Annotated in this window: 58 protein-coding genes and 2 pseudogenes (2 of these 60 only partly in view); 23 read left to right on the plus strand and 37 right to left on the minus strand. The window is 67.1% G+C overall.

From position 1 onward, the window contains the following. From ACNKFW_RS18930 to ACNKFW_RS18940, 3 genes are all read right to left on the minus strand, one after another. A protein-coding gene (locus ACNKFW_RS18930; protein WP_024843907.1) for a sigma-70 family RNA polymerase sigma factor crosses the window boundary here: on the minus strand, positions 1–515 show its 5' portion. The gene continues 370 nt to the left of window position 1, outside the view; only the first 515 of its 885 coding nucleotides appear in the window; the start codon lies at positions 513–515; its stop codon lies beyond the left edge, outside the window. Next, entirely contained in the window at positions 505–978 is a 474-nt protein-coding gene (locus tag ACNKFW_RS18935) for a carboxymuconolactone decarboxylase family protein (protein WP_024843908.1), read from the minus strand. Before ACNKFW_RS18935 ends, ACNKFW_RS18930 begins: the two co-directional genes overlap by 11 nt. A gap of 100 nt (positions 979–1,078) precedes the next feature. Then, positions 1,079–2,221, minus strand: a complete 1,143-nt coding sequence (locus tag ACNKFW_RS18940) for an alpha-D-ribose 1-methylphosphonate 5-triphosphate diphosphatase (RefSeq protein ID WP_024843909.1) — start codon at positions 2,219–2,221, stop codon at positions 1,079–1,081. 95 nt (positions 2,222–2,316) lie between these two features. Between ACNKFW_RS18940 and ACNKFW_RS18945 the strand changes: the two genes are divergently transcribed. Continuing rightward, positions 2,317–2,997 carry a DUF1045 domain-containing protein gene (locus ACNKFW_RS18945; protein WP_024843910.1) on the plus strand — a complete coding sequence of 227 codons (681 nt, stop codon included), beginning with the start codon at positions 2,317–2,319 and terminating at the stop codon, positions 2,995–2,997. On the opposite strand, the gene phnN is transcribed toward ACNKFW_RS18945, so the two are convergent. The 7 genes from phnN to phnG are packed head-to-tail and all read right to left on the minus strand — an operon-like array spanning position 2,979 to position 7,941. After that, the gene (gene phnN, locus ACNKFW_RS18950) at positions 2,979–3,512 is read right to left on the minus strand and encodes a phosphonate metabolism protein/1,5-bisphosphokinase (PRPP-forming) PhnN (protein ID WP_024843911.1); all 534 of its coding nucleotides are present in this window, start codon (positions 3,510–3,512) and stop codon (positions 2,979–2,981) included. The genes ACNKFW_RS18945 and phnN overlap by 19 nt on opposite strands. Then, complete coding sequence (phnL, locus tag ACNKFW_RS18955) at positions 3,509–4,192, minus strand: phosphonate C-P lyase system protein PhnL (protein ID WP_024843912.1); 684 nt, start codon at positions 4,190–4,192, stop codon at positions 3,509–3,511. Before phnL ends, phnN begins: the two co-directional genes overlap by 4 nt. 3 nt (positions 4,193–4,195) lie before the next feature. Continuing rightward, positions 4,196–4,978 (minus strand): phosphonate C-P lyase system protein PhnK, encoded by a 783-nt coding sequence (phnK, locus tag ACNKFW_RS18960; protein ID WP_028710243.1) that lies wholly within the window; start codon positions 4,976–4,978, stop codon positions 4,196–4,198. After that, the gene (locus ACNKFW_RS18965; protein WP_024843914.1) at positions 4,975–5,847 is read right to left on the minus strand and encodes an alpha-D-ribose 1-methylphosphonate 5-phosphate C-P-lyase PhnJ; all 873 of its coding nucleotides are present in this window, start codon (positions 5,845–5,847) and stop codon (positions 4,975–4,977) included. The genes phnK and ACNKFW_RS18965 overlap by 4 nt, the downstream gene beginning before the upstream one ends. Beyond that, complete coding sequence (locus ACNKFW_RS18970; protein WP_024843915.1) at positions 5,844–6,926, minus strand: carbon-phosphorus lyase complex subunit PhnI; 1,083 nt, start codon at positions 6,924–6,926, stop codon at positions 5,844–5,846. The genes ACNKFW_RS18965 and ACNKFW_RS18970 overlap by 4 nt, the downstream gene beginning before the upstream one ends. Further along, on the minus strand, positions 6,926–7,492 hold the full coding sequence (phnH, locus tag ACNKFW_RS18975) for a phosphonate C-P lyase system protein PhnH (protein ID WP_024843916.1): 567 nt from the start codon (positions 7,490–7,492) through the stop codon (positions 6,926–6,928). Before phnH ends, ACNKFW_RS18970 begins: the two co-directional genes overlap by 1 nt. After that, the gene (gene phnG / locus ACNKFW_RS18980) at positions 7,489–7,941 is read right to left on the minus strand and encodes a phosphonate C-P lyase system protein PhnG (RefSeq protein WP_024843917.1); all 453 of its coding nucleotides are present in this window, start codon (positions 7,939–7,941) and stop codon (positions 7,489–7,491) included. The genes phnH and phnG overlap by 4 nt, the downstream gene beginning before the upstream one ends. Before the next feature lie 118 nt (positions 7,942–8,059). Here phnG and phnF point away from each other — a divergent pair, with 118 nt between their 5' ends. Further along, entirely contained in the window at positions 8,060–8,779 is a 720-nt protein-coding gene (gene phnF / locus ACNKFW_RS18985) for a phosphonate metabolism transcriptional regulator PhnF (RefSeq protein WP_024843918.1), read from the plus strand. Here the strand turns inward: phnF and phnE (ACNKFW_RS18990) are convergent. The 4 genes from phnE (ACNKFW_RS18990) to phnC form a co-directional block, all read right to left on the minus strand. Continuing rightward, positions 8,776–10,101 carry a phosphonate ABC transporter, permease protein PhnE gene (phnE, locus tag ACNKFW_RS18990; RefSeq protein ID WP_024843919.1) on the minus strand — a complete coding sequence of 442 codons (1,326 nt, stop codon included), beginning with the start codon at positions 10,099–10,101 and terminating at the stop codon, positions 8,776–8,778. The genes phnF and phnE (ACNKFW_RS18990) overlap by 4 nt on opposite strands. Before the next feature lie 3 nt (positions 10,102–10,104). Next, positions 10,105–10,950: a phosphonate ABC transporter, permease protein PhnE gene (gene phnE, locus ACNKFW_RS18995; RefSeq protein WP_024843920.1), complete on the minus strand. Its 846-nt coding sequence runs from the start codon at positions 10,948–10,950 to the stop codon at positions 10,105–10,107. 65 nt (positions 10,951–11,015) lie between these two features. Then, positions 11,016–11,927 (minus strand): phosphonate ABC transporter substrate-binding protein, encoded by a 912-nt coding sequence (gene phnD / locus ACNKFW_RS19000; RefSeq protein ID WP_024843921.1) that lies wholly within the window; start codon positions 11,925–11,927, stop codon positions 11,016–11,018. Between the two features lie 33 nt (positions 11,928–11,960). After that, the gene (gene phnC / locus ACNKFW_RS19005) at positions 11,961–12,779 is read right to left on the minus strand and encodes a phosphonate ABC transporter ATP-binding protein (protein ID WP_024843922.1); all 819 of its coding nucleotides are present in this window, start codon (positions 12,777–12,779) and stop codon (positions 11,961–11,963) included. 309 nt (positions 12,780–13,088) lie between these two features. On the opposite strand from phnC, the gene ACNKFW_RS19010 reads away from it, so the two are divergent. Then, positions 13,089–13,286: a hypothetical protein gene (locus tag ACNKFW_RS19010; RefSeq protein ID WP_024843923.1), complete on the plus strand. Its 198-nt coding sequence runs from the start codon at positions 13,089–13,091 to the stop codon at positions 13,284–13,286. Positions 13,287–13,349: 63 nt separating this feature from the next. Here ACNKFW_RS19010 and ACNKFW_RS19015 read toward each other — a convergent pair whose 3' ends face one another. Beyond that, a complete protein-coding gene (locus ACNKFW_RS19015) occupies positions 13,350–13,892 on the minus strand; it encodes an NADPH-dependent FMN reductase (protein ID WP_024843924.1) in 543 nt (180 codons plus the stop codon). A 91-nt stretch (positions 13,893–13,983) separates the two neighbouring features. Next, positions 13,984–14,685 (minus strand): 5-formyltetrahydrofolate cyclo-ligase, encoded by a 702-nt coding sequence (locus tag ACNKFW_RS19020; RefSeq protein WP_024843925.1) that lies wholly within the window; start codon positions 14,683–14,685, stop codon positions 13,984–13,986. 270 nt (positions 14,686–14,955) lie between these two features. On the opposite strand from ACNKFW_RS19020, the gene ACNKFW_RS19025 reads away from it, so the two are divergent. Further along, on the plus strand, positions 14,956–16,020 hold the full coding sequence (locus tag ACNKFW_RS19025) for a 3-deoxy-7-phosphoheptulonate synthase (RefSeq protein ID WP_024843926.1): 1,065 nt from the start codon (positions 14,956–14,958) through the stop codon (positions 16,018–16,020). Positions 16,021–16,118: 98 nt separating this feature from the next. On the opposite strand, the gene ACNKFW_RS19030 is transcribed toward ACNKFW_RS19025, so the two are convergent. The 7 genes from ACNKFW_RS19030 to paaN form a co-directional block, all read right to left on the minus strand. Then, positions 16,119–18,059: a 3-hydroxyacyl-CoA dehydrogenase NAD-binding domain-containing protein gene (locus ACNKFW_RS19030; RefSeq protein ID WP_418025687.1), complete on the minus strand. Its 1,941-nt coding sequence runs from the start codon at positions 18,057–18,059 to the stop codon at positions 16,119–16,121. A gap of 4 nt (positions 18,060–18,063) precedes the next feature. Beyond that, on the minus strand, positions 18,064–18,765 hold the full coding sequence (locus ACNKFW_RS19035; RefSeq protein WP_024843928.1) for an ABC transporter ATP-binding protein: 702 nt from the start codon (positions 18,763–18,765) through the stop codon (positions 18,064–18,066). Further along, positions 18,752–19,531, minus strand: a complete 780-nt coding sequence (locus ACNKFW_RS19040; RefSeq protein ID WP_024843929.1) for an ABC transporter ATP-binding protein — start codon at positions 19,529–19,531, stop codon at positions 18,752–18,754. The genes ACNKFW_RS19035 and ACNKFW_RS19040 overlap by 14 nt, the downstream gene beginning before the upstream one ends. Beyond that, positions 19,528–20,487, minus strand: a complete 960-nt coding sequence (locus ACNKFW_RS19045; RefSeq protein ID WP_024843930.1) for a branched-chain amino acid ABC transporter permease — start codon at positions 20,485–20,487, stop codon at positions 19,528–19,530. The genes ACNKFW_RS19040 and ACNKFW_RS19045 overlap by 4 nt, the downstream gene beginning before the upstream one ends. Next, positions 20,487–21,359 (minus strand): branched-chain amino acid ABC transporter permease, encoded by an 873-nt coding sequence (locus tag ACNKFW_RS19050; protein ID WP_011751016.1) that lies wholly within the window; start codon positions 21,357–21,359, stop codon positions 20,487–20,489. The genes ACNKFW_RS19045 and ACNKFW_RS19050 overlap by 1 nt, the downstream gene beginning before the upstream one ends. A gap of 67 nt (positions 21,360–21,426) precedes the next feature. Further along, on the minus strand, positions 21,427–22,572 hold the full coding sequence (locus ACNKFW_RS19055) for an ABC transporter substrate-binding protein (protein ID WP_024843931.1): 1,146 nt from the start codon (positions 22,570–22,572) through the stop codon (positions 21,427–21,429). Between the two features lie 34 nt (positions 22,573–22,606). After that, the gene (gene paaN, locus ACNKFW_RS19060; RefSeq protein ID WP_024843932.1) at positions 22,607–24,256 is read right to left on the minus strand and encodes a phenylacetic acid degradation protein PaaN; all 1,650 of its coding nucleotides are present in this window, start codon (positions 24,254–24,256) and stop codon (positions 22,607–22,609) included. A gap of 102 nt (positions 24,257–24,358) precedes the next feature. On the opposite strand from paaN, the gene paaG reads away from it, so the two are divergent. The 5 genes from paaG to ACNKFW_RS19085 all read left to right on the plus strand — a co-directional run bounded on the left by paaG (position 24,359) and on the right by ACNKFW_RS19085 (position 28,012). Further along, complete coding sequence (paaG, locus tag ACNKFW_RS19065) at positions 24,359–25,147, plus strand: 2-(1,2-epoxy-1,2-dihydrophenyl)acetyl-CoA isomerase PaaG (RefSeq protein ID WP_024843933.1); 789 nt, start codon at positions 24,359–24,361, stop codon at positions 25,145–25,147. Beyond that, complete coding sequence (gene paaI, locus ACNKFW_RS19070; protein WP_024843934.1) at positions 25,144–25,605, plus strand: hydroxyphenylacetyl-CoA thioesterase PaaI; 462 nt, start codon at positions 25,144–25,146, stop codon at positions 25,603–25,605. The genes paaG and paaI overlap by 4 nt, the downstream gene beginning before the upstream one ends. Positions 25,606–25,633: 28 nt before the next feature. Beyond that, the gene (gene paaK, locus ACNKFW_RS19075; protein WP_024843935.1) at positions 25,634–26,944 is read left to right on the plus strand and encodes a phenylacetate--CoA ligase PaaK; all 1,311 of its coding nucleotides are present in this window, start codon (positions 25,634–25,636) and stop codon (positions 26,942–26,944) included. A 125-nt stretch (positions 26,945–27,069) separates the two neighbouring features. Continuing rightward, positions 27,070–27,669, plus strand: coding sequence for a TetR/AcrR family transcriptional regulator (locus tag ACNKFW_RS19080; RefSeq protein WP_024843936.1), 600 nt, complete (start codon positions 27,070–27,072; stop codon positions 27,667–27,669). A 100-nt stretch (positions 27,670–27,769) separates the two neighbouring features. Next, positions 27,770–28,012 carry a hypothetical protein gene (locus ACNKFW_RS19085; RefSeq protein WP_147277961.1) on the plus strand — a complete coding sequence of 81 codons (243 nt, stop codon included), beginning with the start codon at positions 27,770–27,772 and terminating at the stop codon, positions 28,010–28,012. A 16-nt stretch (positions 28,013–28,028) separates the two neighbouring features. Here ACNKFW_RS19085 and ACNKFW_RS19090 read toward each other — a convergent pair whose 3' ends face one another. Genes ACNKFW_RS19090 through ACNKFW_RS19110 form a run of 5 tightly spaced genes read right to left on the minus strand, consistent with a single transcriptional unit; the run spans position 28,029 to position 30,980 of the window. Further along, positions 28,029–28,502 carry a YbaK/EbsC family protein gene (locus ACNKFW_RS19090; protein ID WP_123130369.1) on the minus strand — a complete coding sequence of 158 codons (474 nt, stop codon included), beginning with the start codon at positions 28,500–28,502 and terminating at the stop codon, positions 28,029–28,031. Further along, a complete protein-coding gene (locus tag ACNKFW_RS19095) occupies positions 28,499–28,888 on the minus strand; it encodes a DUF4186 domain-containing protein (protein WP_123130370.1) in 390 nt (129 codons plus the stop codon). The genes ACNKFW_RS19090 and ACNKFW_RS19095 overlap by 4 nt, the downstream gene beginning before the upstream one ends. Before the next feature lie 42 nt (positions 28,889–28,930). Further along, complete coding sequence (locus tag ACNKFW_RS19100) at positions 28,931–29,548, minus strand: class I SAM-dependent methyltransferase (protein ID WP_024843939.1); 618 nt, start codon at positions 29,546–29,548, stop codon at positions 28,931–28,933. An 8-nt stretch (positions 29,549–29,556) separates the two neighbouring features. Beyond that, positions 29,557–30,300: a CDP-diacylglycerol--serine O-phosphatidyltransferase gene (gene pssA, locus ACNKFW_RS19105; RefSeq protein ID WP_028710246.1), complete on the minus strand. Its 744-nt coding sequence runs from the start codon at positions 30,298–30,300 to the stop codon at positions 29,557–29,559. Further along, complete coding sequence (locus ACNKFW_RS19110) at positions 30,300–30,980, minus strand: phosphatidylserine decarboxylase (RefSeq protein WP_024843941.1); 681 nt, start codon at positions 30,978–30,980, stop codon at positions 30,300–30,302. The genes pssA and ACNKFW_RS19110 overlap by 1 nt, the downstream gene beginning before the upstream one ends. Before the next feature lie 178 nt (positions 30,981–31,158). Here ACNKFW_RS19110 and ACNKFW_RS19115 point away from each other — a divergent pair, with 178 nt between their 5' ends. The 11 genes from ACNKFW_RS19115 (at position 31,159) to ACNKFW_RS19165 (ending at position 40,406) form a co-directional block, all read left to right on the plus strand. Then, entirely contained in the window at positions 31,159–31,929 is a 771-nt protein-coding gene (locus ACNKFW_RS19115) for a hypothetical protein (RefSeq protein WP_147429259.1), read from the plus strand. Between the two features lie 352 nt (positions 31,930–32,281). Next, positions 32,282–32,581, plus strand: coding sequence for a hypothetical protein (locus ACNKFW_RS19120; RefSeq protein WP_024843943.1), 300 nt, complete (start codon positions 32,282–32,284; stop codon positions 32,579–32,581). Then, positions 32,473–32,817 carry a GNAT family N-acetyltransferase gene (locus ACNKFW_RS19125; RefSeq protein WP_167521744.1) on the plus strand — a complete coding sequence of 115 codons (345 nt, stop codon included), beginning with the start codon at positions 32,473–32,475 and terminating at the stop codon, positions 32,815–32,817. Before ACNKFW_RS19120 ends, ACNKFW_RS19125 begins: the two co-directional genes overlap by 109 nt. Positions 32,818–32,985: 168 nt before the next feature. Further along, positions 32,986–34,131: an ABC transporter ATP-binding protein gene (locus tag ACNKFW_RS19130; protein ID WP_123130372.1), complete on the plus strand. Its 1,146-nt coding sequence runs from the start codon at positions 32,986–32,988 to the stop codon at positions 34,129–34,131. Further along, positions 34,122–35,090 (plus strand): ABC transporter substrate-binding protein, encoded by a 969-nt coding sequence (locus ACNKFW_RS19135; RefSeq protein ID WP_024843946.1) that lies wholly within the window; start codon positions 34,122–34,124, stop codon positions 35,088–35,090. Before ACNKFW_RS19130 ends, ACNKFW_RS19135 begins: the two co-directional genes overlap by 10 nt. 6 nt (positions 35,091–35,096) lie before the next feature. Next, a complete protein-coding gene (locus tag ACNKFW_RS19140; protein ID WP_418025694.1) occupies positions 35,097–36,824 on the plus strand; it encodes an ABC transporter permease in 1,728 nt (575 codons plus the stop codon). Next, positions 36,812–37,930, plus strand: a complete 1,119-nt coding sequence (locus ACNKFW_RS19145; RefSeq protein WP_285051498.1) for an MBL fold metallo-hydrolase — start codon at positions 36,812–36,814, stop codon at positions 37,928–37,930. The genes ACNKFW_RS19140 and ACNKFW_RS19145 overlap by 13 nt, the downstream gene beginning before the upstream one ends. Beyond that, complete coding sequence (locus ACNKFW_RS19150) at positions 37,863–38,447, plus strand: protein phosphatase (RefSeq protein ID WP_418025697.1); 585 nt, start codon at positions 37,863–37,865, stop codon at positions 38,445–38,447. The genes ACNKFW_RS19145 and ACNKFW_RS19150 overlap by 68 nt, the downstream gene beginning before the upstream one ends. A gap of 208 nt (positions 38,448–38,655) precedes the next feature. Further along, the gene (locus ACNKFW_RS19155; protein ID WP_036765012.1) at positions 38,656–39,216 is read left to right on the plus strand and encodes an MFS transporter; all 561 of its coding nucleotides are present in this window, start codon (positions 38,656–38,658) and stop codon (positions 39,214–39,216) included. Between the two features lie 270 nt (positions 39,217–39,486). Next, the gene (locus ACNKFW_RS19160; RefSeq protein ID WP_257154302.1) at positions 39,487–39,963 is read left to right on the plus strand and encodes a DUF3830 family protein; all 477 of its coding nucleotides are present in this window, start codon (positions 39,487–39,489) and stop codon (positions 39,961–39,963) included. 20 nt (positions 39,964–39,983) lie between these two features. After that, positions 39,984–40,406 carry a DUF3830 family protein gene (locus ACNKFW_RS19165; RefSeq protein WP_123130374.1) on the plus strand — a complete coding sequence of 141 codons (423 nt, stop codon included), beginning with the start codon at positions 39,984–39,986 and terminating at the stop codon, positions 40,404–40,406. A 48-nt stretch (positions 40,407–40,454) separates the two neighbouring features. Here the strand turns inward: ACNKFW_RS19165 and ACNKFW_RS19170 are convergent, their stop codons facing one another. The 7 genes from ACNKFW_RS19170 to ACNKFW_RS19200 form a co-directional block, all read right to left on the minus strand. Then, on the minus strand, positions 40,455–41,297 hold the full coding sequence (locus tag ACNKFW_RS19170) for a MurR/RpiR family transcriptional regulator (RefSeq protein WP_074991096.1): 843 nt from the start codon (positions 41,295–41,297) through the stop codon (positions 40,455–40,457). A gap of 173 nt (positions 41,298–41,470) precedes the next feature. Continuing rightward, entirely contained in the window at positions 41,471–42,241 is a 771-nt protein-coding gene (gene allE / locus ACNKFW_RS19175) for a (S)-ureidoglycine aminohydrolase (protein WP_123130375.1), read from the minus strand. 12 nt (positions 42,242–42,253) lie between these two features. Further along, a complete protein-coding gene (locus tag ACNKFW_RS19180) occupies positions 42,254–43,537 on the minus strand; it encodes a Zn-dependent hydrolase (protein WP_074991092.1) in 1,284 nt (427 codons plus the stop codon). Positions 43,538–43,631: 94 nt separating this feature from the next. Further along, positions 43,632–45,215 carry an ABC transporter substrate-binding protein gene (locus ACNKFW_RS19185; RefSeq protein WP_083413890.1) on the minus strand — a complete coding sequence of 528 codons (1,584 nt, stop codon included), beginning with the start codon at positions 45,213–45,215 and terminating at the stop codon, positions 43,632–43,634. Positions 45,216–45,285: 70 nt separating this feature from the next. Then, the gene (locus ACNKFW_RS19190) at positions 45,286–46,302 is read right to left on the minus strand and encodes an ABC transporter ATP-binding protein (protein ID WP_074991088.1); all 1,017 of its coding nucleotides are present in this window, start codon (positions 46,300–46,302) and stop codon (positions 45,286–45,288) included. Further along, positions 46,289–47,323 carry an ABC transporter ATP-binding protein gene (locus ACNKFW_RS19195; protein WP_418025701.1) on the minus strand — a complete coding sequence of 345 codons (1,035 nt, stop codon included), beginning with the start codon at positions 47,321–47,323 and terminating at the stop codon, positions 46,289–46,291. Before ACNKFW_RS19195 ends, ACNKFW_RS19190 begins: the two co-directional genes overlap by 14 nt. Beyond that, complete coding sequence (locus ACNKFW_RS19200; RefSeq protein ID WP_418025703.1) at positions 47,320–48,273, minus strand: ABC transporter permease; 954 nt, start codon at positions 48,271–48,273, stop codon at positions 47,320–47,322. Before ACNKFW_RS19200 ends, ACNKFW_RS19195 begins: the two co-directional genes overlap by 4 nt. Before the next feature lie 119 nt (positions 48,274–48,392). Here ACNKFW_RS19200 and ACNKFW_RS19205 point away from each other — a divergent pair. Beyond that, positions 48,393–49,153, plus strand: a pseudogene (locus tag ACNKFW_RS19205) (IS5 family transposase). Between the two features lies 1 nt (position 49,154). Here the strand turns inward: ACNKFW_RS19205 and ACNKFW_RS19210 are convergent. Next, positions 49,155–50,069 carry an ABC transporter permease gene (locus ACNKFW_RS19210; protein WP_074991084.1) on the minus strand — a complete coding sequence of 305 codons (915 nt, stop codon included), beginning with the start codon at positions 50,067–50,069 and terminating at the stop codon, positions 49,155–49,157. Positions 50,070–50,492: 423 nt separating this feature from the next. On the opposite strand from ACNKFW_RS19210, the pseudogene ACNKFW_RS19215 reads away from it, so the two are divergent. Continuing rightward, a pseudogene (locus ACNKFW_RS19215) lies at positions 50,493–50,966 on the plus strand (hypothetical protein). A gap of 463 nt (positions 50,967–51,429) precedes the next feature. Here the strand turns inward: ACNKFW_RS19215 and ACNKFW_RS19220 are convergent. Continuing rightward, entirely contained in the window at positions 51,430–52,707 is a 1,278-nt protein-coding gene (locus ACNKFW_RS19220) for a solute carrier family 23 protein (protein WP_024845942.1), read from the minus strand. Positions 52,708–53,091: 384 nt separating this feature from the next. Between ACNKFW_RS19220 and ACNKFW_RS19225 the strand changes: the two genes are divergently transcribed. Next, positions 53,092–53,899, plus strand: the 5' portion of a protein-coding gene (locus ACNKFW_RS19225) for an NAD(P)/FAD-dependent oxidoreductase (protein ID WP_123130377.1). 542 nt of this gene lie beyond the right edge of the window; 808 of the gene's 1,350 nt are visible here — the first part of the coding sequence; its start codon is at positions 53,092–53,094; the stop codon falls past the right edge of the window.

Below are 53,899 nucleotides of genomic sequence, written 5' to 3' on the forward strand. Positions count from 1 at the left end.
AGCGCCTCGCCGGTCTCTTTCGGCAGGGCATGGCGGGGCCGGTCGATGCGCACATGCGCCCGCGCCCGTGCGGCCAGCTGCCGCGTCGCGGCCGGGCTGCGGCCGATGGTTTCCGCGACCTCGTCCAGCCTTTCGCCAAAGACGTCGTGCAGCAGGAAGGCGGCGCGTTCCAGCGGCGTCAGCCGCTCCAGCGCCATCATCAGGGTCAGCGTCAGGTTGTCGGCGCGCAGGCTGTCGTCCTGGGGTTCGATCAGCGGCTCGGGCAGCCAGGTGCCGGGATAGGACTCGCGCCGGGCGCGGGCGGATTTCATCTGGTCGAGGCACAGGCGCGAGACGACCCGCGTCAGCCATGCCGCCGGCTCGGCGATCCCCGTCCGGTCGCTGCGGTTCCAGCGCAGCCAGGCCTCTTGCAGGATGTCCTCGGCCTCGGCATGGCTGCCGAGCATGCGATAGGCCAGGCGCAGCAGACGGGGCCGCTGCGCCTGAAAGGTTTGCGTGGCGCGGTCAGGCCGCATCGGCCCGTTCTGCCGGCAGGCCCATCGCATGCGGGGCGCGCAGGCCGACCTGCACGCGGTTCCACAGGTTGATCGCGCCGATGGCCAGCGTCAGCCAGGCGCGCTCGTCCGGGGAAAAGGCCGCCTCGACCGCCTGCCAATCCGCATCCGGCGCCCCGGTCTGGGCGATCAGCGTCAGCGCCTCGGTCCAGGCCAGCGCCGCGCGCTCGCGGTCGGAAAACAGCGGGCTGTCGCGCCAGCCGGCGACCATGTGCAGGCGCAGATGGGTCTCGCCGTCCTGCAACGCCTCGGCCACGTGCATCTGGATGCAGAAGGCGCAGCCATTGATCTGCGAGGCGCGCAGCTTGACCAGATGCAGCAGCTTCGGCTCCAGCGGGCCGGCCTGCAGCGCGGCCTCGAAGCCTGTCAGCGCGCGATAGCCGGTCCTGGCGCGGTCGAAATGATCGGTCATGCGGGGTGTCATCGGTTGCTCCGTTCTGCTGTTGCACCGGCTTGACGAGGCAGCGCCCGGAAATGTGACATCGGCCCGCAAGAATATCCACGGCCGCCGCCAGTCCGCCCGGTCAGGCCACGCGCCTGCCCTGCACCCAGGCGCCGCGCAGCGCCCCCGCCTCGCCGATGCGGGCGACGCGGATCACGTCGGCGCGCGCCCCGGCCGCAAGCCGGCCGCGATCCCCGAGCCCGGTCGCCTCGGCCGGGGCCTGGGTCACGGTGGCGATGCCGCGCGCCATGTCGCCCCAGAGATCGCCCAAAAGCAGCGCCGCCGACAGCAGCGACGAGGGCACGTAGTCCGAGGACAGGATGTCCAGAAGCCCCGCCTCGGCCAGATCCGCCGCCGCGACATTGCCGGAATGGCTGCCGCCGCGGATCAGGTTCGGCGCCCCCATCATCACCCGGATGCCGTGGTCGCGGCAGGCCCGCGCCGCCTCGGCCGTGGTCGGGAATTCGGCGAAATGCGCGCCATGCCCGGCCGAAACCGCGACCTGCGCCGCCGTGGTGTCGTCATGGCTGGCCAGCACCGCGCCATAGCGCCGCGCCTCGGCCACCGCCGTTTCCTCGTGCAGCGCGCCCAGCCGGTCGCGCAGGGCGCGCTGGCTGGCGACATGGTCGGCAAAGCCCTCGTCCGACAGGCCGTGCTTGCCGCAGACGTAGTCCTTGAGCTTGGAGAGGTCGCGGAACTGCCGCTCTCCGGGCGTGTGGTCCATCAGGCTGACGATGCCGATGCGGTCCCGGGGGCCGAATTTCGCCATCTCGGCCACCAGGGTTTCGGAACAGACCTCGGCCCGCAGGTGCAGGAAATGGCTGATCTTCAGCGCGCCCATGGCGCGCAGCTCCAGGATCTCGTCGGCCAGCGCCCGGGCATATTCGCCATAGTTCGCCTTGCCGTCCGACACGACCGAGCCGACGCGCAGCGCGTCGAAGACCGTGGTGATGCCCACGCTGGCCAGTTCGCCGTCATGGGCCAGGATCGCCGCCTGATGCGGCCAATGCACCCGAGGCCGCGGCTGGATGTGCCGCTCCAGATTGTCGGTATGCAGTTCGATCAGGCCCGGCAGCACCAGATCGCCTTCGCAATCCAGCGCGCCCGTCGGCACCGTCCGGCCCGGATCGATGGCGGCGATGCGGCCATCCGCCATGCGCAGCGCGCCGCGGATCACCTCGCCCGGCAGGATAAGCGTGGCATTGGCAAGGATCGTCTCGGTCATTTCGTGCTGTCCTGTCTTGCGTCTGGCTCCATGGGCGGGCTGAATGCCAGCGCCGTGTCACAAGCCTGTGACATGCCAGCGATAAGAGCCTGCGCATGGAAATCATGAAGCGTTACGCCGTCTATTACGCCCCGCCCGAGGGGGAATTCGCCCGCCGCGCCGATGCATGGCTGGGCTGGGATGCCACCACGGGCCAGCCGCTGACCCCGCCGGAACTGGGCCTGCCGGCCGAGGAGATCACCCGCGATCCGCGCCGATACGGCTTTCACGGCACGCTGAAGCCGCCCTTCCGGCTGGCCGAGGGCCGGGATGCCGAAGCATTGCACCGGGCGGTCGAGGCTCTGGCGGCGCGGCTTTCGCCGGTGATCCTGCCCGGGCTGCGGCTGGCGAGCCTTGGCGGCTTTCTGGCCTTGGTGCCCGAGGGCGACACCGCGCCGCTGCAAACCCTGGCCGCGACGGTGGTGGCGGCGCTGGACGGCTTTCGCGCGCCCCTGACCGAGGCCGAGATCGCCCGCCGCCGCCCCGAGCAGCTGACGCCGCGGCAGCGCGAGCTGCTGGAGCTTTGGGGCTATCCCTATGTGATGGAGGAATTCCGCTTCCACCTGACCCTGACCGACCGGCTGGAGGAACCGCTGGCCGCCGAGGCGGCGCGGATCCTGGAGGCGCATTTCGCCCCGGTCCTGCCCCGGCCCTTCAAGGTCTCGGACCTGTGCCTGTTCGGCGAGGCCGGGGACGGGCGCTTTCACCTGCTGCATCGCTATACCCTTTCCGGCTGAAGCGCGGCCAGGAACCGGGCAAGCCCCTGTTCCGGCGTGCCGTCGTTCACCACCACGCGCGGCACGATGCCGGGCGGCAGCGGAAAGCCCGCCCGCGCCAGCCGCGCCGCCTGATCCGCGCCGCTTTCGCGGCCTCGCCCGGCAAGCCGCCGCGCCAGCACCTCGGGCGGCGCCGTCACCAGCAGCACCGTCAGGCCGGGGAAGCGCGCCCGCGCCTCGGCCAGCACGGCGCGGCTGGCATTGATGAGCAGCGTCCCCTGCCCGGCCAAGGCCGCGGCCGGGATGCCATAGCCCAGCCCATGCGCGCGCCAATGCAGGGCAAAGGCGCCTGCCCGCTCGCGCGCGGCGAATTCGGCCTCGGTGACGCCGTCGAAATCCTCGCCGCCCGCCTCGGCCGGGCGGGTGACGACGCGGCGGGCGGCGCGGATGTCAGGCCGCGCGGCGCAGGCCAGCGCCATCAGCGTGTCCTTGCCCGCGCCCGAGGGGCCGACCACGGCGACCAGCCGCCGGCTCATGCCGCCAGCCCCGGCGTAAAGCCGGTCACGTCGACCAGCCGGTCGCAGACCCGGTCCCGCGCCCCCTCGTCGTGGAAGATGCCCAGGATCGCCGCGCCGCGGGCCTTGGCCTCCTCGATCAGGCGCAGCACCACCTCGCGGTTCTGCGCGTCGAGGCTCGCGGTCGGCTCGTCCAGCAGCAGCGCCGGATAGTCATGGGCGAAGCCGCGGGCGATGTTGACCCGCTGCTGCTCGCCGCCCGAAAAGGTGGTGGGCGACAGCCGCCACAGCCGCTCGGGGATGTTCAGCCGCGCCAGCAGATCCGCGGCACGCGCCCGCGCCTGCGGGGCCGGGGTGCCCAGCCGCAACAGCGGCTCGGCCACCACCTCCAGCGTCGGCACGCGCGGCACCACGCGCAGGAACTGGCTGACATGGCCCAGAACCGCGCGGCGCAAGGCCAGGATCTGCCGCGGCTCGGCCGTGACCACATCGACCTCGCCGATGCGGATCGAGCCGGCCTCGGCCAGGTAATTGCCATAGACCATGCGCATCAGCGTCGATTTGCCGGCGCCGGACCGGCCGACCAGCCCAACGCATTCGCCGCCGGCCACGCGCAGATGCGCTCCCGCCATCACCGGGATCGCCACGCCGCCCTGATTGTGCAGGGTAAAGCTTTTCGAAAGGTTCCGGATCTCGATCATGGGCTACACCTGAAGGACAGAGGACACGAGAAGCTGGGTATAGGCATGCTGCGGATCGTCCAGCACCTGGTCGGTCAGCCCGCATTCCACCACGCGGCCGGATTTCATCACCATCAGCCGGTCCGCAAGCAGCCGCACCACGGCAAGGTCATGGGTCACGATCACCACCGACAGGCCAAGGTCGCGCACCAGCCCGCGCAACAGGTCCAGCAGCCGCGCCTGCACGCTGACGTCAAGCCCGCCGGTGGGTTCGTCCATGAACACCAGCCGCGGCCCCGTCACCAGGTTGCGGGCGATCTGCAAGCGTTGCTGCATGCCGCCCGAGAAGGCCGAGGGGCGGTCGTCGATCCGGTCCGCCGCGATCTCGACCCGACCCAGCCAGTCGGTGGCACTCTCGCGGATGGTGGCATAGTTGCGCCCCCCCACGGCCATCAGCCGCTCGCCGACATTGCCGCCGGCCGAGACGCCCATGCGCAGCCCGTCGCGCGGGTTCTGGTGGACATAGGCCCAGTCGCCGCGCAACAGCCGGCGCCGCTCGGCCTCGGAGAAAGCCAGCACATCGGCGCCGTCGAACAGGATCCGCCCCTCGTCCGGGCGCTGGTGCCCGGCAAGGCAGGACAGCAACGTCGATTTCCCCGAACCGCTTTCGCCGACGATGCCCAGCACCTCGCCGGGATAAAGGTCGAAGCCGACGCCCATGCAGCCGATCCGGGCACCGTAGCGTTTCGTCAGGCCCTGCACCGACAGCAGTGGTGCGGCGGTGATGGCGTTCTGCATCAGGGTCATGGCGTGGCTCCTTGCGGCGACAGGCGGCCGCGATGCCCCTGCGCCCGGCGCGAGGCGCAGAAATCGGTGTCGGAACAGACGAACATGCGCGTGCCGCGGTCGTCGGTGATGACCTCGTCCAGATAGCTGCCGGCCGAGCCGCAGAGGTCGCATGCGTGATCGGCCTTCGAGGCGACAAAGGGATGGTCCTCGAAATCCAGGCTGACCACATCCGAATATGGCGGCACGGCATAGATGCGCGCCTCGCGCCCGGCGCCGAACAGCTGGATCGCCGGGTTGCCGGCCAGCTTCGGATTGTCGAATTTCGGGATCGGCGAGGGGTCCATGACATAGCGCCCCTCGACCCGCACCGGATAGGCATAGGCGGTCGCGATCTCGCCATGCCGGGCGATGTCCTCGTAAAGCTTGACATGCATCAGCCCGTATTCCTCAAGCTCGTGCATCTTGCGCGTCTCGGTCTCTCGCGGCTCCAGAAAGCGCAGGGGCTCGGGGATCGGCACCTGGTAGACCAGGATCTGCCCCTCGGCCAGCGGCTGCTCGGGGATGCGGTGGCGGGTCTGGATCACCGTGGCCTCCGCAGTGCGCTCGGTGGTCTCGACCCCCGCCGTGCGCTGGAAGAAGCGGCGGATCGACACGGCATTGGTGGTGTCGTCGGCGCCCTGGTCGATGACCTTCAGCCGGTCGTCCGGGGTCAGGCAGGCCGCCGTCACCTGCACGCCGCCAGTGCCCCAGCCATAGGGCATGGGCATCTCGCGGCTGGCGAAGGGCACCTGATAGCCGGGCACCGCCAACGCCTTCAGAAGCGCGCGGCGGATCATCCGCTTGGTCTGTTCGTCCAGATAGGCGAAATTATAGGCTTGGTCGGTCATTCCGCCGCCTCCTGCATCTGCACGGCCTCGCGCCGCATGCGCCGGACCAGTTCCAGCTCGGCCTGGAAATCGACGTAATGCGGCAGCTTGATATGTTCGAGGAAACCCGTCGACTGGATGTTGTCGCAATGGCTTAGCACGAATTCCTCATCCTGCGCGGGGGCGCCGGTGAAATCCTCGCCCAGTTCCTGCCAGCGCAGGGCGCGGTCGACCAGCGACATGGAAATCGCCTTGCGTTCCGACTGGCCCATGACCAGGCCATAGCCGCGGGTGAATTGCGGCGGCTCGGTCTTCGAGCCCTTGAACTGGTTCACCGTGTCGCATTCGGTCAGCTCGACCTCGCCGATCTCGACGGCGAAACCCAGCTCGGGCAGCTCCACCTCGACCGCGACGCGGCCGATGCGCAATTCGCCGACAAAGGCATGGGTGCGGCCATAGCCGCGCTGCGTGGAATAGGCCAGCGACAGGGTGAAGCCCTCGTCCGCCCGCGCCAGCGCCTGCAGGCGCAGCGCGCGCGAGGCCGGCAGTTCCAGCGGCTGGCGGGTCAGGTCGGGGGCGGGCGTGTCCTCGGCCGGCTGCTGCTCGATCAGCCCGTCGCGGTCCAGCAGGCCGGTGACATGCGGCACCGGCTCGTCCGAGACAGGCGCCATGGGGGCGGGCGGCGGCGTGCCTTCGGCGGCCAGCGCGAAGTCCAGCAGGCGGTGGGTATAGTCGAAGGTCGGGCCCAGCACCTGCCCGCCCGGCAGATCCTTGAAGGTGGCCGAGACGCGGCGATCGACCGCCATCGCCGCCGTATCGACCGGGCGCGAGGCGCCGAAACGCGGCAATGTGGTGCGATAGGCGCGGATCAGGAACACCGCCTCGATCAGGTCGCCGCGCGCCTGCTTGATCGCCAGCGCGGCGAGGTCGGGATCGTAAAGCGAGCCCTCGGCCATCACCCGGTTTACCGCCAGCGCCATCTGCTCGCGGATCTGGGCCACGGTCAGCTCGGGGACCGCGGGATCGCCGCGGCGTTCCTCGGCCAGCCAGGCATGGGCGGCGTCGATGGCGCGCTCGCCCCCTTTGACGGCGACATACATCAGGCGTCCTCCACGATGGTGCTGCGCGGCAGGGCGGCAAGGCGCGCGCCGCAGGTCAGGATGCAATCGAGGCCCAGCGGGAACAGCGCCCGGTTGGCGCGGAAGCCGGCAGTTTCGGGCAGCGAAAGCCGCGCCTCGGTTTCGATGCCAGGGCCGGTCAGGCGGGCGCCCTCTGCCTCCAGCCGGTCCAGATCCACGATCAGCGTGGCCGAGCGGTCGGGATAGGACGGCTCGCCGATGCGAAAGCGGCTGACCGGTTGCAGCGCATCCCAGCGGCCAAGCGCGAATTGCGCCTGATCGGCCGCAACCAGCGGCGCGCCGGTGTGAAAGCCGATCCAGCCGCGCAGCGCCTCGCAATCCGCGGCGCCGGCCAGATGCAGCGGCGTGGTGGCGTCGGTCAGGGTCAAGAGCGCCACCCCGGCCGCGACCGAGATCGGCGCGGGCGGCCGGGCGCCCTGCACGGCAAAGATGCGGCCGGGCCGGGCCATGGCCTCCAAGAGCGCGCGAAAGGCATGGGCGGATTGGGTCGAGGGGTCGGCGAAACCGCCGGTCAGGATGGCGTTCATGCGTCCTCTCCGCGCAGCATGGTGAAGAATTCGACGCGGGTGGCGGCGGCCTTGGCGGCGCGGGTGGCGCGGGCTTCGGCGGCCTCCTGGCGCAGCGGGCCCAGCACCTGCGCCGCAATCTGCGGCGCCGCATCGGTCTGCATCAGCGCATCGGCGACGGCGGCGCGGGCGGCATGGGCCTTGTCGCGGCCCTGCACGCAGGCATGGCCCACCGCCCCGCCCGACAACCGGACCGAGCAGCGGGTCACGGTCATCTCGCCCAGGTTGAAGGGCGCGCCGGTGCCGCCGATGCGGCCCTGCACCATCACGGTGCCGATCTCGGGCGCACGCAGCATCTCATGCGCCGGCAATTCGGGCAGCAGCGCCGCCAGCCGCCCCGGCGGCGCCTTGGCCAGCGCCGAGATCCAGTCGCGGCGCGCAGCGGTTTCAGGATGGGGAGAGTGGGACATTCCGGGCCTCGACAAGCTTGCGGGTTTGTCTAGTTTTCTATACAACTAGACAAGTAATAGCCCGACCGCCGATTCGGCTCAAGGTCCGGCCTCGTGAATTTTTGGTGACGGAGGCGAGATGGCCCGCAGTCCGATCTGGAAATCCATCGCCGACACGCTGGCCGGTGAAATCGCCGGGGGGCATTACCACCCCGGCGACAAGCTGCCCTCCGAGGCGGTGCTGGCGGCGCGTTTCGGCGTCAATCGCCATACCGTGCGCCACGCGCTGGCCGCGCTGGCCGAGGCGGGGACGGTGCGCTCGCGTCGCGGGGCCGGGGTTTTCGTCGCGGCGCGGCCCACCGATTATCCGCTGGGCCTGCGGGTGCGGTTTCACCAGAACATCACCGCCTCGGGCCGCACGCCCTCGCGCCGGCTGACGCTGACCGAGACGCGCGCCGCCAATGCCGAGGAGGCCGAGGCGCTGCGCCTTGGCCCCGGCAGCCCGGTGCATGTGGTCGAGGGCGTGTCGCTGGTCGATGGCCAGCCGGTGGCGGTGTTCCGCTCGGTCTTCGATGCCGGACGCTTCCCCGGGCTTTTGCGGCATGTGGTGGCGATCCCCTCGGTCACGGCGGCGCTGGCGGAATGCGGGCTGAGGGACTACACCCGCGCCTCGACCCGGCTGACGGCGGAACTGGCGCCGGCGGTGATGGCGCTGGCGCTGGAGGTGCCGGAGGGCGCACCGGTGCTGCGTTCGGTGGCGGTGAACGTGGACGCGGGCGGCGTGCCGGTGGAATACGGCACCACCTGGTTCGCCGGCGACCGCGTCACGCTGACCCTGCGCCCCGAGGATGCCCTCTAGCCCCGGATCAGCCTGCGCCGCAGCCAGCCCGAGAAGCTGTCCATCGCCATCACCATCAGCACGATCAGCACCATGTAATAGGCCACGTCCTCCCAGTCCTTCTGGGTCTGGATCGCCTGGGTCAGCAACAGGCCGATGCCGCCGCCGACGATGGCGCCGATCACCGTGGCGCCGCGCGTGTTCGATTCCAGGAAATACAGCACCTGCGACAGCAGCACCGGCGTCACCTGCGGGATCACCCCGAAGCGCGCGCGCTGCACCGCACCCGCGCCGGTCGAGCGGATGCCCTCGACCTGCTTTTCGTCGATGTTTTCCAAGGCTTCCGAGAACATCTTGCCGAAGCTTCCCGTGTCGGTCAGCAGGATCGCCAGCGCGCCGGTCATCGGGCCGGGACCGAAGGCGCGGGCCAGCACGATGGTCCAGATCAGCCCGTCCACGCCGCGGATGAAGTCGAAGATCCGCCGCAGCCCGAAGCGCAGCGCGCCCAGCGGCATCATGTTGCGCGCCGCCATGAAGCCCAGCGGCAGCGCCACGAGCGCCGCGCCGAACGTGCCCAGAAAGGCCATCAGCACCGTCTCGAACATGGCCCAGATCACGTCGCCATGCCGCCACATCGCGTTGGTCCAGAAATCGCGCGCCATGGCGGCGATGTTGGGCAGATCGGGATCGACGCGCGGCCCCCAAAGCGCGCTGGCGGCGATCTCGGGCCAGCTCATGTAGTGAAACGGGCTGTCCAGGGTAAAGAAGAACAGCGCCCAGCCCGGCTGATAGCGGAAGGTCTCGACCTTGGCGCGGGTATAGGCAAAGCGCCCGGCCTCGGTGGTGACGCTGACCCGGCTGCCCGAGGCGTTGATCCAGTCCGGCAGCGGCTCGGGCGCGGTCAGGCGCAGCCCGCCATCCTGCTGGCGGATGTCGATCAGGCCGTAGCCCGGCACGTCGTAGCGCGCGCCCTCCGCGTCATAGGTGACGACATGGCCGTGGCCCAGGTCGATGCGGGTCGCATCGCCCTCGGTGGCGATCCAGGCAGGCAGGCGATCCGGCGGATAGGTGCCCTTGGCCTCGCCGTCGATGGCGACGCGCAGCGCGCCCGTGCGGTTGTCGCGCGTCACATGGGTCTTGTGCTGCCAGAAATCCGCCAGCAGCACGGCGGCATTGTCCATCCGCGCCCGCCCGGCCAGCCCGGCGATGTCGAAGGCGATGGCGGCATAGGCCAGATAGCCAAGGATCGCCAGCGGCACCGCAAAGGCTGCCAGCCGGCGGCGGGCGAAACGGGTCAGCACGGTATCGGTCAGCGCGGGGGAAAGCGTGGCGGTGGTCGTCATGGTTCAGCCCCTGACCAGCCGGCTGCGCGCGTGGTCGGACAGCCGGTCGATGGCGACGATGGCCACGAACAGCAGCAGGAAGATCGCCACCACTTGGTCATAGCGGCCCGTGCCCCATTGCATCGCCAGCTTCAGGTCGTAGCCGATGCCGCCCGAGCCGACGAAGCCCAGGATGGCGCTGGCGCGCAGGTTGATCTCGAAGCGCATCAGCGCATAGGACAGCCAGTTCGGCGCGACCTGCGGCAGCACGCCCAGCCCGACCTGCTGGCCCCAGCCGGCGCCGACCGAGGCCAGCCCCTCGACCGGCTTCAGGTCGGCATTCTCGGCCACTTCGGAAAACAGCTTGCCGAGCGCGCCGGCAGTATGCAGCGAGATGGCGATGACCGCCGGCACCGGCCCGCCGCCGAGGATATAGATCAGCACCAGAGCGATCACGATCTCGGGCACGGCGCGCAGCGCGTCCATCAGCCGGCGGAACAGCCCGGTCAGCCGCGGCCAGCGCGCCAGCCCGCGCGTCGACAGAAGCGCCAGCCCCATCGCCATCAGCCCGCCCAAAAGCGTCGAGACCGCGGCGATGTTCAGCGTCTCGACCAGCGAGGGCAGGTGCTTGGCCAGCAGGCCCGGCAGGTTCGCGCGCTTCTGCCATGCCTCGGCCAGCACCTCGGAGGGGAAGGCCAGCACCATCGGCAGCCCGTCGACGAAGCCGCCGGCATTGCGGCTTTCGGCCAGCCGGAACCCGGCCGCCATCATGGCGACGAAGATCACCAGCAACAGCCCGCCGTAAAGCCGGCGGCGGCGGGCCAGTTCCAGATAGGCATCGCGGATATGGTCCGGGGCAAGGGCGGCCATGAGAGTCCTGCGGCTGAATTGCGGATGCCGCGCCCCGGCACGGGGACGCGGCCGGGAAGAGGCGCTTACTGCGCCGTTTCCTGCAGCTTGCGGGCGGCGACCACGCCCAGATAGGCGTCATGCGTCACCGGCACGAAATCCTTGGCCTCGCCATGCGCAACGCCATAGGCGCAGGCCTTGTCGGTCTCGTGCAGGTCGGCGGTCAGTTTCGTGACCTTGTCCTTGACCTCCTGCGGCAGGGCCTTGCGCAGCACCATCGGCCCTTCCGGGATCAGCTTGGATTTCCAGATCTCGACCAGGTCGTTCATCTCGACCAGCCCGGCATCGGCGGCCTTGCGGAAGGCGCCCGAGTTATAGCCGTCCTCCCAATCGCCCAGACCGTCGGCCCAGCTGACGCCGGCATCGAAATCGCCATTGGCCACGCCGATGATGGCCTGTTCATGCCCGCCGGCGAAACGGACCTGGCCGAAGAAATCCTCCAGCTTGCCATGGGTCTCGGCCAGTTCGGCGCCCGGCACCAGATAGCCCGAGGTCGAGTTCGGCTCGGCAAAGGCGAAGGACTTGCCCCTGGCATCCTCGATCGAGGCGATGCCGCTGTCCTTGCGCGCGAAGCCGATGGCGTAATAGCCGGTCGAGCCGTCCATGTTCTGCTTGGTCAGCACCGGCTCGACCGCCTCGGCATCGGTCAGATGGATCTTGGCATAGCCCGAGGCGCCCAGCCAGGCCATGTCCAGCGTGCCGCCCAGCAGGCCCTGGATGACGCCGTCGTAATCGGCGGGGGTGAAGACCTTGACCGGCACGCCCAGCTCGGCCTCGATGGCGGCGCGGTAGCATTCGTTCGAGGTCATGCGGTCCTGCGCGTTCTCGCCGCCCATGATCCCGAGGTTGAAGCCGGTGATCGGCTGGGCGGTGGCGGCCGAGGTCAGGCCGGAGCTGAGGGCGGTGGCGGCGGCAAGCGCCAGGGCAAGCGGTTTCATGGTCTCTCCATGGGTTGCGGTATTGCGGGGCCGTCAGGCCATCAACCGCGCGGCATAGGCCGCATCGGCCGCGGCGTCGGCGGGGATGGCGGTCGAGGTCGCGGCCTCGTTGAAGCTGTGGTCGGCGCCATAGATGTCGCGGGCGACGCCGGTCGAAAGCTGCGCGGGCGTGCCGTCGAAGACGATGCGGCCGTCGCGCATGCCGATCACCCGGTCGCAATAGCGCCGCGCCGTGTCCAGCGTGTGCAGGTTGGCGATGACCATGCGCCCGTCCTCGACATTGATGCGCTTGAGCGTGTCCATGACGATCTGCGCGTTCATCGGGTCGAGACTGGCGATGGGCTCGTCGGCCAGGATGATCCGGGGATCCTGCATCAGGGCGCGGGCGATGGCGACGCGCTGCTGCTGGCCGCCCGACAGCGCCTCGGCCCGCTTGGGCGCCTGTTCGGCGATGCCGAGCCGGTCGAGGATCTCCAGCGCGCGCAGGATGTCGGCGCGCGGCCAGAGGTTGAACAGCGTCGCCAGCACCGGCCGGCGGTTCAGCAGCCCGTGCAGCACGTTCGAGACCACGTCCATGCGCGGCACCAGGTTGAATTGCTGGAAGATCATCGCGCATTGGCTTTGCCAGGCGCGGCGGTCGCGGCCGCGCAGCGCCAGGATGTCGCGCCCGTCCACGCAGATCCGCCCGGCCGAGGCGTCGGTCAGCCGGTTCATCATCCGCAGGAAGGTGGACTTGCCCGCCCCCGACCGGCCGATGATGCCGACGAAGGCCGGGCCGTCCACGGAAAAGCTGATATCGTCCACCGCGGCACGCCCGGAAAAGACGCGGGTGACGTTCTGAACTGCAAGCAAGGCGGGCCCTCCATGAGCGGTTGGGGGGCTCATAGCCGGGATCGGTGACGAAAACGGCTCAGTTCGGTGAAGCTTTCTTGACGCCGCGCCGCCACCCGCCTTTCCCGAGCGTTTTTCACAGGACGCAAAATCCAAATCCGAGTGTTCGGATCGGGATCATAACACCAAGAACTTCTATCAACTATATGTTTTTACAAGATTATTTCTTGACCCCTCGCGAATCGCCCGCTATATCCGGGCCAAGGTCGCCAGCCAGCCGAAACGCCAGCCAGCCACCGCAGAGACAGCCAGCCAGACAGGAGAACAGCCATGACGAAAACCGCTTGCAGCGCCTGCGCGTTCTATGAGGATCACGTCGCCAACTCCGCCAGCACGCTTTCGGATTCCGGCCTGTGCCGCGCCAACCCCCCCGTCAACCAGAAGGATGCGGACACCAGGGGCTATTGGCCGGTCGTCAAGTCGAACGATTGGTGCGGGCAGTTCGCCGCCACCTTCGCGGCCGAATAATCGTCCACCGCATCGACGCAAGAAGGCAGCCCTCGGGCTGCCTTTCGCATGACCCGTCCCGGATCAGAGGCGCGCGGCAAAGCCCTCCAGGAATTTCCGCAGCTGCGCGCGCGTCTTGTCGTCGGTCAGGTTGCCCTGGTCGTCGAAGACCGATCCCGCGCGCGACACCATCAGCCGCCCCTCGGTCCACAGCGCGGCCTTGAGCGTGCGCAGCACCGGCAGCCAGTGGTTCTGCGCCAGGATGGTGCCGAACCCGCCGGGCGAGGCGCCGATCACCGCCACCGGCTTGCCCACGAACAGCGCCAGCCCCTCGCCGCGCGACATCCAGTCGATGGCGTTCTTGAACACGCCCGGCACGCCGTTGTTGTATTCCGGCGTCACCATCAGCAACCCGTCCGCCGCCGCAAGCTGCGCTTGCAGGGCGCGTACCGGCTGCGGCAGGCCCGACTCGGCCTCCAGATCGCCGTCGTAAAGCGGCACCTCGCGGATCGAACCGGTCTGGATGCGCACCCCCTCGGGCGCCAGGTCGGCCGCGGCGCGCAGCAGCCCGGCATTAAACGAGGCGCGCCGCAGGCTGCCGCTGAGGCCCAGGATTGTCTTGGTCATCGGTGCTTGTCCCTTGCTGCCCGCCGGCCCCTGCCGGCTGTCGCTCAACGTCGCGGGCACGGAAATCGATGCCATGCCCGACGGGATTTTTTCACGCCCTGTCCCGATATTGCAGACCGCATTCGGTGACGATGGCGGCCAGCCGGATGTCGTGTGGCTGCGGATAGATCGTCGCCAGCCGGGCCGCCTGCAAGCCGACCCCGACGGCCAGCGGCTGCCGCGCGGCCAGCGTGCGGTCGAAATAGCCGCCGCCATAACCCAGCCGATAGCCGGCGCCGTCCCAGCCGACCAGCGGGGCCAGAACCACATCCGGCTCGACCGTTTCGGTGTTCGCCGGCACCGGGATGTTCCAATGCCCGCGCCGCATCGCCGCGCCGGGATGCCAGGGGCGAAAGACCAGCGGGTTGGCCGGCCGCTCGACCTCGGGCAGGGCCAGAAGGGCGCCGCGATCATGCAGGCGGGCCAGCCAGGGGCGCAGGTCGGGTTCCGACCGGATCGGCCAATAGCCGGCGACCACACGGCCGCGGGGATCGGGCAGATGCGCGGCCAGCAGCGCGTCCAGGCCGCGGGCGATGGCCGCGGCGATGGCCTGGCGCGCGGCGATGCTCAGGCCCGCGCGGCTGGCCAGCAATTCCTCGCGCCGCGCCCTGCGCCAGCGCGCCACGTCGCGGGCCTGCCCTGCATCGACGGCCAAGGGATCGAAGTAGTCCGGCGCGATCCGCTCGGCCTGGCAAGGGGGCGAGCCGCCCTGCTCCCCATCGGCCCTGTCCGATCCCGCGGTGGGAGGCTGCATCCTGGTCATGCGCGGCAGGGTAGCATGGCGCGGCGCACCGCCAAAGCCCGCGCGCAAGAATCGGCGTGACAGCGCGCTGCGCAGCGGTTATGGAGGCCGCATGTCGCATCGAATGCCCTGCACCGTCTCGTTTTATTGGTTCCGCTATCCAGCGGAGCCGGGTGTAGCGCGAACCGCGCGATAACGAACCCCCGAAGCCGCTGGCCCAAGACCGGCGGCTTTTTCAGTTCCATGCGCTTCCGGTCCGGCCCTTTGCAGAAAGAAAGAGCCATGCCCATCCAGACCGAGAACCTGCGCATCGCCGCATTACGCCCCCTGCCCGCCCCCGCCGCCCTGGCCGAATCGCTGCCGCGGGACGAGGCGGTGTCGCGCATCGTCGCCGACAGCCGCGCCGCCATCCGCGCCATCCTGGCCGGGCGCGACGACCGGCTGCTGGTCGTCGCCGGCCCCTGCTCGATCCACGACCCCGCGGCGGCGCTGGATTATGCCGCGCGCCTGGCCGAGTTGCGCCGCGCGCTCTCCGACCGGCTGGAGATCGTCATGCGGGTCTATTTCGAGAAGCCGCGCACCACCGTCGGCTGGAAGGGGCTGATCAACGATCCGCATCTGGACGGTTCGGACCGGATCGAGGACGGGCTGCCACTGGCCCGCCGCCTGCTGCTGGAGATCAACCGCATGGGCCTGCCGGCGGCGACCGAGTTCCTGGACCCGATCCTGCCGCAATATTTCGCCGACCTGATCGCCTGGGGCGCCATCGGCGCGCGCACCACGGAAAGCCAGATCCACCGCCAGCTGGCCTCGGGCCTGTCCTGCCCGGTGGGGTTCAAGAACGGCACCGACGGCGGGGTGCAGGTGGCGCTGGACGCGATCCGCTCGGCCGCGCGGCCGCACAGTTTCCCGGCGATCACCGCCGAGGGGGCGGCGGCCATCGCCACCACCACCGGCAACGATGCCTGCCATGTCGTGCTGCGCGGCGGCCATGACGGGCCGAATTACGGTGCCGAACATGTCGCGGCGGTGGCGGCGGCCGCGGCCAAGGCCGAGGTCGAGCCCGGCATCGTCATCGACGCAAGCCACGCCAACAGCGGCAAGGATCCGGCGCGTCAGTCCCTGGTCATCGCCGATGTCGCGGCGCAGGTCCGCACCGGCGAGACGCGCATCCGCGGCGTCATGCTGGAAAGCAACCTGGTGGCGGGGCGGCAGGATCTGCGGCCCGGCCAGGCGCCAACCTATGGGCAAAGCATCACCGACGGCTGCCTGGGCTGGGAAGAAAGCCGCGCCCTGCTCTTGGACCTGGCCGGGGCCGCGGCGACGCGATTGCGCTGCGCCGCCTGAGGCGGGCGTCGGACGGGCGGCGAAAATCGCCGGGCTTCGCGCAGGGCAAGGCGGGCCGCATGGTTTCAAGCGGCCCCATCCAGCCCGGCCCCGGTGCTTCAGCCGCGGATGCCGGTGGCAAACATCGGCCCGCCGCGCCAGCGCGGGAAACCGTAGCCGTGGATCTCGACCAGGTCGATGTCGGCGGGCGCCTGCGCGATGCCCTCGTCCAGGATCGCCTGCCCCTCGGCGGCCATTTCGGCGACAAGGGCCTGGGCGATTTCCTCGCGGCCCATGGCCGGGCCGGGCCGGATGTGGCCCGCCAGCAGTTCGGCCACCGCCGCCGAGGGCTGCGGCTTGCGCTCGCCCGGCGCATAGTCATACCAGCCGCCGCCGGTCTTTTGCCCCTTGCGGCCGGCGCGCACCAGGATGTCGCCCAGCGTCTCGGGCACCGCCTGCCCGGCCGCCCGCGCGCCCTCGCGTTGCAGGAAGGCGATGTCGAGCCCGCCCAGATCCTGCGCCTCGAACGGGCCCATGGCAAAGCCGTGGCCGCGCATGGCGGCGTCGATTTCTGCGATCGGCACGCCTTGGCGGACCAGCGCCTCGGCCGCCGCGCGATAGCGTTTCAGGATGCGGTTGCCGATGAAGCCCTCGCAGATGCCGGCGCGGACCGGGATCTTCTTCAGCAGCCGCGCCAGCGCGAAGCCGGTGGCCAGGGTGCGGTCGGAGGTTTCGGGCACCGGCACGATCTCCAGGAGCTTCATCACATTGGCTGGGCTGAAGAAATGCAGGCCGATGAAACGCTCGGGCTCGGGCAGCACCTCGGCGATGGCGCGCGGGTCGAGATAGGAGGTATTGGTCGCCAGCACCGCATCCGGGCGGCAGACCCGGGCCAGTTGCTCGAACACGGCGCGCTTGACGCCGATTTCCTCGAACACCGCCTCGATGACCAGATCGGCATCGGCAAGGCTGGCGTAATCCGTCGTCCCGGTGACGCCGACCGCCAGGCCCTCGGCCTGCGTCTCGGTCAGCTTGCCGCGCTTGACGCCGCCCGCGAAGATGCCGCGCAGATTGGCAAGGCCGCGCGCCACCGCCTCGTCGTCGCGCTCGACCAGAGTGACGGGCAGGCCGGCCTCGCGCAGGGCGGCGACGATCCCCGCGCCCATGGTGCCGCCGCCGATGACCGCCGCGCGGCGCAGGGGCAAGGGCTCCACCTCGCGCAGGGCGGCCGGGCGCGGCGCGGCGCGCTCGGCGAAGAAGACATGGCGTAGCGCCGCCGCCTGATCCGAGCCGCGCAGTTCCAGGAAGGTCTGGCGCTCGAAGGCCATGGCCTCGGCGAAGGGCGCTTCGACGGCCTTGCGCAGGCAGGCCAGCGCCCGCAGCGGCGCGGCAGCGCCCTTGGCGGATTTGGCCACGGCCTTCTCCTGCTCGGCCCAGAAACCGGCATCGGGCGCGGCGACGGGACGGGCCGAGACCGGCGCGGGCAAGGGCTGGGCCAGCGCCTGCCGGGCGAAGGCTGTGGCGCCTTCCAGCAGGTCGCCCTGGATCACCGCATCGACCAGCCCCGCCTCGGCGGCTTTCGCCGCGCGCATCGGCCGGCCCGAAGTGACCAGTTCCACCGCCAGCGCGGCCCCGGCGAGGCGCGGCGTACGCACCGTGCCCGAGGCGCCGGGAACGATGCCGAGGCTTACCTCGGGCAGGCCGACCGAAGCGTCGGGGGCGGCCACCCGGAAGCGGCAGCCCATCGCCACCTCGAACCCGCCGCCCAGGGCCGAGCCGTGGATGGCCGCGACCCAGGGCTTTTGCGCGGCCTCGATCCGGTCCACCAGATCGGGCAGGTGCGGCGGCTGCGGCGGCTTGCCGAATTCCGTCACATCGGCCCCGGCGATGAAGGTGCGGCCGGCGCAGGCCAGCACCACCGCCGCGACCTGCGGGTCCGCGTCCAGCGTGTCCACGGCATCCCACAGCCCCTGCCGCAGCGCCTGGCTCAGCGCGTTGACCGGCGGGTTGTCCACGGTGACGATGGCGATTTCCCCTTGGCGGGCGATGGTTACGGTCATGTCCTCAGATCCCCAGATAGGCTTCGCGGATGCGCGGATCGGCGATCAGTTCCGCCGCCGGTCCCTGCATGGTGATGCGGCCGGTTTCCATGACATAGCCCCGGTCGGCGATCTTCAAGGCGCCGAAGGCGTTCTGCTCGACCAGCAGCACGGTCACGCCAAGCGCCTTGAGCCCGCTGACCACGTCGAAGATCTGCTGGACGATGATCGGCGCCAGGCCCATCGAGGGCTCATCCAGAAGCAGGCAGGACGGCCGGCCCATCAGCGCCCGCGCCATGGCCAGCATCTGCTGCTGGCCGCCCGACAGCCCGCCGGCCGCCAGGTTGCGCTTTTCGCGCAGGATCGGGAACATCTGGAACGCGTCCTGCATGTCCTTTTCCACCCGGTCGTCGCTGTAGAGGAAGGCGCCGAGGCGCAGGTTCTCCTCGACCGTGAGATTGGTGAAGATCTGCCGGCCCTCGGGCGATTGCGTCAGCCCGCGCGCCGGGCGGCGATGCGCCGGCACCCCGGCCAGCGGCTCGCCCCGGAAGGTGATCTGCCCGGCCGAGACCGGCTGCACGCCCGAGAGGCAGCGCAGCAGCGTGGTCTTGCCCGCGCCGTTGGCGCCGACCACGGTGACGATCTCGCCGGAATCGACATGCAGGTCGATGCCGTGCAAGACCTCGATGCGCCCATAGCGCGAGCGCAAGCCCTCAACCGTCAGCATCGGCACCCTCCTCGGTTCCCAGATAGGCGGCGATCACCGCCGGGTTGCGGCTGACCTCGGCCGGCGCGCCCTCGGCGATCTTCTCGCCATGGTCCAGCACCACGATATGGCTGGAAATGCGCATGACCATCTTCATGTCATGCTCGACCAGCAGGATGGCGGTGCCGGAGGCCGCGACCTCGGCGATCAGGTGGTCGATCTCCTCGGTCTCGACGGCGTTGCAGCCGGCCGCCGGTTCGTCGAGCAGCAGCACCTTGGGCTTCATCGCCAGCGCGCGGGCGATCTCCAGCCGCTTGAGCGAGCCATAGGACAGGTTCCCCGCCTCGCGATCCGCCGCCCGCTCCAGCCCGACCCGGGCCAGAAGCGCGCGCGCGCCCGCATCGGCCGCCCGCGCCCGGCGGCGCGAGGCGGGCAGGTGCAGCAGGTCGGCCAGCACCGCCCCCCGCTCCTGCAGGTGAAAGCCCGAGATGGCGTTTTCCAACACCGTCATGTTCTGGAATATCTGCAGGTTCTGGAAGGTGCGCGACATGCCGCGGCTGGCCAGCCGGAACGGCGCCATGCCGGTCACGTCCTCGCCCTCCAGCACCACCCGGCCCGAGCCGGGCTGATAGACGCCCGAGATCATGTTGAACAGCGTGGTCTTGCCGGCGCCGTTCGGGCCGATGACCGAGACGATCTCGCCCGACTCGACCTTGAAGCTGACATCGTTCACGGCCTTGATGCCGCCGAAGCTGATGCCCAGACCTTCGACCGAAAGCAGCGTCATTCGTCCCTCCCCCTCAGCTTGCGCAGGACCGAGGGCAAAAGCCCCTCGCGCAGGAAGATCATCACCAGCATCATCACCAGGCCCAGCACCAGCTGCTCGTATTCGGCAAAGACGGTCAGCACCTGCGGCAGCAGCGTCAGGATGCCGGCGCCGAAGATCGCGCCCAGCACCGAACCGGCGCCGCCCAGCACGGCCATGGTCACCATCTCGATCGAATGCATGAAGCCGGCGACATCGGGGGTGATGAACTTGTTCTGCAACGCCACCAGCGAGCCCGCGACCGAGGCATAGACCGCCGAGATGACAAAGGCCTGCAGCTTGACCCGCGCCACGTCGATACCGACGGTGCCGGCGGCGATCTCGGATCCGTGCAGCGCGCGCAGCGCCCGGCCGCTGGGGCTTTGATGCAGGTTCAGCGCCAGCCAGGCGCCGGCCAGCAGCACGAGCCCGCAGAAGAAATACCAGAACTGGCCGTTGGTCAGGTCCAGCCCCCAGTCTTTCAGCAGCCCGCGCAGGCCAAGCTCGGGCACCGCGATGCCGTCGGGGCCGCCGGTCAGCTGGCGCTCGTTGTTCAGCACCATCGAGACGAGGATGCCGAAGCCCAGCGTGGCCACGGCGAGGTAATAGCCCTTGAGCCGCAGGATCGGCCGGCCGACCAGATAGGCCAGCACGCCCGAGATCGCCGCACCCAGCACCACGGCCAGCGACGGGTGCAGGCCCAGATGCGTGGGCGCCAAGGCGCAGGCATAGCCGCCGATGCCGGCGAAACCGGCATGGCCCAGGCTGATCTGCCCGGCATAGCCGGTCAGGATCACGATGCCGGTCACGGCCAGCCCGTTGACGAAGATCAGCGCGCCGACCCGGTAGTAATAGCCCGAGGGAAAGAAGAAGGGCGTCACCGCGATCAGCGCGGCCAGCACCAGCAGCGTGGCGGATTTGGCGGTCAGTCTCGGCATCACACCCGCTCCGTCGATTTGCGGCCGAACAGGCCCTGGGGCATGAAGAACAGGACCAGCAGGATCACCACGAAGGCCGCGGCCTCCTTGTAGGTCGAGGAGAGGTAGCCCGCGGTCAGCGCCTCGATCAGCCCGATCAGGAAGCCGCCGGCCAGCGCGCCCTTGGGATTGCCCATGCCGCCCAGCATGGCGCCGGCAAAGCCCTTCAGCGCAAAGCCGATGCCGACATTATAGGCGGTCAGCGTGATCGGCGTGGCCAGCACCCCGGCCAGGGCGCCGATCCCGGCCGACAGCGCGAAGGACAGCGTCATGACGAAATTGGTGTTGATGCCGACGAGCTGCGCCGCCAGCCGGTTGTTCGAGGTCGCCAGCACCGCCCGGCCCAGAAGCGTGCGGGTGAAGAACAGCCACAGCCCGGCAAAGACCACCAGCGCGCCGCCGATCACCCACAGGCTTTGCGGCTGGATCGTCGCACCGCCGATGCGCAGCGGCGTGTCGCCGGAAAAGGCCGGGAAGCTGTGGATCTGCTTGTCGAAGACCAGCTGCGCCGCGCCTTGCAGAAAGACCGAGGCGCCGATGGTGATGATGATCAGCGACACGACCGGCGCGCCGCGCGCCGGCTCGATGGCCAGCTTGTTGATGGCGACCCCCAGCGCCGCGGTGGCGACGATGGCGATCAGCGCCGCCAGCGGCAGCGGCAGGCCGGCGGCATGGGCGAACCATGTGATCATGCCGCCCAGCATGACGAACTCGCCCTGGGCGAAGTTCACCACGTCCGAGGCGTTGTAGATGATCGTGAAACCAAGGGCGACCAGCGCATAGACCGCGCCCACCGTCAGCCCTGAAAACAGGAATTGCAGAAGTTCAGACATGCCGAGGCTCTCTGGCTGGGCTCTCCCGAGCGGGCGGAAGCGGTCCCCCTGCGGGGACCGCACGGGGTCATTCGACGATGGACCAGCTGCCGTCCTTGACCTCCAGCATGCGGAAGGCCGACAGGTCCAGCCCCAGATGGTCCTCGGGCGACATGGTATAGATGCCGGTCGTGCCCGCCAGTCCCGAGGTCTGCTCCAGCGCGTCGCGGATCGCCTCGGGCTCGGCCGAGCCGGCGCGCGTCACCGCATCGACCAGCAGGGCGAAACCGTCATGGGCATAGCCGCCGAAGGTGCCGACCGGCTCCTTGAACTTGCCCTCATAGGCGGTCTTGTAGGCAGTGACGACCGGCTTTTGCGGATCGTCCTCGGCCAAGAGGTCCGCGACCAGCAGCGCGGTACCGGGCAGGCGCACGCCCTCGGCCGCTTCCTTACCGGCCAGCTCGATGAACCCGTCCGAGGCGACGCCATGCGACTGGTAAAGCGGCAGCTCGATGCCCAGCTGGCGATAGTTGCGGGTCACGATGGACGGGCCCTGGCCGAAGCCGGGGTTCAGCACCGCCTGCACGCCATCGGTGTTGCGGATCTTGGTCAGCTGCGCCGTCATGTCGGCGTCCTTGGGATCATAGGTCTCGTCCGCGGCGATCTCGATGCCGTATTCGCCGACCACGTCCTTGCATTGCGCCTGCATCGAGGCGCCGAAACCGTCGGTGCCCGAGATCATGCCGATCTTCTGGATGCCGCTTTTCTGCATGTCCTCGAAGATCTTCTGGCAGGCCATGCGGTCGGTATGCGGGGTCTTGAAGGTAAAGGGCTTGACCGGCTGGATGATGTCGATGGCACCGGCCAGCGAGATGAAGGGGATCTCGGCATCCTCGGCCACGGCCAGGATCGACATCGAGGTGCCGGTGGTGGTGCCGCCGATGATGGCCTGCACCTCGTCATCCTCGATCAGGCGGGTGGCGAAGGTGCGCGCCTTGTTGGCGTCGCCGCCGTCATCGTAAAGCACCAGCGCGATCTCTTCGCCGTTGATGCCGCCCTTGGCGTTCAGCTCTTCGACCAGCATCTGCAGGGTCTTGGCCTCGGGGTCGCCGAGGAAGGCGGCCGGCCCGGTCGCGGAAACCGAGGCGCCGATCTTGATCTCGGCGCTGGCGGCAGAGGCCAGGCCAAGCGCGATCAGCGCGGCCGGAACGGTCGTCGTCAGGGTCTTTTTCATGGTTCGTCTCCTCCCAGAGAACTAGTTGACTTGGTCAGGCCGCGGCCGGCCGGCGCCACATGGCGCGCCGGAACCGGCTGGCGACGAAGGCGGTGTCGGTCAGGCAGGCATTCCCCGCCGGGTTGGCCCCGGTGACATGGAAATCGCTGAAGGCCGCCGACTGGTTGACATAGATATTGCCGGTCAGGTTCACCGACAGGTTGACTCCGGCCGCGGCAAAGGCCTGCGCAGCGCGGGCAATGCGCACCTCGTCCCGGTCGTAGAGCGCGGCGGTGATCGCGCCCTTGCGCCGCGCCAGATCGGCGGCGCGGGCGATGGCGGCATCGGCGTCCTTCACCGCGATGACGAAGGCGATGGGGCCGAAGCATTCCCGCTCGCAGGCCGGATCGCCGTCCCGCAGCGCCAGCAGCAGCGGCGTGGCGGTGCGCCCCTGCCCCAGCGGCGCCGAATCGCGCAGCACCCGGCCAAGCCCGCGCGCCTGCTGCACCCGCTCCAGCGTGGCCTGGTTGGCGATGGCGCCGCAGATGCCCGCCGCGCGGGCCGGGTCGGCCAGCAATGCGTCGATGGCCGCGGCCAGCGCCAGCCCGACCTCGTCGAAGCTCTTGCGGCCCTGGTCGGTGTCTATGCCGCCTTCCGGGACATAGATGTTCTGCGGCGCAGTGCACATCTGCCCGGAATAAAGCGCCAGCGAAAAGGCCAGATTGGCGCACATGCCGGCGAAATCGTCGGTGGCGGCGATGGTGACGGTGTTGACGCCCGCCTCCTCGGTGAACAGCTGCGCCTGGGTCGCGTGGCCGCGCAGCCAGTCGCCGAAGGCGCCCGATCCGGTATAGTCGATCAGCCGCACCGCCGGGTGGGTGGCCAGATCCTGCGTGATCTCGGCCCCGCGCTCGTCCACGGCCAGCAGCACCGAATCGGCCGGCAGCCCGGCCTCGGCCAGCACCTCGCGCAGCACGCGGACGGTCAGCGCCAGCGGCAGGATGGCGGTGGGATGCGGCTTGACGATCACCGGGTTGCCGGTGGCGAGGCTGGCGAAGATCCCGGAATAAGAGTTCCAGGTCGGGAAGGTGTTGCAGCCGATGGCCAGCGACAGGCCGGCCGGCACGATCGACCAATGCTTTTCCAGCACGATCGGCGCCGCCTTGCCCTGCGGCTTTTCCCAGCGCGCCTGCGGGGCGAATCGGGTCATCTCGTCCCAGGCCATCGCCACCGCCTCGAGCCCGCGGTCCTGCGCATGCGGCCCGCCCGCCTGGAAGGCCATGGCGAAAGCCTGCCCCGTGGTGTGCATGGTGGCATGGCCGATGAGGAAGCTGATGCGGTTGAGCCGCACCAGCGCCTCGAGGCAGGCGCCCACCCGCGCTTCGGGACTGGCCGCGGCCAGCGCCGGCTGCGCCGCCTGTGCCGCCGCGATCAGCGTCGCGGCATCGGCGGCCGGATAGGTGATCCCCAAGGCACCGCCAAAGGGCGAGACCTCGGCACCCAGCCGGCGCTGATTCGGGTGTCCCGGCAGCTCGAAGCCGGCATTGCGCAGGGCGGCGAAGCCGGTCTCGCCCTCCTCGCGCGCCGATTCGCCATAGATCTTGCCGCTTGGAATCTCGGGGAACGGGCTCCAGAATGCACGCTGGCGCAGGGCATCCAGCGCAGCGTCCAGCATCGGCCGATGGCGGTCGAAAAATTCTGTCACGGTGTTCCCCCTCACTTGCCAGATTATCATTGACCGGCCGGTCGGTTTATGCAACAAAAATTTTCAGGGAGCCCCGGTTGCCGGGGCATGGGAGTTTTACCGATGACGGAAACCGTCCTGGCGGCCTTGGCCGATGGCGTGCTGACGCTGACGCTCAATCGCCCCGACAAGCTGAATTCCTTCAACGAAGAGATGCACCGGGCACTGCGCGCCGGGATCCAGCGCGCCCATGACGATGCGGCGGTGCGCGCCGTGCTGCTGACCGGCGCCGGGCGCGGCTTCTGCGCCGGGCAGGATCTGGGCGACCGCGACCCGCGCAAGGGCGGCCCCGCCCCCGACCTGGGCCAGACGCTCGAGACCTTCTACAACCCGACGCTGCGGCTGATCCGGGCGCTGGAAAAGCCGGTGGTCTGCGCGGTCAACGGCGTTGCGGCCGGGGCCGGGGCGAATATCGCCTTCGCCTGCGACATCGTGCTGGCGGCGAAATCGGCGAAGTTCATCCAGGCTTTTGCGAAGATCGGCCTGATCCCCGATGCCGGCGGCACCTTCAGCCTGACCCGTATCCTGGGCGAGCCGCGCGCCAAGGCGCTGGCCCTGACGGCCGAGCCGCTGATGGCGGAAAAGGCCGCGGACTGGGGCCTGATCTGGAAGGCCGTGGAGGACGCGGCGCTGATGGACGAGGCCGGGGCGCTGGCGAAATCACTGGCCGCCGGGCCGACACTGGGCCTGGGTCTGACCAAGCGGCTGATCCAGGCGGCCGCCACCAACAGCCTGGACGCGCAGCTGGACATGGAGCGCGACTGCCAGCGGCAGGCAGGCCGCAGCGCCGATTACGCCGAGGGCGTCACCGCCTTCCTGGAGAAACGCCGGCCGGAGTTCAGGGGACAATGAACGACATGACCAAGCCCGTGGCCCAGATGACCGCGCAGGAACTGGCCGAAGCCTCGGCCCATGCGATGTGGAACGATGATTCCGCCAGCCAGCGGCTGGGCATGAGCCTGGACCATATCGCGCCCGGCGAGGCCACGCTTTCCATGACCATCACCGAGGCCATGTCGAACGGCCACGGCAATTGCCACGGCGGCTATATCTTCACGCTCGCCGACAGCGCATTCGCCTTTGCCTGCAACAGCTACAACCAGCTGGTCGTGGCGCAGCACTGCTCGATCAGCTACCTGCTGCCCGTCCGCATCGGCGACCGGCTGACGGCCCAGGCGCGCGAGGTCTCGCGCCGCGGCCGCTCGGGCATCTACGACATCCGCATCACCAACCAGGACGGTGCGCATGTGGCCGAGTTCCGCGGCCACTCCCGCACCGTCAAAGGCACCCATCTGCCGGTCGAGCCCTGACCGCAACCCATCGCAAGGGGAGGAATCCATGCACCCATTGGCGCCCGAAAGGAAAGAGCTGGACCCGATCGAGATCGCCTCGCGCGACGAGATCGAGGCCCTGCAATTCCACCGCATGAAGCGGTCGCTGAAGCACGCCTTCGAAAATTCGCCCTTCTATCGCAACCGCTTCATCGAGCATGACGTCCATCCCGAGGATCTGAAATCGCTCGCGGATATCGCGAAATTCCCCTTCACCACCAAGCAGGATCTGCGCGACACCTATCCCTTCGGCATGTTCGCCGTGCCGCAGTCCAAGCTGGTGCGCATCCACGGCTCGTCCGGCACCACCGGCAAGCCGACCGTGGTGGGCTATACCCAGGCCGACATCGACCATTGGGCGAACCTGATCGCGCGCTCGATCCGCGCCGCCGGCGGCCGGCCGGGCGACATCCTGCACAACGCCTATGGCTACGGGCTGTTCACCGGCGGCCTCGGCGCGCATTACGGGGCCGAGCGGCTGGGCTGCACCGTGGTCCCGATCTCGGGCGGCATGACCGAGCGGCAGGTGACGCTGATCGACGACTTCAAGCCGCGCATCATCATGGTGACGCCCAGCTACATGCTGTCGATCCTGGACGAGTTCCGCCGCCAGGGCCTGGACCCGCGCGAGTCCTCGTTGCAGATCGGCATTTTCGGCGCCGAGCCCTGGACCAACGCCATGCGCCAGGAGATCGAGGAAGCCTTCGACATGCACGCCGTCGACATCTACGGCCTTTCCGAGGTCATGGGCCCCGGCGTCGCCATGGAATGTGTCGAGACCAAGGACGGGCTGCATATCTGGGAAGATCATTTCTACCCGGAAATCATCGACCCGGTCACGGGCGAGGTGCTGCCCGACGGCGAGATCGGCGAGCTGGTCTTTACCACGCTGACCAAGGAAGGGCTGCCGATGGTGCGCTATCGCACCCGCGACCTGACCCGGCTCTTGCCCGGCACCGCGCGCTCGATGCGCCGGATCGAGAAGATCACCGGCCGCAGCGACGACATGATCATCCTGCGCGGCGTCAACGTCTTTCCGACCCAGATCGAGGAGCAGATCCTGAAATGCAAGGGTCTGGCGCCGCATTTCCAGATCGAGCTGACCCGCTCGGGCCGGATGGACAGCATGACCGTGCATGTCGAATGCGCGCCCGAAATGACCGACGAATCCGCCCGCGCCCATTCCGCCAAGGAACTGGCGCATCACATCAAAAGCGTGGTCGGCGTCTCGACCCGGATCGAGGTCAAGGATCCCAACGCCATTGCCCGTTCCGAGGGCAAGGCCAAGCGGGTGCTTGACAATCGGCCCAAGACATGATGCCGCAACGCGGCAACCAATATGACGCGCGGTCGCAAACCCGCTAAGTCGTTAGGGGGCCATGCGCCCCCTTGTTTTTCTCGCCTCCCGACCGCGGGCGAACAAATGATCTGATGAGGAATGGCATGGCTCGGACACGGGCAGCGGATTTCGAGGAAAAGCAGCGCGGCCTTCTGGACAAGGCGGCCGAGGTCTTTGCCGATCTGGGCATGGAAAAAGCATCCATGGCGCAGATCGCCACCCACAGCCAGGTCTCCAAGGCGCTGCTTTACCACTATTATCCCAGCAAGGACGCGCTGATCTTCGCCATCATCATCACCCATCTGGAAGAGCTGGAAGCCGCCATCGAAGAGGCGGACGATCCGACCCTGCCGCCGCAGCAGCGCCTGCGCCGGCTGGTCGGCACGGTGCTGGAACGCTATCGCGGCGCGGACAACCAGCACAAGGTGCAGCTGAACGCCACCCCGGCCCTGGGCGACGACCAGAAGGCCGAGATCCTGGGCGTCGAGCGCCGCATCGTCAAGCGCTTCGCCGCCGTGCTGCGCGAGATCAACCCCGACCTGGACGATCCGCAGCGCCCGCTGCTGACCCCCGTGACCATGTCGCTGTTCGGGATGATGAACTGGGTCTACATGTGGTTCCGCGACGGCGGCCGCATCACCCGCGAGGATTACGCCGATGTGGCGACGACCCTGATCCTGGAAGGGATCAAGGCGGTCCGCTGAAGTCCCCTTGCAGGATGTCCCAGGGCGGATCGACGTTCAGGATTTCCTTGAGTGGAATTGAGCGGTTCACTGGACATCCCGAGATGACACGGGGTTCAGGATGACCACGAAGCGCTCGGCGTTGAGCCACGCCCAATGGGAGAGGATCGTGTCGCATCTGCCCGGAAAGGCAGGCGATCCGGGCCGGACCGGGAACGATAGCCGTCTGTTTGCGAACGACAGAAACCGCATCGAACGCGGCTTCAACAGACCCAGACACTTCCGCCCTACCCGCTACGACCGCAGGACCATCCCCTTCAATGGCCGCGACCTTCTCGCAGCCACCAGCAGCTGGCTAAGGTGAATGGCGATTGCGGGGGCTAGGCGGACAACACCGCCGCCTTGGCCGACAGCGCGGCCAGCGCATCGCGCGGCGACAGCAGCAGCAACAGCCCGCGCCTGCCGCCGTTGATCGCCACCTCGTCAAAGCCCATGGCGTCGGCCTCGAAGGCCACCGGCACCGGGCGGCGCTGGCCGAAGGGGCTGATGCCGCCGGTATGATAGCCGGTCAGCCGCTCGGCCTTGGCGGGCGGCATCATCGCCGCCGACTTGCCGCCGAATGCCGCCGCCACCCGCTTCATCGACAGGCTGCGATCACCGGGCAGGACCGCGCAGGCGGGGCGGCCGTCCACCTCGACCATCAGCGTCTTGAGCAGCCGGGCGGGCGGCAGGCCGATGGCCTCGGCCGCTTGCAGCGCCACGCGCTCGGACCCCGGATCATAGCGGTATTCAACCGGGCGAAAGGCCACCTGCGCCCGAAGCAGGAATTGCGTGGCCGGGGTGGCGCCGCTCATTCCGCGGGCCTTGCCGGCGGCGGTGGCGGGCGAAAGCCCATCTCGCGGTCGATCCAGGCCATCAGCAGGTCGACGATCTGCGCCTGCTGCGCGGCGTCCAGCGCCCGGCCGCGCGGGATGCCGTGCCATTTCTGCAGGCAAGAGCGGCAGCAGCAGGCGGTGGCGTGCTGGGCGATGAAGACCGGATGGCCACGCATCGGGGTCTGGCGGCCGTCGTTCGGCGGCTCGGCCGGTGCCAGCCGCGCGGCGATGAAGTCGCGCGCATGGGCGGCGACGGTCTCGCGCCCCCTGGCGTCGGCATAGCGCCGCTGCTTCCGGCCAAGGCGAAAGCGGCTGCGAAAGGCGGACCGGGCCAGCCGGCCCAGGATCTGGTCCTGATCGGTCATGCCCAGGACATAGCCGTCCCGTCCCGGCGCGGAAAGCCCCGCCTAGCCCGCCTTGGCCAGCACCAGAAAGGTCATCATGCCCAAAGGCGGCAGGGTGCGGCGTTCCTCGAGGACCAGCGATTCCTGGCCCAGCACCCGCTCGATGCGGAAATCGGAATGCCAGCCGATCGTATTGGCCAGGGGGGCAAAGACCCGCTCGACCGCCGCCATGGCGCCGCGGTCGCGCGCGAAATGGTTGGTGATGACCACCTTGCCGCCCGGCTTGCAGACCCGCGCGATCTCGGCCATCACCCGCTCGGGCTCGGGCACCACCGACAGCACGTGCATCGCCGTCACCGTGTCGAAATGGTCGTCGGGGAAATCCAGCGCCCGCGCATCCATCTGCCGCAGCGCCTGCACCTGCTTCAGCCCCAGCCGCTGCACCTTGGCGACGGCCTTGTCCAGCATCTCGCGGCTGAAGTCGATGCCCGTGACCTGCATGTGCGGGCCGTAATGCTCCAGCGACAGGCCGGTGCCGACGCCCACCTCCAGCACCGAGCCGCCGCGGCGGTTGATGTAGTCCACCGCCCGGCGCCGGCCCATGTTGGTCGCCGCCCCGAAGGTCCGGTCGTAGATCGGCGCCCAGCGGGAATACGAGGCTTGGATGGATTTGATGTCCATGGCCGTTCCTATCGGTTTGAGGGCCGTTCCCGGTCGATCCAGGCCCAGATGACCATGACGACATAGCCCAGGCACAGCGCGATCAGCGTCACCCAGGCGAAGGTCAGCAACGCCGCCCCGACGAAGGCCACGCCGACCAGGAAGAACTTGACGTTCTCGCGCGAGATGCGGGTGGTCTTGAAGGACCAGGTGGGAATACGGCTGATCAGCAGCAGCCCGACCAGGACCATGTGCAGGCAGATCAACGCCCCCGGCAGCATCGGCCGGTCGGCGAAGGCGAAGGACAGATACATCGGCAGCATCACCAGCAGCGCCCCGGCGGGCGAGGGGATGCCCTCGAAATAGGCGCTGTCGCGCTGCGCCTCCTCGGACTTGGCGGAGACGTTGAAGCGCGCCAGCCGGATCACGCAGCAGACGGCAAAGACCAGCACGCAGATCCAGCCCAGGCCGCGAATATCCTTCAGCGCCCAGAAATACAGGATCAGCGGCGGGGCGATGCCGAAATTCAGGAAGTCGGCCAGCGAATCAAGCTCGGCCCCGATCTTGCTGGACGAGCCCAGCAGCCGCGCGATCCGCCCGTCGATGCCGTCCAGGATGCCCGCCGCGATGATCAGCAGCACCGCCGGCATGTAGTCGCCCTGCACGCCGAAGCGGATGGCGGTCAGCCCTGCGCAAACCGCGACGATGGTCAGCATGTTGGGCAGAAGCTGGACCAGCGAAAACTCGGTCTGCGGGCCGGAGGGCTGGTCCATCACGCCTCCGCCTGCCCGGCCGGCCCCAGCTCGGCGATCACCGTCTCGCCCGCGACCATGGTCTGGCCGATCTCGACCAGCGGCACTACGCCCGGCGGCAGATAGACATCCAGCCGCGAGCCGAATCGGATCAGCCCGAAGCGCTCTCCCGCCGCCAGCCGGTCGCCCGGCTTGACGAAACAGACGATGCGCCGCGCCACCAGCCCGGCGATCTGCACCACCGCCAGATCGCGCCCATCCGCCATGCGGATGCGCAACCCGTTGCGTTCATTGTCCACGCTGGCCTTGTCCAGCGAGGCGTTGAAGAACTTGCCCGGCCGATAGGCGACCGCGGCCACCTCGCCCGCCACGGGGCTGCGGTTCACATGGCAGTTGAAAACGCTCATGAACACGCTGACGCGGGTCAGCGGGGTGTCGGCCATGCCCAGCTCGGCCGGCGGCACCGCCGGCTCGATCAGCGAGACGACGCCATCCGCCGGGCTTATGACCAGTCCGGGCCGCGCCGGCGTCACCCGCTCGGGGTCGCGGAAGAAGTAATAGCACCAGACGGTCAGCCCGACCCCGATCCAGCCCAAGGGCTCCCAGATCAGGAACAGCAGCAGGGTGGCGGCGGCAAAGGCCGCCACGAAGCGGATGCCCTCGCGATGCATCGGCTTGATGAAGGTGTCGCGCATGCGCATCTGGCATTCCCCAAGGGCTGATCGGCGCCGTCCGTCATAATGCGATTGAGACCACATGCAATAGTGCAGCCTGCCATACATGTTGCTTCCGCTGTGCCCGCCCTCCAAGCCCCCGGCCGCCCCGAGGCACAGGCCTCCGGTTGCGGGGGCAAGCAGATGCCGCCGTCATGGCTCCCGTTTGCCCCGGTTCCGGCTGCGCGCCCGCAACGCCAAGGATGCCCATCAAATCGTCGCGCGTTTCAGCGGCGTGACCATCCCCTCGCCGGTCGACGAGCGCAAGTCGGACACCGTCGGGACCATTCGGCGCCTCGGCGAAGCGCCGACATTGCGGCGGTGGCCGGTCGCGGTATCCGGCTGGACCTCCGGCACGCCGGCTGGGGCTTCGGCGTCCTGGCGTTCCAATTCGCCCCTTAGCACCGTCATCGGCGCGCTCGACCTTCACCCACGCGTGGCAGTCGGCATGCTGCGGCACGCGGCGCTGATGCTTGAACCGGCCTCCTCGACACGGGCGCGCGCCGCCGCCTCGACCACCTTGGCCAAGACCAGCCTGTCCCGCAACCCGGCCAGCCCCGCGGCTCCAGCTTCTCGCGCGGGCGGTACGGTTGTTGCTGCAGGCGCCGCGCCGATGGCGGTTGAAAAGGCGCGAGACGGGCCGATCAATATCGCCGCGGCCGAGAAGCTGCCGGCCCTGCGGGCAGAGAGCCATTCCCGGGGGCCAGCCGCACGCGCGGACACCTATAGTGCGCCGGACATCCTCAGGCGGGCGGACAAGCGGACGAAGCCGATGCCGGGCGCGACGGGTATTTCCGCGTGTCCGCGGGCCTTCATAACGCCTTGCTTGCCGTGCCCCTCACGGGGCAGGGCGCATGCCGGGGCGCTGCACCGCCCGCAGCAGGCTTCGATATCGGAGGCATCGCACCCGTTGCCTTTCACCCAGGGGCGAACATGATAGGGCGGGATAAGCATGCGTGCGCCGAGGCGGTGGTTTGGGCCCCCGAATGTTTCGGAACGGCGATGACGCCGATCCATTTCACGACCCGATGGCCCATATCCCTGACCGGCCGCACCCTCCCGCCTCGCTGTTGACCCAGGCATGATCCAGGGCACATGATCGGAAGGCAAAGCGGTCCTCGACGCCATCCGACCGGATATGCATGGAATGTCCCGCGCCGTTTCCGCCTCCCCTCCCGAAGGCAGGCCATGGATGCGCCAGCAGGGCTGGGATGCCACCGCCTTTGCCGAGGCGGAACGGACCGATGCTTGCGCCCGCCGCAGCGCAATCCCGTGCCGGAGGGTAGGGCGTGAAGCCGACGATCCAGCTGCCCGGCCTGACGCTTCGGCCGGCACGCGCGGGCGATCTCGCCTCGCTATGCGCGCGGCTGCATCTGCCGCAGGTGCGAAAATATCTCTGCGACGACATCGTGCTGCCGCGCGAGACGGTCGCCGGCATGCTCGCGCGCAGCCGCAAGCTGGACGAGGCGGGGCTGGGCTTGTGGGCCCTGGAGACGCCGGGCAAGCCTTTGCCGGCATCTGCGGCCTCCAGCCGGTTTCCGACCTGCTGCAGCGCGAGCCCCGCATGCGCGGCGGCGTCGAGCCGGTGATCGCGCTGCGTCCCGAACTGTGGGGTTGGGGATTGGCCAAGCGGGCGCTCGAGGCGGTGGCGGATCATGCCCGAGAGGGTTGCGGCCTCAGGCGGCTCGTGGCCGTGGTGGACGCGCCCAAAGAGCTGTCTCACCGGCTGCCGCTGCGTTGCGGTTTCGAACGGATTGGCATTGCGCCCGGAGCGGCGCATGCGCGCATCCTCTATGCGCGATCCCTGGCGGCGGCGGCTTCCTGACCGCCAGCCTTGGTCCCGAGGGCATCGGGGGTCGCCGCCGGCGCCCGGTTCGATGTCCCGCCTCGATCCGAACCGCAAGCTTCATCAAGGTTTTACAGAACGGCCACGCTCCTGTCATGCCGCCGCTGCATCAGTCGCGCCGAAACGGCAGGAAAGGGACAGCGCGGCATGACGGGTTTGCGGCTGTCGAACATCGGCAAGAGCTATGGCGAAACCAGGGTTCTGTCGGGTATCGACCTCGACATCGCAGCGGGCGAATTCGTGGCCGTGCTTGGCCCCTCGGGCTGCGGCAAGACCACGCTGCTGCGGCTGGTCGCAGGCTTCGAGCGCCCCGATGAAGGCACGATCACCCTGGGCGACCGGCAGGTGGCGGATGGAAATGCCATGGTGCCGCCCGAGGGGCGCGGCATCGGCCTCGTGTTCCAGAACTACGCGCTGTGGCCGCATATGTCGGTGGCGGAAAATGTCGGCTATGCGCTGAAGGTGGCGCGCCTGCCACGGGCCGAACGCCAGGCCCGGGTGGCCCGCGCGCTGGACACCGTCAACCTGGCGCCCTTTGCCGGCCGTCGCCCGGCGGATCTGTCGGGCGGGCAACGCCAGCGGGTCGCGCTGGCGCGCTGCCTGGCCGCCGGCTCGGATCTGGTGCTGCTGGATGAACCCCTGGCCAACCTGGATGTGCATCTGCGCGCCGCGATGGAAGAAGAGTTCCGCCGCTTCCACCGCGAAAGCGGGGCGACGCTGGTCTATATCACCCATGACCAAGCCGAGGCGATGGCCCTGGCCGACCGCATCGCGGTGATGGACAGGGGCCGCCTGCTGCAATGCGCCAGCCCCCGGCAACTGTATCGCGAACCTGCCGACGCCATGGTGGCCGGTTTCATCGGGGGTGGGCTGGTGCTGCCGGTCGAGGGCCTGCGGCCCCTGGGGGACAGGCTTGCCAGGGCCGATCTTCTGGGCATGCGCGTCCGGCTGCGCTGCCATGCCGGGGAAACCGCACGGCCATTGGCCATGGCCGCCATCCATCCCGCCGATATCCAGCCCGCCCATCCGGGCGAGGCCGGCATCCCCGCCCGCGTCACCGCCCGCAGCTATCGCGGCGGCAGCTGGTCCTATGAGCTGCGCCCGGAGGCGGACCCGTCCCTGCGGTTGCCCATGGTGCTGCCCGACACGGCCACGCCGCCCGAACCGGGCGCGCGCCTTGACCTGGCGTTCCGCGACCTCTGGGCCATCCCGCTGCCCGGCACCTCCGTTCCCGGCGCGGCATCGGTCCCCTCCTCCTCCCCGCATCTTACGGAGAAATTCCAATGCGCCTGACTGTCACCACCCTTGCCCTGATGCTGTCCGCGACCTCGGTGTCGGCGCAGACCACGCTGACGCTCTATACCTCGCAATCGCCGGAAATCGCCCAGCAGACCGTCGACGCCTTCATGGCCAGGCATCCCGACATCACCGTGGAATGGATGCGCAACGGCACCTCGCAGCTGATGAACATCCTGACCGCCGAGCAGCAGGCCGGCGGCATCAAGGCCGATGTGCTGCTGGTCGCCGACAGCATCAATCTGGGCGCGTTGAAAAGCCAAGGCTTGCTGCTGGCCTGGCCCGAAGCGCCGCTCGAAGGCATCGACCCGCTGCTATACGATGCCGACAAGACCTTCTTCGGCACCAAGATCTCGTCCACCGGCATCGTCTACAACACCCGGATCGCCGCGCCCGTCACCGGCTGGGCCGATCTGTTCCAGGATGCCAATGCCGGCCAGATCGTCGCCCCGAGCCCGCTTTATTCCGGCGCGGCGCTGGTCCACATGCATTCGCTGCTACAGGACGCCAGCCAGGGCTGGAACTATTACGAACGTCTGAATGCGCTTGGCGTGGTGCCCGAGGGCGGCAATGGCCCGGTGCTCAAGGCCGTGGCCGGGGGCCAGGTGAAATATGGCGTCAACATCGATGCCGATGTGCTGCGCGCCAAGAAGGCGGGCTCGCCGGTGGAATTCGTCTATCCGGCCGAAGGCGCCACCTTCTTCACCGAGCCGGTGGCGATCCTTGCCGGCACCGATCAGCCCGAGGCGGCAAAGACCTTCGTCAGCTTCGTGCTGTCGGAAGAGGGCCAGAAACTGGCGGCCGAACAGGGCTACATGCCGGTCGACCCCAAGGTCGCCTCGCCCGAGGGGATGCCGGCGCTGTCCGAGATCAGGCTGATGCCGCTGGATGCCGACCGCGCGGTGGCCGAGGATGCCGAGGCCCGCGCCCGGTTCACCGAAATCTTCGGCGGCTGACCGGGGATGACCTCCGTTCCGAACAGCATGGGGGCGCCGCGCGCGCCCCTTTTCCGGCTTTCCTCCGAAAGAATCGTTCTGGCCCTGCTGGCCGTGCTGATCCTGTCGGTTTCCGTCGCGCCGATGTTGCGGCTGGCGCAGGCGGCCCTTTTCGATGATGGCGGTCTGGCGATCGAGCGGCTGGCGAAGCTGTTCTCGCGCCCGCAGACCGGGGCGGCGATCTGGAACACCATCCATATTTCGCTGGCCTCGACCCTTGTTTCCGTGCTGGTCGGCACGATCTTCGCGGTGATCATGGTGCAGACCGACCTGAGCGGCAAATCGGCGCTGGTCTTTGCCTTCGTGCTGCCCCTGATGATCCCCCCGCAGGTGACCGCCATGGCCTGGATCCAGGCCCTCTCACCCTCCAGCCCGGTGCTGGGCTTCCTCGGCCTGTCGATGGAGGCGGGCACGCGGCATCCCTTGTATTCCAAAACCGGGATCATCCTGCTTCTGGGCATCTACAACGCACCGCTGGTCTATCTTGCGATGCAGGCCAGCCTGCGCCGCATTCCGCTGGATCTGGCCGAGGCGGCACGCGCCGCCGGCGCCGGTCCGGGCCGGGTGCTGCTGACCGTGATCCTGCCTTTGGCACGCGGCGGCATGGTGGCGGCGGCCAGCCTCGCCTTCGTCTCGGCCATCGGGAATTTCGGCATTCAGGCCATGCTGGGCATTCCCGCACGCGTGCCGACGCTGATCACCCAGATCTATCAGCAGATCAATGGGCTGGGGCCAGGCGCCCTGCCGAACATGGCGGCGTTGTCCTTGGTGCTGACCGCCCTGACCGTGGCAGGAGTGCTGCTGGCTGCGCGCGCGGGCGATCGCAGCGATACCCGCGTCGATCTGGGCAGCCGCCCGCTGATGCTTCCGCTGGGCCGGGCCGGGGTCGTGGTCGCGGCGCTGCTCTGGGGCTATCTCATCGTCTCGCTGCTGCTGCCCCTGTCGGCGCTGCTCCAGACTTCGCTGGTTCCCGCATACGGCCTGCCGCTGACGGCAGAGACGATGACGCTGAAGAACTACGTCTCGGCGCTGTTCCAGCAAGTGTCGCTGCGCGATGCCTTCGTCACCTCGCTGTGGCTGACCCTGTTCACCATGGGCTTTCTGATGCTGGCTTCGGTTTTCCTTGGCTATTTCCTGACATGGCGGCGCGGGCCTTTGGTGCGGCTGCTCCATTTCGGTTCCGAGGCCGCCTATACCCTGCCGGGCATCACGCTGGGCGTCGCGATGATCCTGCTGTTCCTGCGGCCGCTGCCGGGGGTCGGGGTGTCGATCTATGGCACGCCCTGGATCATCCTGGCCGCCTATGTCGCGGGCTTCTTCGCGCTGGCGTTGCGCCCGGTGCTGTCGGGCTATGCCCAGATCGACCGCGCGCTGGAAGAGGCGGCGCAGGTCGCGGGCGCGGGCTTCCTGCGCCGGATGCGCGACGTGATCTGGCCGCTGATCGCCCCGACCGCCATCGCTGCCGCCGTGATCGTCTTCATGACCGCGATCAACGAGATCCAGACCTCGATCCTGCTGATCTCCTCGGGCACCCGCACCATCGGGCCGATGATCATCTTCCTCGAGGAAGGCGGGGCCTCGACCCTCGCCGCCGCCGTTGGCTGCCTGATGATCCTGGGCGTGCTGGCGCTGATGCTGCTGTCGACGGCCCTGTCGCGCTTTCTGCCGAAAGGCGTGTTGCCATGGCAGCTCTGACGGCATTCAGCGGCCTGGGCGGCAAATCCCCGGCAGCCTTCCTGCTGGAGATTGCCGGGCGGCGGATCCTGATGGATCTGGGCGAGGGGCCGACACCGGGCCAGCGCCCGGATCTGGACGGCATCGGACGGGTCGATGCGATCTTCCTGTCCCATGCGCATATCGACCATGTCGGGGCCATCGACCTGTGGCCCCGGCTGGGCTGTCCGCCGGTCTTTGCCAGCCGCGCCACCTTCGACGCGTTGCCGCTGCTGGGCCTGCATCTGCCGCCCGAAGCCTGCCACACCCTGCCGCTGCAAGGCCCTGCGCAACTGCTGGGCCTGCCTGTCCTGGTCGGGCGCAGCGGACATGCCATGGGCGGCATCTGGCTGCATCTGCCGCAAGAGGGCGGCGCGCTTTACATGGGCGACTGGAGCCGGGAATCCGGGCTTCTGCACTTCGATTCCCCGCCCCGGGCAGGTCTGGTGATCACCGATCTTTCCTATGGCGACCGCGATCAGGCGTTGGCCGAGCAGGCGCCGGGGCTGGCGGACAGCATCGTCCCCGGCACGGTGTTGCCGGTCCCTATCCTCGGGCGCGGCGCGGATATGGCGCTGCGGCTGTCCGCCCTTGGCCTGTCGCCGGTTGTCTGCCCGCAGGTCCGGGCCGAGTTGCAGGGGGCGTTGCCCGATCTGCGCAGCGTCACCACCCCGTCGGAGGCTCGCGACGGCGATGTGATCATCGCCGCAGATACCGAGCGCCCCGGCGATCTGGTGTCACGCCTGATCGCCGATGCACGAGGCTGGCGCTTCATCTTCACCGGCCATGTCGCCCCCGGCAGCGTGGCGGCGGGGCTGATCGCCGCGGATCGCGCCAGCCGGCATCCCTGGAACGTGCATCCCCGCGCCCGCGACCAGATCTGGCTGGCCGAAATCACCGGCGCCAGGCATCTGGTTCCCGCCTTCGGGGCATTGGACGATGCCCCTGAACTCGCGCTGGCCCTGGCCCCGATCTGGCGACCGGACCGGATCTGCCCCCCGACAGAAGAAAGCCCAATCCATGCTGATCAAGGAAACCACCCGCGAGCGGGCCGAGAACGACACCACGATCCTTGTCCCGGTCCATGACCTGATCCTGCCCCAAGATCGGATCTGCCGCCTTTACGTCGGCAACCTGACCGGCGCCAGCGACGGCGCGGCGCTGCTGGCGGCGGGCATCACGTCTTCGCTGAACGTGGCGCTGAACATCGACGTGGCGCCCCTGCAACTGCCCGACGGCACCCATATGCGCCGCGCCAAGGTGGGGCTGATCGACGGGTCGGGCAATACGCCCGCCCATCTTGCCGCCGCCGTTCTGGCGCTGGAAGGGCTGGTCACGCAGGCCAGCCCCGGCAAGCCGAACTATCCCGCCCATCGCGCCGGGCATGTGCTGGTGCATTGCCGGGGCGGGCGGTCGCGCTCGGTCATCGTGCTGGCGATCTATCTGCACCTGCGCGCGCCCGGCAGGTTCCCGACGCTGGACAGTGCGGTGTCCCATATCCGCGGGGCGCGCGGCAATTCGGACACCTACCCGCTGCCCCCGATGCGGGATCTGGCGCAAGCGGTTCTGGCCAGCGGCAGCCTGCCCGCCCTGCTGCACGGTTAGCCCTTTCCCGGCAGGGGTCATTGCCGCCTCGGTCTCCCGCTTCCAGGACACCATATGATCCAGGCCCGCCGGAGCGAGGGCCAACCGGGCCATCGCCGGGAAGGGCTCATGCGAGGGTGTTCCGAGATCATCCCCGCATTCGGCGTGATCCCAGCGGGGCTTGAGGCTGCACGCTCCGCGGAACCAGCCGAAGCGCAAGGGAGGAATCATGGCGCCGCATGGCCGGCCATCCCCTGCAACGACCAATGGCTGGCCGCTCCTGCGATTCGTCGCGGCAAGTGGCCTGACCAATCTGGTGGACGGAGTCGCCGCCACCGCCTGGGCCTGGACGGCATCGCTGCTGACCCGCGATCCATTGCCGATCGCCCTGGTTGCCATGGCACTGCGGCTGCCCTGGGCCCGGTTTGCGATCCCGGCCGGGATCATCACCGACAGGGCCGACCGGCGCAGGCTCATGCTCGGCATGGATGGGCTGCGGCTTTCGGCGGGCGGCCGTGGCGCTCTGGTCGGCGTCGCCGCTGGCGGACGCGCCGCGGGTTGGGGGCTCCTCGCCCCCCCTTCCGCGGCACTGATCCTTGCCGGGATCGCGGGGAACTTCCACCCGCGCCAGGCGGACAGGAAGACTTGGCGCGGCAAACTGGCCGAGGTGATGGCTTTTCTGCACGGCGTCCCGATCCCGGGGCCGCTCGCCTGGCTCACCGGGTTCTGGAACCTGTTTTTCCAGACGGTGACGATCAGCCTGATCCCGCATGTGCATTGGCCGCGATGAAGGCTCGGCGTGCAGCAGCCCGCGGCCCCTGTGGTCATCGGCAATCACCCGTTTCGCACCGCGCAGGCCCCGGTCGGCGAGCCTGCGCAGGAACTTCGTCCGGAAGGGCTCCGCCTCGGCAGGGCCGTTGGCCAAGGCCGCATTTCCTGGCTGTCCATCGCCGTGGAGCTTCGTCGCATGAAATATAATTTTCGGTTTACACGCATATGATAATTTCTTACCATCGCATCGATTTCCTGCGCAGTTCCGCGCCCGAGACAGGAGAGTTCGTTGCGCATCGAGATGACATCGGGGCGATTCAGGCTGTCGGGGGTGCTTCTCCAGGACCAGGCCCCCGAAACCTGCAACTGGTTTCTTGGTCGACTGCCCCTTGCTGCGACAATGCTGCAGGCCGCATGGAGCGGCATGGCGGTATTTTCGGACCTGGACGGTGAAGGCCGAGGGGTTCCGTTCGAAAACATCACCAGTTATCCGGCCGTGGGTTCGGTGCTGATGTATCCAGGCAATATGCAAGGAAACGCGGGGGAGCTATACATTCCCTATGGCGGGAACAGGTTTTCATGTCCCATCGGCCAGATCGCCGGCAACCATTTCCTGACTTTCGATGCGGGCGTCGAGAAACTTTCCGAACTCGGACGGCTCATCCGTCAATGCGGGGCACGGGATCTGCACTTCGCGCTGGCGCGGCAGGACGGGCAACAGCGGCCGGTGGCTAAGCCGGCAGACGATATTCGCGGTTCAATCTGAAAAGAAAGGTTCGATACACGATGACGCATATAAGAATCACGGTGGGAGAGCGCGAGTTTCTCGCAAGGCTCGAAACCGAGAAATCGCCGAAAACCTGCTCCTGGTTCCTGGATTTGTTGCCTTATCAGGCGCATATCTGCCAAGGCCGCTGGAGCGGAAAAGCCTCGTTCATCCGCATCGGCACCACGGGTGCGGATGTCGGCTATGAAAAGGCGACCAGCTATCCCCAGATGGGTGAGGTGGTCATGTATCCGGGCGACAAGGAACAGGGGGGCGGCGAAATCTACATGCCCTATGGCCCGAACGAGTTTGCCTGCGAATTTGGAAAGATTGCCGGCAACCATTTCCTGAGCATCGTGGAGGGCAAGGATGCACTTCCCGAACTCGGCGAGCATGTGCATTGGCATGGTGCACAGAAGATTGTGTTCGAGCTCGCCGAATAGGTCGGAAACACCTTCCGTCGCAGGAAGGTAACCGGCCCGGCAAGAGGCTCAGTCTCCTCCCAAAAAGGTATGAATCTTTTCTGCCTGACTGAGCCTCTTGGACGCTTCCCTGCCCAGCCTGTCCGCCAGCGATGCCGCGATGTAATTGAGAATGCTGTATCCGGCACTGTAGGAATCGAACAGCGACCTGCTTTGCACGCGACAGCGTATCGTCCAATCCGACAGTCCCGAGGTATTCCCCTCGGAATGATCGGTCATATAAAGGCTGGGGGTGCCGATGCTTTTGGCATATTCCAGCACGCGATAACGCATCTCGTTGCGACGCCGAAAGCCGATGACGATCATCATGTCCTTGTCGGTCAGGCCCGAAAGATCCTTGGCCATTGCCTGACCGGGACGGGGCAAAACCTCCACCCGATCGCGCAGCTGAATCAGCTGCTGGCGAAGATAGAGCGCCGGCATGTGGCTGTTCCCGAAACCGACGATCCAGACGGCGTTGGCCGCCGCCAGGCAATCCACCACCGCATTGAAGGTCTGCTCGTCGATGGCCTCGAAACTGCGGATCAGGTTCTGGATCTCGTTTTCGAGATGCTGCTGGACACCGCTTTTGAAACCCTCGTCGCCGGATGCGAATGTATTGAGATAGCGCGGCGATCCGCTCTCGCGCGCCTGGCGCACCTGCTTGCGCAGCTCCTGCACGTTCTTGTAGCCAAGGCGCTTGATCAGCCGCGTCGCGGCCGCATTAGAGGTCTTGGCCCGTTCCGCCAGTTCCGAAATGGGATGCGTCGCCAAAACGCCCGGAAAGTCGATGATCAGGTCGCCCAGGGCGCGTTCACTGGGTGGAAGCTGATCATAGATTTCCTTCAAGCGGGCCTCGACAGAAAGCGTCATGATTCACCTCTGCGTCAGGTAAGATACCTGGATCACCTAACACGAACTGAAACTATTTTTCCACTCACCACCGAAAGCGGTTGCGTTTTTTCGCAGGGCGAGGCGGTTCGCTGTCCGTCCGGCTGCGGTTCGGACTTTCCGGCAAGGGGCATTCGGCCATCCGGCCGGGGTGGTCAGAAATCGTCGCGGTTGACGTTCTTGTAAAGCAGATAGCTGGCCCGCGACCAGCCGGTCGCATAGAAGAACTGCGGGCAATACGGCGCCATGTAGATGAAATCGCCCTCCCAGCACTCGTGCCAGTCGTGCTGCAAAAGATACATGCCCTGGCCTTCCAGCATGTAGAGGCCGTGCTCCATCACATGGGTTTCGATCATCGGAAAGTAATTGCCGGGCTCGAAGCTCAGGATGTTCATGGCAAAGTCGAAGGCAGGATCGCTGTCGGGCAGCAGATGCTGCCAGGTCCGGCCTTGCGTGTGCTTGTTGACCTTCTCGACATTCTCCTGGTGACCGACCAGCGGTGCGGGCGCCGCCAACCCATCGACGGCTTCATAGGGTTTTCTCAGCCAGATGACGCGGGCATGTTCCGGGGCCGCATTCGTCAGCCGCGTCGGCGTGCCGGCGGGCGCATAGGCATAGCTGCCCGGCCGCAGCGCATGCCTTTCGCCGTCGATCTCCAACTCGGGATGCCCGGCAACCACATAATAGAACGCCTGCTTGCCGTCGTTCCAAGCCTGCTCCATGCCGCCATTCTGCGCGATGTCCAGCATGATCTGCGAAAATTCCGCACCCATATGGCGCGAAGCCTGCACGAAGATCGTCGTACCGGCGATGCCCGGGATCCGGCTTTCCAGGATCCCTTCGGGAGGCATGACCGCATAATGGGTCGTGACCGCGGCCCGATGCTGGGCAAAGACACCGGCAGGTTGAATCTGTTTCTTGGCCATGCGTCAAGTCCTTCAGTTTTGGGTGATTTCGATCGTGCCTGCCAGCATCTCTGCCGCGGTCCCGCTTCCCCGAGCGGACGCCAGTTCCAGCAGCGTGTGATAGAGGACATCCGCCCCGGCCGCACAATCCTCGGGTGTGCTCCATTCCGCCGGGCTATGGCTGATCCCGCCGACGGACCGGACAAAGATCATGCCCATCGGGCAGAAGTCGTGGAAGGAACCGGAATCATGCCCCGCGCCGCTGGGCAACGAAAGGGCGCCGACACCGACCTTGTCGCAGGCCCGGCGGATGGCGTCCTGAACCTCTTGCGAGCAAAGCTTGGCTAGGCCGCGGCTATAGACCTCGATCCTGCATTCGATATCGCGCTGCCTGCAGATTTCATGCACCTGCCTGGTGATGCGATCCAGGACGCGGTCGCGAACTGCTTCCGAAAGATCGCGGCAATCCAGGGTAAATTCCACCTGGCCCGGGATGATGTTCACACCGCCGGGCAGCGTCCTCAGCGTGCCGACGGTTGCCACCGTCGTGCCCGTCTCGCTGGCCTCCTGCTCGATCATCTGGATGATGACCGCGGCCGCGGCCATCGGATCGCGGCGCATGCGCATCGGCGTGGTCCCGGCGTGCTGGGCCTCACCCGTCAGGGTGATCCGACCGCGCGCCGAGGCGCAGATGCCCGAGACGACGCCGACGGACACGCCGGCGCGTTCCAGCACGCAGCCTTGTTCGATATGCAGCTCGACATAAGCCTTGGCCGAACCTTGCAGCCTTGCGGCCCGGCCGACCCGCGTCCAGTCGATGCCCAGTTTCGTCAGGGCTTCGGCCACGGTGATGCCGTCGGCATCGGCTTTCGTCAGGCGCGCGGGCTCGAATTTTCCGGTCACGATCCGCGAACCGGAATAGGACGAGGCGAAGCGGCACCCCTCCTCGTCGCGATAGGCATAGACCTCGATGGGATGATCGGTGACCACCCCCGCCTCGTTCATGCAGCGCAAGGCCTCGATTGCGCCCAGGATGCCAAGGGCGCCGTCGAACTTGCCGCCTTCCCGGACGGTATCGGAATGAGAGCCGGTCAGGACGGCCGGTGCCTCCGCGATCCTGCCCTCCTTGCGGCCGATGAGGTTGCCCGCCTCGTCCATGCGGACATCAAGCCCCGCATCCTTCATCCAGCCGGAAATCAGCTCCAGGCCTTCCTGGTCCAGATCGGTCAGCGCCAGCCGGCTGACGCCGCCGCTTTCCGTCCGCCCGATCTCGCCCAATCGCATCAGGTTCTCGAATAACCGTTCCTTGTCGATCATGCCTGCGCCCTCCTCCCATTTTCAGCCGATCCTTGCGCAGGATCGGGGCGCGATCACGGCGCGCAGGTCGTGATCGCATTTTTCAGTTTTCGGATTATTCCGCCTTGGTCATGTCCTCGATAAGGACGTCCTTGCTCGACGGAGGAGCGAACTCGATCCGGTTGGTATTGATCCCGGTGAAATACTGCTCGGCATAGATATAGATAAAGGGAAGCTCCTCAGCCAGGATCGCCTGTGCCTCCCGATACATCTGCGCGCGTGCTTTCTGGTCTATGGTGGCCTCTGCCTGGTCAAGAAGCTGGTCCACGCGCTCATTCCTGTATCCGAGACGCTCGAAATAGGTTTTCGAGTTCAGGGCATTCAGCGGAAGAAAGGGGTCGAACATGCTGTTGCCGTAACCGGCCAGCATCAGCTCCTTGTTATTGTTGTTGTTGCGAACCTCGACATATTTGCTGTTCTCCAGAAACTCGAAGTTCACCTGAATACCAGCCATTTGGAGCATGGCACCTATCAATTGCCCAAGCTCCGAATCAAGAAGATAGCGTCCCTTGGGAACCTGCAGCGTCAGGCTCAGCGGATTGCCAGCGTCATATCCCGCCTCTGCCAGCAGTTCCTTTGCCTTTTCCAGATCGTATAGATAGGTATCGTAATATTCTTCGTTGAACCCGACGATGCCCGGCGTGATATGCGTTCTCGTCGGCGTCCCCATGCCCTGGAAGAATTTGTCCACGATCAGCTTGTCGTCGATGGCGTAATCGATGGCCTGGCGCACCCGCACATCCGAGGTCGGGAATTGCTCGTTGCTGTTCACCATCAGCATGATGACCTGCGTCGAATCTCCGGGAACAATGGCGGTGTTTCCATTGCCGTTGACGCGGGCCCATTCCGAAGGCGGCACTTCGTCGACCAGGTCCATTCCGCCGGTAATCAACTCGTTGACCCGCGTGGATGCCTCGGGCAGGATCGTCAGCACGGCTTTATCCCAGTCCGAAACATCGCCCTTGAAATAATCTTTGAATTTTTCAAGGATGATCTGCTGATCGACGTTGTATTGGGCGACCTTGTATGGACCGGAACCGACCGGGCGTTTGGTAAAATTATCGACGCCGACTTCGTTGAAATATTTTTCCGGCATGATGCTGCCGCCCATGCGGATCAGGCGGTTCAGCATCACCGGGTCCGGGACATTGGTGATGATCTGCACCGTGTAGGGATCCAGGATCTTCACCTCCTTGATGGTCGAAAAGCGCGGGCTCTCTATCAGGCGCGTATCCCCGACCACGCGGTCAAGCGTGAACTTCACGTCCCGGGCGGTCAGTTCGCTGCCGTCATGGAACTTGATGCCCTGGTGAAGGACGAATTCCCATGTGTAATCGTCCTTTTGTTCGAAGGACTTGGCCAGGTGCGGCACGAATTCGCCATCATCGGTGCGCCGGACCAGCGTGTCGAAGACATTCATCAGCGGCGTGCCATAGGCGCCGTTGTTGTGCGGATCAAAGGTCAGCAGGCCCCGGCGCATCCCGATCCGCAGCGTATCGGCATCTTGCGCCAAGGCGGCGGACGCATCGAACATGCCGGTCGCCGTGTTGCCCATCAGGCCAAGGGCGGTCATCGTGGCCATTGCCGCGATGGCAGTCAGGAGCTTTCCTTGCATCTTCCCTGTCGTCGGTCGTGACATTTCTTTCCCCGTTTTGCTTGGAATTATCTTGACGGCGATATACGCACGGGATCACCCCTTTTCGCGCGCGTCATTGCTGTAGCCGATGCGGCCCTTCCAGCGGAAAATGGCACGATACCGCATGCCCGCTTTCAAGCATCTGCATCGTCGGAACGGCCTGCCTGCATTTGTCCCGCGCATAGGGGCAACGGGTATGGAACGAACATCCGGGGGGCGTATTCACCGGGCTGGGAATATCACCTTGCAGGACGATCCGCTTGCGCGTCCGGGCGGCCTCCGGATCGGGCAACGGCACGGCGGAGAGCAGGGCCTCGGTATAGGGATGGCGCGGCCGCGCAAAGAGCTGCTCCTTGCTGGCCAATTCGACGATCCGGCCAAGATACATCACCGCGATCCGGTCGCTGATATGCTTGATGGCCGGCAACCCGTGGGAAATGAAGATATAGGTCAGATCGAACTCTTTCTGCAGTTTCGAAAGCAGGTTCAGGATCTGTGCCTGAATGGACACGTCCAACGCCGAAACCACCTCGTCGCAGACGATCAGCTTTGGTTGCAGGGCCAGGGCCCTGGCGATGCCGATCCGCTGGCGCTGGCCTCCGCTGAACTCATGGGGGAAGCGGTCGATGAAGGTCGGGCTGAGTCCGACCGCCTTCATCAGTTCGACGACGCGGTCGTCAAGCTGTTTTCCCGAAGCGATCCTGTGCGCCCGAAGCGGCTCGGCGATCAGATCCTTTACCCGCATGCGCGGATTGAGCGAAGAAAAAGGATCCTGGAAGATCATCTGGAAATCCTTGCGCCGCCGCCGCAGAATCCCCGGCGCCAGATTGCACAGGCTTTCCCCCTCGAACAGGACATCCCCCTCGGTTGGCTTCAGCAATTGCGCGATCACGTTGCCGGTGGTCGATTTCCCGCAGCCGGATTCACCGACGATGCCCAGGGTCTCGCCCGGATAGACCTTCAGGTCGATCCCATCGATCGCCTTGAGATATTTCGGCCTTGCCGAAGGCCAATTCCAGTCGCCCGAGACATCGAAGTATTTCTTGAGCCCTTTCAGCTCCAGCAGGGGCGTTTGCTCAGCCATGTTCATGGAGTGACCTTTCTTTCTTTTCGGGCAGCCAGCAGCGCATTTGATGGTCGTCGTGCAGATCCACCCAGCCCGGCGCTGCGCTTACGCATTTCTCGAACGCATGGGGGCAGCGCGGATGGAACCGGCAGCCGTGGGGCATATTGGTCAGAGGCGGCACCGTGCCCTTGATGGGCTCCAGCTTGTCCTTCAACTCGTGGATATTGGGCGTGCTGTTCAGCAGGCCCTGGGTGTAGGGGTGGCTGGGATTGCGGAACAGGCTGAAGGTATCGCCCTGCTCGACGATCTGGCCGCCATACATGACGATGACCCTGTCGGCCATTTCGGCCACCACGCCCAAGTCGTGGGTGATCAGCACGATAGTCATCTGCAACTCGTTGCGCAGATCCTTCATCAGCTCCAGGATCTGGGCCTGGATCGTCACATCCAGCGCCGTCGTCGGTTCGTCCGCGATCAGCAGCGACGGGTTGCAGGAAAGCGCCATGGCGATCATGACCCGTTGCCGCATCCCGCCGCTGAGCTCATGCGGATAAGAGGCATGCACGGCCTCGGGGCGCGGCATGCCGACCTTGCGCAGCATCTCCAGGCTGCGTTCCCGTGCTGCCGCCTTGCCCAGTTTCAGGTGAGCGCGGATCGGCTCATCCAGCTGGAAGCCGATGGTCAGCAGCGGGTTGAGCGAGGTCAGCGGCTCCTGGAAGATCATCGAGATCCGGTTGCCCTGGATGTCGCGCATCTCCTCGCGCGACAGCTTGGCGAGGTTGCGGCCCTCGAACAGGATCTCGCCGCTGTCCACGCGCCCCGGCGGGCTGAGCAGTCCCATGATCGAAAAGGCGGTGATGCTTTTGCCGCAGCCGGATTCGCCGACGATGGCGACCACCTCGCCGCGCTTCAGGTCGAAGGAAATCCCATCGACGGCGGTGACCGCCTTCTTGTGAAGGTGAAAGCGCGTCGTCAGACCCCGGACCCGCAGCAGTTCGGACGGGTCGGCCTGGGGCAATGCCTGGGCAGAAACGGCAGTCATCATGCTCTCCCTTGAAGGCGGGGATCGGTGGCGTCGCGCAGCCAGTCACCCAGGAAGATGAACCCGATCACGGTGAGGCTGAGCGCGACGCCGGGGAAGGTGGCGATCCACCAGCTTGTCGACAGATGGGTCTGGCCCTCGCTCAGCATATAGCCCCAGGACACGTCGGGCGGCTGGATGCCCAGGCCAAGGAAACTCAGCGAGGATTCGGAAATGATGGCCGTTCCGACGCTGAGGGTGGAAACCACGATGATGGTCGAAAGGACGTTGGGCAGCAGGTGGCGAAGGATGATCGTGGCGTTCGGCGTGCCGATGGAATAGGCCGCGCGGACATAGTCGCGTTCCTTCAGGCTCAGCACCTCGCCGCGCACCAGGCGCGTGAAGGGCACCCATTTCGTGCAGCCCATCACGAAGATCAGCGTTACCAGGCTGGGCCCGAACACGCCCACGATCACCAGCATGATCAGCATGGCCGGCAAGGCCAGCAGCGAATCCGTCACCCGCATGATCGCATTGCCGACCCACCCGCCGTAAAAGCCGGCGATCAGCCCCAGCAAGGTGCCGATGCAGCCTGCGACGATGACCGCGCAGACCCCGACGATCAGCGAGGTGCGCGAGCCATACAGGATCCGGCTCAGCACGTCCCGCCCCAGGTTGTCGGTTCCCAGCGGATGGCTGAGCGATCCGCCGTCCAGCCACATCGGCGGCGCGAACATGCTGGCCAGGTCGATCGCCGCCGGATCGTGGGGCGCGATGACCGGGGCAAAGATCGCGACGAGAATGACGGTCGCAACGATGACCATTCCCGCCAGGCCGGTCTTGCTGAGCATCAAGACACTCAGCCAGCCGGGTTTGTCTTCTTTTCGTGAAGTCGATTCTGCTTCATTCCGGCCGAAATGATCGGACTTGTCACCGTCCATTAAACAATCAGCCTTTCCGACAGCTTGCGTCATTATTTCCTCCCTGGAAATACCGGCGGGCCTAGGGCGTGTTGACAAAAGGGATTCACCGGGCGCGGTGATCGTGATTCAAGCTGGTATCTGCAATGGAGACCAGCGTGGCACGAAACCTGATGTCGAACGACGAGTGGGCGTTCTTTGAACGCTTCATCCTGGCTGTCCGTTCTCCGAACGGCCGCAAGCCCACGAACCATCGGCTTGTTCTGGATGGGATTTTCTGGATCGCCCGAACGGGGTCGCCCTGGCGCGACCTGCCGGAAGAGTTCGGCAAATGGTCGTCTGTCTATCGGCAGTTCCGGCGCTGGACGTTGGCGGGGCTGTGGGAACAGATCCTGGAGGCGCTGAACGAGAGCCGGATCGTGCCGGATGCGCTGCAGATGATCGACAGCACCGTGGTTCGCGCTCATCATCAGGCAGCGGGCGCAAAAGGGGGACTCCGCGCCAAGGTTTCGGCCGCTCGCGAGGTGGCTTCACGACCAAGATCCATCTGCGGGTCAATGCGGCAGGCCTGCCCATGAGAACCGAGATCACGGCCGGGCAGACATCGGACTACCTCGGCTTCGATCTGGTCATGGCTGACAACCTGCCCGAGCCAAGCGTTCTGCTCGCAGACCGCGGCTACGACTCCGACAACATCCGCAAGACCATGGAGGTGCGCGACGTGGTGCCGGTCATCCCCATGCGCAAAACCCGGAAGCTACGGGTCGCCGTTGACCGCAGGCTCTACCGCCTGCGCAATCTCGTTGAGCGGTGCTTCAACAAGCTCAACAATGCCCGTCGCGTCGCCACCCGCTACGACAAGACCGCCGAAAGCTTCCTGGGCTTCATCGACATCACGTCGATCCGCCTCTGGCTCCGCCATTTGTCAACATGACCTAGTACTTGATGCGTTTGTCGACGGTCCGGTAAAGAATGTCGCCGACCATGTTCATGACGATGACAAGGATCGCGATCAGGAATACCCCGGCCTGAACGATGGACATGTCGCGGGCATTGACGGCCTGGACCAGCAATTGCCCCACGCCCGGATAGGCAAAGACCGTTTCGGTGATAAGCGATCCGCCGATCAGGAACGGCAATTGCACCGTGATGATGGTGATGACCGGGTTGAGGCAGTTCTTCAGCGCATGGCGATAGATGACGGCGCCCTCGCCAAGACCTTTTGCGCGGGCGGTGCGGATATAATCCTGGCCAAGCGTCTCAAGCATGTTCGAGCGCACGAGGCGGGTAATTTCCGCGGCCGTGCCGCCGCCCAGGGCGATGGCGGGCAGGATCATATGGCTGACCGTCCCGCTGCCGGACACCGGAAAGATCTGCAGGGTCACCGAGAAGATGAGGATCAGCATGAGGCCAAGCCAGAAAGTGGGCATGGCCTTGCAGGCGACCGACGCGCCGGTGATCAGAAGATCGATGCCCGTGTTCCTGCGAAGCGCCGACCAGATACCCAGAGGGATCGAGACGGCCAGAGCGAACACCATGGCCAGCAAGCCAAGGCCGAGGGAAGCCGGCAGCCTGTCGAGCACGACAGACATCGCATCGGCATGGTACCGGAACGATACCCCGAAATCGCCTGTCAGGGCGTTCTTCAGAAAGACCCCGTATTGCACCCAAAAAGGCCGGTTCAGCCCAAGCGTCTCCCGAAGGTTGGCCACCTCTTCGGGCGTCGCCGAGTCGGGCAGCATCAGTTGAACCGGATCGCCCGCCATATACACCAGCCCGAACACGATGAGCGAGATGATGAGCAGGACCGGGACGAACTGAAACGTATAGCGGATCAGATAGCGTTTCATGCGTCTCCCCTTCGTATTTCGCACCCTTCTTCGTGGGCGTCGTCGTTGATGATAGAAATTTTTCATAGTCGATCAATCTAAAAATTACCTATCGGAGCAAGAAGCGGCTTGCCCAGCGGTTGCGGCGCTTGCGAAACCTGCCAACCGACGAGAAGCCGGTTTTGAATCGGTGCTTGGCCAACAAGCCTGCGCGGACGTGCCCGGCGTCCCTGCCGGCAGGCAGGAGCTGACCCACAAGCCCGAGCCAGCGCGCCGCGATAGACCGCTTTCATCGGAATAGAGGTCTGCCGCCCGCCATTCTGCCCCAGCAGCACCACGCCGATCCGGCGCATGATGGAGGCCGCATTGCCTCGGGTCATGACCCATGAATCTGCTTGAACGGGGGCATGTGCATGATTCGAACTCCCGGCTTTGGGAGGGATGATGAGCGAGCTTTCCTGGCTGACGGATGCGCCGATAGGGCGACCGAGGCCGTTCTTTCCGAAGTCCCGAGGCAAGCCTCGGGCCGATGACCGGCGCGTGCTGAGCGGGATAATCTTCGTTCAGCGCAAGGGGTTGCTGTGGAGTGAGGCCCCGAACGCCGTTGTTCGGGTGAGCGGGCCGAACGCCCTGCGGCCTATGGCCCGCCGAAGACGCTCTACAAGCGTTGGAAGCGGTGGGGCCGGATGGTTTCGCAATGCCCTGATCGAAAGAGGCATTGCGCCATGCATCCCCTCCCGCATCGGCCGGAAAGGTCCGATCCCGCGCGACGCCAGCCGCTATCGCCTGCGCCGCCGGATCGAAAACATGCTCGCACATCTCAAGGGCTGGCGTCGGATCGCAACCCGCTACGATCGCCGCCCCATCCTGTTTCTCTCGGCCTGCGCCCTCGCCGCGACCGTCATCTATGGGTTGTGAGGCCTGGCCGCAAGATCCACGCGAGGTCGGCCCGGCGCTTCGCCATCTCGGGCAGCAAGGCTTGGGTCGGCGCGGTCTGGCCGGCGGATGTCGGCGCATGTGGCAACGCCTTGGCCAGCATCCGAGCCATGATCCCGGCACCGGCGCAAGCGTCCAAGATGAACACGGCGGCCGCGGGCTTGCGGATGGCACGGACCGGGGCCGGCCTGCCGTCTCGAGCAGCCGCCCAGCCTGAAGCGACATCCCCAAATGGCTGGCCGCGCGTCATTTCAGCTTGGTGACACCAGGCTGCGGTCGGTCCCGAATCCCGGCGTGATCGGCTGGATCGGTGCCCAGGCGACCGAGGCGCCGCATATCTCGGCCACCACCGCCGCCTATCGTCTTTCCCATCAAGACAGCCAGTCCCGATATCGGATCGCCCTTCGGAGGTTTCCCGACGGTGCGGCGATCCCGCCGCAGGGTGTCACGCCCGCCGACCGATGCCCAGCAGCTGATACAGCACCAGCGCCGCAAAGGTCGAAGTGCCGATGCCGCCCAGCGAGAAATTGCCGATGTTCACGGTGAAATCCCCGGCCCCCAGGATCAGCGCCACCCCCACGGTGAACAGGTTGCGCGGGTCCGAGAAATCGACCTTGTTGTCCACCCAGATCCGCGCCATGGCCGAGGCGATCAGGCCAAAGACCGACACCGCCAGCCCCGCCAGCACCGGGGCCGGGATGGTTTGCAGCACGGCGCCGAACTTGGGCGACAGGCCCAGGAAGATCGCGATCGCCGCCGCCATCGGAAAGATCAGGGTGGAGTAGACGCGGGTCATGGCCATGACGCCGATATTCTCGGCATAGGTGGTGACGCCGGTGCCGCCGCCCGCGCCGGCCAGCATGGTGGCCAGCCCGTCGCCCAGGAACCCCCGGCCGATATAGCGGTCCATGCTCTGCCCGGTTATCGCGCCCAGGGCCTTGATATGGCCCAGGTTCTCGGCCACCAGCACGATGGCGACCGGGGCGATCAGGCTGACCGCCGACCATTCGAATCGCGGCGCGGTGAAGTTCGGTACCCCGAACCAAGGCGCGGCCGCCACGGCGGCGAAGTCGATCCCCGGCACCAGGCCCAGCCCGTTGCCAAGCGCCAGCACCAACCCATAGCCGAACAGCAGCGCGATCAGCACCGCGATGCGCCGCGTCGCCTGCCGACCATAGACCGAGACCATGGCCATGCACAGCACGGTGGCCAGCGCGATGCTCAGATGCGCGTGGCTGCCGGCAAGCTGCTTGACCGCCACCGGCGCCAGGTTCAGCCCGATGGACATGCCGATGGCGCCCGTCACCGCCGGCGGCATCAGCTTTTCCACCCAGCCTGCGCCGATGGCCATCACCACCAGCCCGATCAGCGCATAGACGAGGCCGGCGGCGATGATGCCGCCAAGCGCCACGGCGATATTGGGGTTCGGCCCGCCGCCGGCAAAGCCGGTCGCCGCCATGATGACCGCGATGAAGGCAAAGGACGAGCCCAGATAGCTGGGCACCCGCCCCCCGGTCACGGCAAAGAACAGCAGCGTGCCGATGCCGGAAAAGAACACCGCGACATTGGGATCGAAGCCCATGATCAGCGGCGCCAGGATGGTCGAGCCGGACATCGCCAGCAAATGCTGCAGGCTCATCGGCACCGCCTGGGTCAGCGGCAGCTTTTCATCGGGAAGCACCGTGGCCCCCGCAGCGGGGCGCCAGTCAGGAAAATAGCCCATCACGTCTCTCGGATTCGGTTCGATGGACCGGCTTTTGGGCAGGTTTGCGGAAAAAGGCCAGTGGCAACCGCAGAATGGCGCAAGCGGCCCGCCCGATGCGGAACCGCCTGCCTGGCTTGCCCCGCGCTGCGACCAAGTGCCGCGTAAGTAAAATACGGCCTATTGGGCATGTTGATACATTCATAATATCGAATATGAATGGGCTCAACATCCGATTCGGGTAACTGGAAGCGCCGCCCCGACCGTCTTAATCCACCTGTCGAACGCCTGCGTGCTGCGACTGGGCTCACGGTCGTTGCAGGCTCGGTCGGGTGTCAGCGCATGTGGCCGCGGCACCGGAAACCACATTCCCGGACCGGCCGCAGAAAGTCAGGAGGAGGCCGAATGACAGGACGAAACGATTTCAGACCCTCTCGCAGAGGGGTGTTGGGCTTTGCGCTTGCCGGCGCGGTGACGGCGGGCCTGGGTGTCCGCGCCGCCCAGGCCGCCAGGGTCGCGACCAAGGCCAGGATCATCATCATCGGCGCCGGGGCCGGCGGCACCGCCCTGGCCAACCGGCTGGTGCAGCGGCTGGACGGGGCGCAGATCACCCTGATCGACCCCAGGGCGCAGCATCTCTACCAGCCCGGCCTGTCGCTGGTCGCGGCCGGGCTGAAGCCGGCCGATTACGTGGTGTCCAAGACGACCGACTGGCTGCCCTCGGGCGTGACGCTGATCGCCGAGGCCGCGGCGGCCATCGACCCGGTGGCCAAGACCGTCTCGACGGAAAAGGGACAAAAGCTCGATTACGACTTCCTGATCGTGGCGCCGGGCTTGGTGCTGGACCACGGCGCGATCCAGGGCTTTTCGCTGGACATGGTGGGCAAGGACGGGATCGGCGCGCTTTACGCCGGGCCGGACTATGCGGCCAAGACCTGGCAGGCGGCATCGAAATTCACCGAGGAAGGCGGCGTCGGCCTGTTCACCCGCCCCGCGACCGAGATGAAATGCGCCGGCGCGCCGCTGAAGCACACCTTCCTGCTGGACGACATCGCCAGCCGCGGCGGCGCCAAGGGCAAGTACGAGATGCATTACACCTGCCCGCAGACGGCGCTGTTCTCGGTGCCGATCGTCGCGGAAAAGGTGCGCATGCTGTTTGGCGAGCGGGGCGTGGCCACCTATTACGGCCATACGCTGAAATCCATCGACCCCG

Origin of the sequence: Paracoccus sp. TD-10, from assembly GCF_048270675.1 — a bacterium.
Taxonomy (GTDB): domain Bacteria; phylum Pseudomonadota; class Alphaproteobacteria; order Rhodobacterales; family Rhodobacteraceae; genus Paracoccus; species Paracoccus pantotrophus.

What these genes read in the sequence shown, in the direction of transcription:
- ACNKFW_RS18935 (WP_024843908.1), bottom strand. Translation starts at nt 978, where the DNA reads ATGACACCCCGCATGACCGATCATTTCGACCGCGCCAGGACCGGCTAT.
- ACNKFW_RS18940 (WP_024843909.1), bottom strand. Translation starts at nt 2,221, where the DNA reads ATGACCGAGACGATCCTTGCCAATGCCACGCTTATCCTGCCGGGCGAG.
- ACNKFW_RS18945 (WP_024843910.1), top strand. Translation starts at nt 2,317, where the DNA reads ATGGAAATCATGAAGCGTTACGCCGTCTATTACGCCCCGCCCGAGGGG.
- phnN (WP_024843911.1), bottom strand. Translation starts at nt 3,512, where the DNA reads ATGAGCCGGCGGCTGGTCGCCGTGGTCGGCCCCTCGGGCGCGGGCAAG.
- phnL (WP_024843912.1), bottom strand. Translation starts at nt 4,192, where the DNA reads ATGATCGAGATCCGGAACCTTTCGAAAAGCTTTACCCTGCACAATCAG.
- phnK (WP_028710243.1), bottom strand. Translation starts at nt 4,978, where the DNA reads ATGACCCTGATGCAGAACGCCATCACCGCCGCACCACTGCTGTCGGTG.
- ACNKFW_RS18965 (WP_024843914.1), bottom strand. Translation starts at nt 5,847, where the DNA reads ATGACCGACCAAGCCTATAATTTCGCCTATCTGGACGAACAGACCAAG.
- ACNKFW_RS18970 (WP_024843915.1), bottom strand. Translation starts at nt 6,926, where the DNA reads ATGTATGTCGCCGTCAAAGGGGGCGAGCGCGCCATCGACGCCGCCCAT.
- phnH (WP_024843916.1), bottom strand. Translation starts at nt 7,492, where the DNA reads ATGAACGCCATCCTGACCGGCGGTTTCGCCGACCCCTCGACCCAATCC.
- phnG (WP_024843917.1), bottom strand. Translation starts at nt 7,941, where the DNA reads ATGTCCCACTCTCCCCATCCTGAAACCGCTGCGCGCCGCGACTGGATC.
- phnF (WP_024843918.1), top strand. Translation starts at nt 8,060, where the DNA reads ATGGCCCGCAGTCCGATCTGGAAATCCATCGCCGACACGCTGGCCGGT.
- phnE (WP_024843919.1), bottom strand. Translation starts at nt 10,101, where the DNA reads ATGACGACCACCGCCACGCTTTCCCCCGCGCTGACCGATACCGTGCTG.
- phnE (WP_024843920.1), bottom strand. Translation starts at nt 10,950, where the DNA reads ATGGCCGCCCTTGCCCCGGACCATATCCGCGATGCCTATCTGGAACTG.
- phnD (WP_024843921.1), bottom strand. Translation starts at nt 11,927, where the DNA reads ATGAAACCGCTTGCCCTGGCGCTTGCCGCCGCCACCGCCCTCAGCTCC.
- ACNKFW_RS19010 (WP_024843923.1), top strand. Translation starts at nt 13,089, where the DNA reads ATGACGAAAACCGCTTGCAGCGCCTGCGCGTTCTATGAGGATCACGTC.
- ACNKFW_RS19015 (WP_024843924.1), bottom strand. Translation starts at nt 13,892, where the DNA reads ATGACCAAGACAATCCTGGGCCTCAGCGGCAGCCTGCGGCGCGCCTCG.
- ACNKFW_RS19020 (WP_024843925.1), bottom strand. Translation starts at nt 14,685, where the DNA reads ATGCAGCCTCCCACCGCGGGATCGGACAGGGCCGATGGGGAGCAGGGC.
- ACNKFW_RS19025 (WP_024843926.1), top strand. Translation starts at nt 14,956, where the DNA reads ATGCCCATCCAGACCGAGAACCTGCGCATCGCCGCATTACGCCCCCTG.
- ACNKFW_RS19030 (WP_418025687.1), bottom strand. Translation starts at nt 18,059, where the DNA reads ATGACCGTAACCATCGCCCGCCAAGGGGAAATCGCCATCGTCACCGTG.
- ACNKFW_RS19035 (WP_024843928.1), bottom strand. Translation starts at nt 18,765, where the DNA reads ATGCTGACGGTTGAGGGCTTGCGCTCGCGCTATGGGCGCATCGAGGTC.
- ACNKFW_RS19040 (WP_024843929.1), bottom strand. Translation starts at nt 19,531, where the DNA reads ATGACGCTGCTTTCGGTCGAAGGTCTGGGCATCAGCTTCGGCGGCATC.
- ACNKFW_RS19045 (WP_024843930.1), bottom strand. Translation starts at nt 20,487, where the DNA reads ATGCCGAGACTGACCGCCAAATCCGCCACGCTGCTGGTGCTGGCCGCG.
- ACNKFW_RS19050 (WP_011751016.1), bottom strand. Translation starts at nt 21,359, where the DNA reads ATGTCTGAACTTCTGCAATTCCTGTTTTCAGGGCTGACGGTGGGCGCG.
- ACNKFW_RS19055 (WP_024843931.1), bottom strand. Translation starts at nt 22,572, where the DNA reads ATGAAAAAGACCCTGACGACGACCGTTCCGGCCGCGCTGATCGCGCTT.
- paaG (WP_024843933.1), top strand. Translation starts at nt 24,359, where the DNA reads ATGACGGAAACCGTCCTGGCGGCCTTGGCCGATGGCGTGCTGACGCTG.
- paaI (WP_024843934.1), top strand. Translation starts at nt 25,144, where the DNA reads ATGAACGACATGACCAAGCCCGTGGCCCAGATGACCGCGCAGGAACTG.
- paaK (WP_024843935.1), top strand. Translation starts at nt 25,634, where the DNA reads ATGCACCCATTGGCGCCCGAAAGGAAAGAGCTGGACCCGATCGAGATC.
- ACNKFW_RS19080 (WP_024843936.1), top strand. Translation starts at nt 27,070, where the DNA reads ATGGCTCGGACACGGGCAGCGGATTTCGAGGAAAAGCAGCGCGGCCTT.
- ACNKFW_RS19085 (WP_147277961.1), top strand. Translation starts at nt 27,770, where the DNA reads ATGACCACGAAGCGCTCGGCGTTGAGCCACGCCCAATGGGAGAGGATC.
- ACNKFW_RS19090 (WP_123130369.1), bottom strand. Translation starts at nt 28,502, where the DNA reads ATGAGCGGCGCCACCCCGGCCACGCAATTCCTGCTTCGGGCGCAGGTG.
- ACNKFW_RS19095 (WP_123130370.1), bottom strand. Translation starts at nt 28,888, where the DNA reads ATGACCGATCAGGACCAGATCCTGGGCCGGCTGGCCCGGTCCGCCTTT.
- ACNKFW_RS19100 (WP_024843939.1), bottom strand. Translation starts at nt 29,548, where the DNA reads ATGGACATCAAATCCATCCAAGCCTCGTATTCCCGCTGGGCGCCGATC.
- pssA (WP_028710246.1), bottom strand. Translation starts at nt 30,300, where the DNA reads ATGGACCAGCCCTCCGGCCCGCAGACCGAGTTTTCGCTGGTCCAGCTT.
- ACNKFW_RS19110 (WP_024843941.1), bottom strand. Translation starts at nt 30,980, where the DNA reads ATGCGCATGCGCGACACCTTCATCAAGCCGATGCATCGCGAGGGCATC.
- ACNKFW_RS19130 (WP_123130372.1), top strand. Translation starts at nt 32,986, where the DNA reads ATGACGGGTTTGCGGCTGTCGAACATCGGCAAGAGCTATGGCGAAACC.
- ACNKFW_RS19135 (WP_024843946.1), top strand. Translation starts at nt 34,122, where the DNA reads ATGCGCCTGACTGTCACCACCCTTGCCCTGATGCTGTCCGCGACCTCG.
- ACNKFW_RS19140 (WP_418025694.1), top strand. Translation starts at nt 35,097, where the DNA reads ATGACCTCCGTTCCGAACAGCATGGGGGCGCCGCGCGCGCCCCTTTTC.
- ACNKFW_RS19145 (WP_285051498.1), top strand. Translation starts at nt 36,812, where the DNA reads ATGGCAGCTCTGACGGCATTCAGCGGCCTGGGCGGCAAATCCCCGGCA.
- ACNKFW_RS19150 (WP_418025697.1), top strand. Translation starts at nt 37,863, where the DNA reads ATGCTGATCAAGGAAACCACCCGCGAGCGGGCCGAGAACGACACCACG.
- ACNKFW_RS19155 (WP_036765012.1), top strand. Translation starts at nt 38,656, where the DNA reads ATGGCGCCGCATGGCCGGCCATCCCCTGCAACGACCAATGGCTGGCCG.
- ACNKFW_RS19165 (WP_123130374.1), top strand. Translation starts at nt 39,984, where the DNA reads ATGACGCATATAAGAATCACGGTGGGAGAGCGCGAGTTTCTCGCAAGG.
- ACNKFW_RS19170 (WP_074991096.1), bottom strand. Translation starts at nt 41,297, where the DNA reads ATGACGCTTTCTGTCGAGGCCCGCTTGAAGGAAATCTATGATCAGCTT.
- allE (WP_123130375.1), bottom strand. Translation starts at nt 42,241, where the DNA reads ATGGCCAAGAAACAGATTCAACCTGCCGGTGTCTTTGCCCAGCATCGG.
- ACNKFW_RS19180 (WP_074991092.1), bottom strand. Translation starts at nt 43,537, where the DNA reads ATGATCGACAAGGAACGGTTATTCGAGAACCTGATGCGATTGGGCGAG.
- ACNKFW_RS19185 (WP_083413890.1), bottom strand. Translation starts at nt 45,215, where the DNA reads ATGTCACGACCGACGACAGGGAAGATGCAAGGAAAGCTCCTGACTGCC.
- ACNKFW_RS19190 (WP_074991088.1), bottom strand. Translation starts at nt 46,302, where the DNA reads ATGAACATGGCTGAGCAAACGCCCCTGCTGGAGCTGAAAGGGCTCAAG.
- ACNKFW_RS19195 (WP_418025701.1), bottom strand. Translation starts at nt 47,323, where the DNA reads ATGATGACTGCCGTTTCTGCCCAGGCATTGCCCCAGGCCGACCCGTCC.
- ACNKFW_RS19200 (WP_418025703.1), bottom strand. Translation starts at nt 48,273, where the DNA reads ATGACGCAAGCTGTCGGAAAGGCTGATTGTTTAATGGACGGTGACAAG.
- ACNKFW_RS19210 (WP_074991084.1), bottom strand. Translation starts at nt 50,069, where the DNA reads ATGAAACGCTATCTGATCCGCTATACGTTTCAGTTCGTCCCGGTCCTG.
- ACNKFW_RS19220 (WP_024845942.1), bottom strand. Translation starts at nt 52,707, where the DNA reads ATGGGCTATTTTCCTGACTGGCGCCCCGCTGCGGGGGCCACGGTGCTT.